At 60.2% G+C, this 57,671-nt stretch carries 49 protein-coding genes (2 of these 49 running past the window's edge); 22 read left to right on the top strand and 27 right to left on the bottom strand.

Annotated features, from left to right (window positions below; genetic code table 11):
* Both NTD87_RS07620 and NTD87_RS07615 read right to left on the bottom strand, forming a co-directional pair.
* On the bottom strand, nt 1-345 hold the 5' portion of the coding sequence (locus tag NTD87_RS07620; RefSeq protein WP_262113012.1) for a type II toxin-antitoxin system HipA family toxin. 855 nt of this gene lie to the left of the window's left edge; the window shows 345 of its 1,200 coding nt (coding positions 1-345); the start codon lies at nt 343-345; its stop codon lies off the left edge, out of view.
* Nucleotides 342-593, bottom strand: a complete 252-nt coding sequence (locus NTD87_RS07615; protein WP_262113011.1) for a helix-turn-helix transcriptional regulator — start codon at nt 591-593, stop codon at nt 342-344. The genes NTD87_RS07620 and NTD87_RS07615 overlap by 4 nt, the downstream gene beginning before the upstream one ends.
* A gap of 389 nt (nt 594-982) precedes the next feature.
* Here NTD87_RS07615 and NTD87_RS07610 point away from each other — a divergent pair, with 389 nt between their 5' ends.
* From NTD87_RS07610 to NTD87_RS07600, 3 genes are read left to right on the top strand one after another with little or no spacing between them, the layout of a single operon-like run.
* Nucleotides 983-3,106 (top strand): putative bifunctional diguanylate cyclase/phosphodiesterase, encoded by a 2,124-nt coding sequence (locus NTD87_RS07610; protein WP_262113009.1) that lies wholly within the window; start codon nt 983-985, stop codon nt 3,104-3,106.
* Nucleotides 3,107-3,145: 39 nt separating this feature from the next.
* Entirely contained in the window at nt 3,146-3,637 is a 492-nt protein-coding gene (locus NTD87_RS07605) for a M48 family metallopeptidase (protein WP_262113007.1), read from the top strand.
* Nucleotides 3,638-3,660: 23 nt separating this feature from the next.
* A complete protein-coding gene (locus NTD87_RS07600) occupies nt 3,661-3,957 on the top strand; it encodes a winged helix-turn-helix domain-containing protein (RefSeq protein ID WP_262113004.1) in 297 nt (98 codons plus the stop codon).
* Nucleotides 3,958-4,065: 108 nt separating this feature from the next.
* On the opposite strand, the gene NTD87_RS07595 is transcribed toward NTD87_RS07600, so the two are convergent.
* Nucleotides 4,066-4,518 (bottom strand): GNAT family N-acetyltransferase, encoded by a 453-nt coding sequence (locus tag NTD87_RS07595; RefSeq protein ID WP_262113003.1) that lies wholly within the window; start codon nt 4,516-4,518, stop codon nt 4,066-4,068.
* A gap of 264 nt (nt 4,519-4,782) precedes the next feature.
* Between NTD87_RS07595 and NTD87_RS07590 the strand changes: the two genes are divergently transcribed.
* Complete coding sequence (locus NTD87_RS07590) at nt 4,783-5,520, top strand: substrate-binding periplasmic protein (RefSeq protein WP_262113002.1); 738 nt, start codon at nt 4,783-4,785, stop codon at nt 5,518-5,520.
* A gap of 133 nt (nt 5,521-5,653) precedes the next feature.
* Here the strand turns inward: NTD87_RS07590 and yccS are convergent, their stop codons facing one another.
* From yccS to betI, 10 genes are all read right to left on the bottom strand, one after another.
* Entirely contained in the window at nt 5,654-7,837 is a 2,184-nt protein-coding gene (gene yccS / locus NTD87_RS07585; protein WP_262113001.1) for a YccS family putative transporter, read from the bottom strand.
* A 231-nt stretch (nt 7,838-8,068) separates the two neighbouring features.
* Nucleotides 8,069-9,247 carry an NAD(P)/FAD-dependent oxidoreductase gene (locus NTD87_RS07580; RefSeq protein WP_262113000.1) on the bottom strand — a complete coding sequence of 393 codons (1,179 nt, stop codon included), beginning with the start codon at nt 9,245-9,247 and terminating at the stop codon, nt 8,069-8,071.
* A 142-nt stretch (nt 9,248-9,389) separates the two neighbouring features.
* Nucleotides 9,390-10,727 (bottom strand): ATP-dependent RNA helicase DbpA, encoded by a 1,338-nt coding sequence (dbpA, locus tag NTD87_RS07575; RefSeq protein WP_262113020.1) that lies wholly within the window; start codon nt 10,725-10,727, stop codon nt 9,390-9,392.
* Between the two features lie 105 nt (nt 10,728-10,832).
* Entirely contained in the window at nt 10,833-12,260 is a 1,428-nt protein-coding gene (gene mdtD / locus NTD87_RS07570; RefSeq protein WP_262112998.1) for a multidrug transporter subunit MdtD, read from the bottom strand.
* A 184-nt stretch (nt 12,261-12,444) separates the two neighbouring features.
* On the bottom strand, nt 12,445-13,782 hold the full coding sequence (locus NTD87_RS07565; protein ID WP_262112997.1) for a TldD/PmbA family protein: 1,338 nt from the start codon (nt 13,780-13,782) through the stop codon (nt 12,445-12,447).
* Nucleotides 13,782-15,224, bottom strand: coding sequence for a TldD/PmbA family protein (locus NTD87_RS07560; RefSeq protein WP_262112996.1), 1,443 nt, complete (start codon nt 15,222-15,224; stop codon nt 13,782-13,784). The genes NTD87_RS07565 and NTD87_RS07560 overlap by 1 nt, the downstream gene beginning before the upstream one ends.
* Before the next feature lie 115 nt (nt 15,225-15,339).
* Nucleotides 15,340-16,035, bottom strand: a complete 696-nt coding sequence (locus NTD87_RS07555; protein WP_071552994.1) for an RraA family protein — start codon at nt 16,033-16,035, stop codon at nt 15,340-15,342.
* Between the two features lie 266 nt (nt 16,036-16,301).
* Complete coding sequence (betA, locus tag NTD87_RS07550) at nt 16,302-18,005, bottom strand: choline dehydrogenase (protein WP_262112993.1); 1,704 nt, start codon at nt 18,003-18,005, stop codon at nt 16,302-16,304.
* A gap of 225 nt (nt 18,006-18,230) precedes the next feature.
* Nucleotides 18,231-19,703 (bottom strand): betaine-aldehyde dehydrogenase, encoded by a 1,473-nt coding sequence (gene betB, locus NTD87_RS07545; protein ID WP_262112991.1) that lies wholly within the window; start codon nt 19,701-19,703, stop codon nt 18,231-18,233.
* Nucleotides 19,704-19,799: 96 nt separating this feature from the next.
* Nucleotides 19,800-20,405, bottom strand: coding sequence for a transcriptional regulator BetI (gene betI / locus NTD87_RS07540; RefSeq protein WP_262112989.1), 606 nt, complete (start codon nt 20,403-20,405; stop codon nt 19,800-19,802).
* Nucleotides 20,406-20,887: 482 nt separating this feature from the next.
* Between betI and NTD87_RS07535 the strand changes: the two genes are divergently transcribed.
* Nucleotides 20,888-22,828 carry a BCCT family transporter gene (locus tag NTD87_RS07535; RefSeq protein ID WP_262113018.1) on the top strand — a complete coding sequence of 647 codons (1,941 nt, stop codon included), beginning with the start codon at nt 20,888-20,890 and terminating at the stop codon, nt 22,826-22,828.
* Nucleotides 22,829-23,016: 188 nt separating this feature from the next.
* Here NTD87_RS07535 and choV read toward each other — a convergent pair whose 3' ends face one another.
* The 3 genes from choV to NTD87_RS07520 all read right to left on the bottom strand — a co-directional run bounded on the left by choV (nt 23,017) and on the right by NTD87_RS07520 (nt 26,054).
* Entirely contained in the window at nt 23,017-24,195 is a 1,179-nt protein-coding gene (gene choV, locus NTD87_RS07530; RefSeq protein WP_123426493.1) for a choline ABC transporter ATP-binding protein, read from the bottom strand.
* Complete coding sequence (gene choW, locus NTD87_RS07525) at nt 24,192-25,037, bottom strand: choline ABC transporter permease subunit (RefSeq protein ID WP_262112988.1); 846 nt, start codon at nt 25,035-25,037, stop codon at nt 24,192-24,194. The genes choV and choW overlap by 4 nt, the downstream gene beginning before the upstream one ends.
* Nucleotides 25,038-25,103: 66 nt before the next feature.
* On the bottom strand, nt 25,104-26,054 hold the full coding sequence (locus tag NTD87_RS07520; protein ID WP_262112986.1) for a choline ABC transporter substrate-binding protein: 951 nt from the start codon (nt 26,052-26,054) through the stop codon (nt 25,104-25,106).
* A gap of 429 nt (nt 26,055-26,483) precedes the next feature.
* On the opposite strand from NTD87_RS07520, the gene NTD87_RS07515 reads away from it, so the two are divergent.
* Nucleotides 26,484-27,860: an L-serine ammonia-lyase gene (locus tag NTD87_RS07515; protein ID WP_262112984.1), complete on the top strand. Its 1,377-nt coding sequence runs from the start codon at nt 26,484-26,486 to the stop codon at nt 27,858-27,860.
* Between the two features lie 516 nt (nt 27,861-28,376).
* Nucleotides 28,377-29,480 (top strand): GlxA family transcriptional regulator, encoded by a 1,104-nt coding sequence (locus tag NTD87_RS07510; RefSeq protein WP_262112983.1) that lies wholly within the window; start codon nt 28,377-28,379, stop codon nt 29,478-29,480.
* 87 nt (nt 29,481-29,567) lie between these two features.
* On the opposite strand, the gene NTD87_RS07505 is transcribed toward NTD87_RS07510, so the two are convergent.
* The 6 genes from NTD87_RS07505 to choX form a co-directional block, all read right to left on the bottom strand.
* Nucleotides 29,568-29,831 carry a hypothetical protein gene (locus NTD87_RS07505; RefSeq protein WP_262112981.1) on the bottom strand — a complete coding sequence of 88 codons (264 nt, stop codon included), beginning with the start codon at nt 29,829-29,831 and terminating at the stop codon, nt 29,568-29,570.
* Nucleotides 29,832-30,209: 378 nt separating this feature from the next.
* Nucleotides 30,210-31,373, bottom strand: a complete 1,164-nt coding sequence (locus NTD87_RS07500; RefSeq protein WP_262112979.1) for a gamma-butyrobetaine dioxygenase — start codon at nt 31,371-31,373, stop codon at nt 30,210-30,212.
* 20 nt (nt 31,374-31,393) lie between these two features.
* Entirely contained in the window at nt 31,394-31,870 is a 477-nt protein-coding gene (locus NTD87_RS07495; protein WP_262112978.1) for a thioesterase family protein, read from the bottom strand.
* A 152-nt stretch (nt 31,871-32,022) separates the two neighbouring features.
* Nucleotides 32,023-32,988, bottom strand: a complete 966-nt coding sequence (locus NTD87_RS07490) for an L-carnitine dehydrogenase (RefSeq protein WP_262112976.1) — start codon at nt 32,986-32,988, stop codon at nt 32,023-32,025.
* Between the two features lie 146 nt (nt 32,989-33,134).
* Entirely contained in the window at nt 33,135-34,022 is an 888-nt protein-coding gene (locus NTD87_RS07485) for a 3-keto-5-aminohexanoate cleavage protein (protein ID WP_019694008.1), read from the bottom strand.
* 114 nt (nt 34,023-34,136) lie between these two features.
* Nucleotides 34,137-35,081 (bottom strand): choline ABC transporter substrate-binding protein, encoded by a 945-nt coding sequence (gene choX, locus NTD87_RS07480; protein WP_262112964.1) that lies wholly within the window; start codon nt 35,079-35,081, stop codon nt 34,137-34,139.
* 193 nt (nt 35,082-35,274) lie between these two features.
* On the opposite strand from choX, the gene NTD87_RS07475 reads away from it, so the two are divergent.
* Together NTD87_RS07475 and NTD87_RS07470 are read left to right on the top strand one after the other, a co-directional pair.
* On the top strand, nt 35,275-36,234 hold the full coding sequence (locus tag NTD87_RS07475; protein ID WP_262112963.1) for a GlxA family transcriptional regulator: 960 nt from the start codon (nt 35,275-35,277) through the stop codon (nt 36,232-36,234).
* Between the two features lie 68 nt (nt 36,235-36,302).
* A complete protein-coding gene (locus NTD87_RS07470; protein ID WP_262112962.1) occupies nt 36,303-37,484 on the top strand; it encodes an ATP-binding protein in 1,182 nt (393 codons plus the stop codon).
* Nucleotides 37,485-37,486: 2 nt separating this feature from the next.
* On the opposite strand, the gene NTD87_RS07465 is transcribed toward NTD87_RS07470, so the two are convergent.
* Entirely contained in the window at nt 37,487-37,903 is a 417-nt protein-coding gene (locus NTD87_RS07465) for a DUF3010 family protein (RefSeq protein WP_262112959.1), read from the bottom strand.
* A gap of 268 nt (nt 37,904-38,171) precedes the next feature.
* Between NTD87_RS07465 and NTD87_RS07460 the strand changes: the two genes are divergently transcribed.
* Nucleotides 38,172-38,468, top strand: a complete 297-nt coding sequence (locus NTD87_RS07460) for a helix-turn-helix domain-containing protein (RefSeq protein ID WP_071553013.1) — start codon at nt 38,172-38,174, stop codon at nt 38,466-38,468.
* Complete coding sequence (locus NTD87_RS07455; protein ID WP_262112956.1) at nt 38,465-39,703, top strand: type II toxin-antitoxin system HipA family toxin; 1,239 nt, start codon at nt 38,465-38,467, stop codon at nt 39,701-39,703. The genes NTD87_RS07460 and NTD87_RS07455 overlap by 4 nt, the downstream gene beginning before the upstream one ends.
* A gap of 4 nt (nt 39,704-39,707) precedes the next feature.
* Here the strand turns inward: NTD87_RS07455 and NTD87_RS07450 are convergent, their stop codons facing one another.
* Entirely contained in the window at nt 39,708-40,109 is a 402-nt protein-coding gene (locus NTD87_RS07450; protein WP_262112954.1) for a lysozyme inhibitor LprI family protein, read from the bottom strand.
* A 238-nt stretch (nt 40,110-40,347) separates the two neighbouring features.
* Between NTD87_RS07450 and NTD87_RS07445 the strand changes: the two genes are divergently transcribed.
* From NTD87_RS07445 to NTD87_RS07415, 7 genes are all read left to right on the top strand, one after another.
* Complete coding sequence (locus tag NTD87_RS07445; protein WP_123426508.1) at nt 40,348-41,325, top strand: dipeptidase; 978 nt, start codon at nt 40,348-40,350, stop codon at nt 41,323-41,325.
* A gap of 165 nt (nt 41,326-41,490) precedes the next feature.
* Nucleotides 41,491-42,021 carry a DUF5943 domain-containing protein gene (locus NTD87_RS07440; RefSeq protein ID WP_007947752.1) on the top strand — a complete coding sequence of 177 codons (531 nt, stop codon included), beginning with the start codon at nt 41,491-41,493 and terminating at the stop codon, nt 42,019-42,021.
* A 15-nt stretch (nt 42,022-42,036) separates the two neighbouring features.
* Complete coding sequence (gene dgcA, locus NTD87_RS07435; RefSeq protein ID WP_262112953.1) at nt 42,037-44,097, top strand: dimethylglycine demethylation protein DgcA; 2,061 nt, start codon at nt 42,037-42,039, stop codon at nt 44,095-44,097.
* Between the two features lie 169 nt (nt 44,098-44,266).
* On the top strand, nt 44,267-46,216 hold the full coding sequence (dgcB, locus tag NTD87_RS07430; protein WP_262112952.1) for a dimethylglycine demethylation protein DgcB: 1,950 nt from the start codon (nt 44,267-44,269) through the stop codon (nt 46,214-46,216).
* Nucleotides 46,216-47,436, top strand: a complete 1,221-nt coding sequence (locus NTD87_RS07425; RefSeq protein ID WP_262112951.1) for an electron transfer flavoprotein subunit alpha/FixB family protein — start codon at nt 46,216-46,218, stop codon at nt 47,434-47,436. The genes dgcB and NTD87_RS07425 overlap by 1 nt, the downstream gene beginning before the upstream one ends.
* 15 nt (nt 47,437-47,451) lie before the next feature.
* Entirely contained in the window at nt 47,452-48,222 is a 771-nt protein-coding gene (locus NTD87_RS07420; RefSeq protein ID WP_262112950.1) for an electron transfer flavoprotein subunit beta, read from the top strand.
* Between the two features lie 21 nt (nt 48,223-48,243).
* On the top strand, nt 48,244-48,810 hold the full coding sequence (locus NTD87_RS07415; protein ID WP_262112948.1) for a GNAT family N-acetyltransferase: 567 nt from the start codon (nt 48,244-48,246) through the stop codon (nt 48,808-48,810).
* Between the two features lie 849 nt (nt 48,811-49,659).
* Here NTD87_RS07415 and gbcA read toward each other — a convergent pair.
* The gene (gene gbcA, locus NTD87_RS07410; RefSeq protein ID WP_262112946.1) at nt 49,660-50,955 is read right to left on the bottom strand and encodes a glycine-betaine demethylase subunit GbcA; all 1,296 of its coding nucleotides are present in this window, start codon (nt 50,953-50,955) and stop codon (nt 49,660-49,662) included.
* Nucleotides 50,956-51,238: 283 nt separating this feature from the next.
* Here gbcA and gbcB point away from each other — a divergent pair, with 283 nt between their 5' ends.
* Nucleotides 51,239-52,339: a glycine-betaine demethylase subunit GbcB gene (gene gbcB, locus NTD87_RS07405; protein WP_262112944.1), complete on the top strand. Its 1,101-nt coding sequence runs from the start codon at nt 51,239-51,241 to the stop codon at nt 52,337-52,339.
* Nucleotides 52,340-52,460: 121 nt separating this feature from the next.
* Here the strand turns inward: gbcB and NTD87_RS07400 are convergent, their stop codons facing one another.
* Complete coding sequence (locus tag NTD87_RS07400; RefSeq protein WP_262112942.1) at nt 52,461-53,285, bottom strand: SDR family oxidoreductase; 825 nt, start codon at nt 53,283-53,285, stop codon at nt 52,461-52,463.
* Between the two features lie 250 nt (nt 53,286-53,535).
* Nucleotides 53,536-54,576 carry a low specificity L-threonine aldolase gene (locus NTD87_RS07395; RefSeq protein WP_262112940.1) on the bottom strand — a complete coding sequence of 347 codons (1,041 nt, stop codon included), beginning with the start codon at nt 54,574-54,576 and terminating at the stop codon, nt 53,536-53,538.
* Nucleotides 54,577-54,896: 320 nt separating this feature from the next.
* Between NTD87_RS07395 and glyA the strand changes: the two genes are divergently transcribed.
* The 3 genes in view from glyA to NTD87_RS07380 are tightly spaced (at most 23 nt apart) and all read left to right on the top strand, a layout consistent with a single transcriptional unit that may run on beyond the window.
* Nucleotides 54,897-56,150, top strand: coding sequence for a serine hydroxymethyltransferase (glyA, locus tag NTD87_RS07390; protein WP_262112938.1), 1,254 nt, complete (start codon nt 54,897-54,899; stop codon nt 56,148-56,150).
* Nucleotides 56,151-56,173: 23 nt separating this feature from the next.
* Complete coding sequence (locus NTD87_RS07385) at nt 56,174-57,424, top strand: sarcosine oxidase subunit beta (protein ID WP_262112936.1); 1,251 nt, start codon at nt 56,174-56,176, stop codon at nt 57,422-57,424.
* Between the two features lie 14 nt (nt 57,425-57,438).
* Nucleotides 57,439-57,671 carry the 5' portion of a sarcosine oxidase subunit delta gene (locus tag NTD87_RS07380; RefSeq protein ID WP_123426519.1) on the top strand. The gene runs 97 nt beyond the window's last position, so the window shows 233 of its 330 coding nt (coding positions 1-233); it begins with the start codon at nt 57,439-57,441; the stop codon falls past the right edge of the window.

The following is a 57,671-nucleotide window of genomic DNA, read 5'->3' as shown; positions in this document are numbered from 1 at the left end:
TTGCTGCTCCCCCAGCAAGGCGTCAACCGCTTCCGAGCGCACCTGAACTCTGCCAATGGGCGAAGTGCTGCCGGAAAGCGCCAGTAACAGCATCGGATCGACATTTACGGTTTTAGCCAGGCGATTGCGCAACTGCTCCAGTACATAGCCTTCCGGCAGGTTCATCTGAAAAATAGGGTGCAGCTCGCGTCGACGAAACTCGTCAGGTCGTACCGGCATCGACAAGCTGATTGCCATGCCGGGCAATGCATCTTCGTGATAACGGAAAATGAAACCCTCGGCATGGGTAAGAATTCTGCCGCTACTCCCTTCTGGGGTGCTGACTTTGAGAGAGGTCATTTTCATTCGAACAAATCCCCAAGCTCTTCAAGGGTCGGCATAGCGGCGGGAACGACAGAGAGTTCACAATCCAGAGCGCCCAGGATGCGTGCATAAGCGATCATGCCGACAGAAAGGGTGCCCTTCTCTACAGCAATGACTTTGTATCGTGTCAGCCCCGCGAGTTCGGCAAGCTGTGCTTGCGTCAGGCCACGGTTCATACGTTTTTCGCGTATTTGGTTGCCAAGGCGGGCGATCAACAGAAAATAGTCCATGTTCTATTACCGTAACATTTATAGATAAATGTAACGTATACACAACATCATGGCGATAGCTTATTTTTCTGATGCTTCTTGTCGTACGCCTCCCCAACCCTCTCCTTATGAGTTATGAGGTGGATTTAAAGTGGCCACAAGACTCACGGTTTATCGTGATCAATTTAATGCCCGTGCGGCGGATGTTTGGCGTCAACCTTTTATCTAAATTTCACCTTTGCCGGCTTGCGGACCTGCAGAGCTGACCGTTAGTCGGGAGCCCGGGGCTTTGGTACGTGATGGCGCGATGACACCTACTGCTATTGCAGATCCCGGTCTAGAGTGAAGGCTCAGTATTTGTCCGGTTTTTTTTGACGGCGCCGGCCTGACGTCACAACAAGAGAAGCAGCATGGAATGCGCGCAGCCCAAGCCAGGTGAAGGCAGTTCAGTTCTTTTAATAGTGGATGATTACCCTGAAAACCTGATCAGCATGCGTGCATTGTTACAGCGCCAGGACTGGCAGGTGATGACCGCGGCTTCAGGCTTTGAGGCCTTGAGTCTGTTACTCGAGCATGAAGTCGACCTGGTGCTGCTGGATGTACAGATGCCTGGGATGGACGGCTTTGAAGTGGCGCGTTTGATGCGCGGCAGCCAGCGTACTCGTTTGACCCCGATTATTTTCCTTACCGCCAACGAACAGTCCCAGGATGCCGTGATCAAGGGCTATGCCAGTGGCGCGGTGGATTACCTGTTCAAACCCTTTGACCCACAAATCCTCAAACCCAAAGTCCAGGCCTTGCTTGAGCACCAGCGCAACCGCCGGGCCTTGCAGCGGTTGAGTCAGGATCTGGAATCCGCGCGAGCCTTCAATGCCTCGGTGCTGGATAACGCCGCCGAAGGGATTCTGGTGGTGGGCGAGGACGGCTTGATCCGCTTTGCCAACCCAGCCATGTCCCGTCTGCTCAATGCGACGGTCACCGAATTGCAAGGCGCGGAGTTCGTGGATTTCCTGCAAAAGCCGCACGTGCCGGTGTGGGCCGATTCTGACATTTATGCCGGTTATCAACGGGGTGAAACCTGGCGCGTGCACGATGCACTTCTGCGCACCGCGCCCGGTCAGCAGGTGCCAGTGGCATTGTCTTGTGCGCCGTTGCCCTCCGAACAGAAGGCCATGGTGGTGACCGTGCTCGACATGTCGGTGGTGCGTCATCTGCATCAGCAGCTGGAGTTTCAGGCCGTCACGGACCCGCTGACCGGGCTGCTCAACCGTCGTGGTTTCTACCAGACCGCGGAAAACCTGCTGCTGCGCGGTGAGCGTTCCGACAGTGCTTGGGTCTTGTTGTACCTGGACCTTGACGGCTTCAAACGGGTCAACGATTCCCTGGGCCACGATGCCGGCGACCGGGTGCTGCGTTGGGTGTCCGAGCAGTTGAAGGCTTGCCTGCGGCCGTTCGACATTCTGGCGCGCATGGGCGGCGATGAGTTCACGGCGTTGCTCGATCTGGAGTTTCCCGAACAAGCGGCGAAGATTGCCGAGAAGCTGATCGAGCGGATATCGATCTGTCAGCAGATTGAAGGGCTGGATGTGGCGCTGGGGGCGAGCATCGGCATTGCGACCTATCCCGATTGTGGCTCTAACCTCGACGGTTTGTTGCGTGCGTCCGACATCGCGATGTACGAAGCCAAGCGCGCCGGGCGTCAGCAGTATCGCTTCTACGATCACGAAATGAACGGTCGCGCGCGCTCGCGGCTGATGCTTGAAGAAAGCGTGCGCACAGCCATCGAAAACAAGGATTTCAACCTGGTGTATCAACCCCAGGTGGCGATTGACGACGGTCGTATACGCGGGTTTGAAGCCTTGCTGCGTTGGCAGCATCCGAGTGTGGGTGATGTACCGCCGGGGTTGTTTTTGCCGTTGCTGGAAGAGGCGCGGTTGATCAGCCGCCTTGGTAGCTGGATTTATCATCGCGGTGCCAGGCAGCGAAAGGCCTGGGAAAACCTGTTTGCCGAGGATTTGGTGCTGGGTGTGAGTTTGAGCAGCACCCAGTTCGGCATGCCAAACCTGGTCACCGAATTGCGTCAGGTGCTGGACCGCCATGAGTTACAGCCGTATCAGCTGGAAGTGGAAATCACCGAAGACGCCTTGATACAAAATGTTGATGAGTCACGTAAACAGCTGCGCCTGTTGCGTCACCTCGGGGTGCGGGTGGCGCTCGATGATTTTGGCGCGGGGCCGTGCTCGTTGGCCCATTTACGCGATCTGGAGTTGGATACACTCAAGCTCGACCGCCACCTGATTGCCCGAATACTTGACTCGCCACGGGATGCGGCGCTGGCCCATAGCGTTATCGAGTTGTGCAAGCAGTTCGGGATGCTGGTGATCGCCGAAGGCGTGGAAACCGTTGCGCAGTATCAATGGCTGCACGCCAACGGCTGCCAGTATGTGCAGGGTTTCCTGGTGGCAAGGCCGCTGATGGCCAAGGACGCCAGGGGCTTTGCGCAGCCGTTTGACTGGAGCGCGCTGACGGCCTGAATTCGCTACACTGGCGGCCTTTCGTCACTGTTGTTGGCCATGACCGCGCTCAAATACCTCCAGGCTTATCCCGCTGCCTTGCAAGAGCAAGTGCGCCAGTTGATCGATCAGGATCGGCTGGGCGGCTACTTGAGCCAGCGTTATCCGGATAAACACGCGGTGCAGAGCGACAAAGCGCTGTACAACTACGCGCTGGAGTTGAAGCAGGAATACCTGCGCAATGCGCCGGCCATCGACAAAGTGCTGTTCGACAACCGCCTCGACCTGACCCATCGTGCCCTCGGCCTGCACACCGCCATTTCGCGGGTGCAGGGCGGCAAGCTCAAGGCCAAGAAAGAAATTCGCATCGCGTCGCTGTTCAAGGACGCCGCGCCGCAGTTTCTGAAAATGATCGTGGTGCACGAGCTGGCGCATTTCAAGGAATCGGATCACAACAAGGCGTTCTATAAGCTGTGCGAGCACATGCTACCCGGTTATCACCAGCTGGAATTCGACTTGCGGGTGTACCTGACGTGGCGGGATATGCAGTAAGTATTGCAACCAGGAGCGTGGGGATGGACGTCAGCAAGACCAAGAGCAGCTTCTACCGCCGCCTGTACGTGGCGTACCTGATCGACAGCGGGCTGGCCAGCAGTGTCCCGGCGCTCACCGAGGTGACCGGCATGCCACGCCGTACCGCCCAGGATACGATTGCGGCGTTGGCGGATCTGGATATTGTGTGTGAATTCGAGCAGGAAGAGGGCGCCCGCAACCATGCCGGGCGTTATCGGATTCGCGAGTGGGGCGCGATTGATCCGCGCTGGATCGAGCAGCATTTGCAGCAGATCAAAGCGGTGCTGGAATATCCCTGAACATTTGCGTTGATACCGCTGACGCCATCGCGAGCAGGCTCGCTCCCACACTGATCTATGACACGACGAAGATCCCCTGTGGGAGCGAGCCTGCTCGCGATAGGGCCCTCAGGAACGGCGCATCCCGATATGCGGAATATCGTCTTCAATGTATTCCTCGCCCACCACCACAAACCCATATCGCCCGTAATAGCCCTGTAAGTGCGCCTGGGCCGACAGGTAGATCGGCAGTTCCGGCCAATACTTCTCGGCCTGTTTGAGCGCGTGCTCCATCAGTTCATGCCCCAGGCCCTGGCCCCGCGCATGAGGTGCAACCACCACCCGGCCAATCACCACGTCACCGCCCTGCGACAGCGGATCGAGCAATCTCAGGTAAGCCACCAACCGCTCCCCGTCCCAAGCCATCAAATGGCAAGTGTCGCCTTCCAGATCCTGGCCATCGATATCCTGATAAGCGCATTTCTGCTCAACAACGAACACCTCTGCACGCAGTTGCAAGATGGCGTACAACTGCTCCTTGCCCAGATCGCTGTGGTGTTTGCAGACCCAATCTATTGTCATCTTCACACTCCTTGAACAACGTCGCTCCGATACTAAGCGTCCAGCCGCTGGATGTCTTGCGGCATAAAAAACTGTGATAAAGGCCAAAATGCCATCATTCATTTGTCGCGGCCATGTCTTCTTTGTGTAATCTGCTTTGTAGCGGTTTGTTGTGGCTTCAATGAGCTACTGTTAGGACCGGGGTTGTGGCCATGTTCGGCGCACCGGCCTTCGAGTTTTGGCTAAAAACACGCTGGGCTGCCCGCCCGCTAAGGATTTTTTAGCATGCCGCGATTGCATCTAGCTTTTGCTTTGATTGGATTGCTGTTGCTGAGCCAGAGCGCTACAGCGGAAAAACTGCGACTGGTGGCCGATGCCTGGCCACCGTTTACCGATGCCACGCTGGTCAATGGCGGGGTGGCGACTGACATTGTCAGTACCGCGCTGGCGCGGGCGGGTTATGCCAGTGATTTCGAACAGGTGCCTTGGGCCAGAGCCTTATTGGGTGTGGGTGAAGGGCGTTACGACGTGCTGGTCAATGCCTGGTTCAACGAGGAGCGCACCCACATCGGGCAGTTTTCCAGCGAGTACCTGCTCAACCGGGTACGTTTCATCAAACGTAAAGACACGCCGATCGAATACAACAACTTGCAGCAACTGCACACCTATCCGATTGCCGTGGTTCGCGGCTACGCCTATTCGCCCGAGTTTGACGGCGACGTGGCGTTGCAGAAAGTCCAGGTGCACAGCTTCCCCATGGCGGTACGCATGCTCGCCGCTGACCGGGTGAAGCTGACGCTGGAAGACGAATACGTCGCCCGCTATTACCTGGCGCGCGAATCATCCAAGGTGCGTAATTCCGTGGAGTTCCTGCCCAATCCTCTGAGCGAAAACAGCCTGCATATTCTGGTCAGCCTGAAGAACCCCGACCATGAAAAGATTGTCGCCGGCTTCGACCGCGAGATTGCCGCGATGAAGGCGGATGGCAGCTATGAGCGATTGCTCAAGCAGCATGGGATGTGAGGATCAGGATTTAGTGGTGTGGCGGATGGCCCCATCGCGAGCAGGCTCGCTCCCACAGGGGATCTTCGTCGTGTCGCAGATCAGTGTGGGAGCGAGCCTGCTCGCGATGAGTGCCTGACAGGCACTGAAGATCTCAAGTCTGCTCCGTATCCTTGATCAAATGCGCCGCCAGTGTGCGTAACGGCCCCAGCTGTCGGTAGATCAACGCCAGTTGGGTTTGCACCAGACGCTGACCTTCGTCGATCTCGTCGGGCATTTGTTCAAGCTCGGCGGCCAGGGCTTCTTCTTCGTCACTCTGAATCGCAATCGGCTGTTTGCTCGCCAACCCTTGGGCGATTTCGTTGATGCTGGCCGCCAGGCTGACGCCGGCGTCATCGATCAGCTGTTCTCGAACGTCGGCGGGTAGCTGGATCTCGCGGTGTGCACCGAGGCCCGAGAGGTAGCTGAGCAAGGTGTGGGACAGCACCAGGAAGCGGAACCCCACGTCGGCTTCCTTACGGAAATGCCCCGGCTCCATGAGCATGTTGGCCAGGGTGGTCGACAGCGCCGCATCGGCGTTGTGCGCATTGCGTCGCGCCAGCCGGTAGGCCAGATCGTCACTTTTCCCGGCGGCGTATTGCTGCATGATTTGTCGCAGGTAAATGCTGTTGCAGGTCAGGGTGTTGGCCAGCACCTTGTTGAGGCTGCGGCCTTGCCAGTCTGGCAGGAACAGGAGCACCGCCAGCCCTGCAATCAGGCCGCCCACCAGGGTATCGAGCAGCCGTGGCAGGAACAGACCGTAGCCGTCGCCGACCTGGTTGAAGCAGAACAGAATCATCAAGGTGATCGCCGCTGTCGCCAGGGTGTAGCGGGTGGTGCGGTTGATAAAGAACACCACCCCGGCGGCAATCGCGAAACACGATTGCACCAGCGGGTTGGGGAACAGATCGAACAACGCCCAGGCCAGGGTCAGGCCAATCGCCGTGCCGAGGATCCGCTGACCGAGTTTGCGCCGCGTGGCGCCGTAGTTCGGTTGGCAGACAAACAGCGTGGTGAGGATGATCCAGTAGCCTTGCGATGGGTGGATCAAGTGCACCATGCCGTAGCCGATGGTCAGGGCCAGGGGCAAGCGCAGGGCGTGGCGAAACAGCAACGAGGTTGGCGTCAGCTGGGTGCGCAGGCGCGTCCAGACGTCCTTGAGGTTGCGCGGTGAACGGTCGAGCAAGCTGCTGTCGGTGGCGTCGGCGAGGGCGTCGGGGTTGCTGGCGTCGCTGAGCAAACGGTCCAGTGTGCCAAGGTTGGCCGCCAGTGCCCGCAACGAGCGCAGCAAGCCGCGCCAGGCCGGGTTGCTCTGGATGCGCAGGTGTTCGAGTGAGGCGTGCAGGTCGCTCAGGGCTTGCGCAAAGCTGTCGTCGTAAACGAATGGCTGGCGCATCTGGATCGACTCGGCCAGCGCCCGGCAGGCTTTGCCTTGCTGGCGCAGCAGGCGTTGGCAGCGGAACAGTACGTCGCTGTGGAAGAAGGCGTCGGCCAGGGCGTTGTAAGGATAGTGCGAAGAACTGGCACGTTCGTGGATGTCCTGGGCGAGGAAGTACAGCTTCAGGTAACGACTGACTTTCGACCCCGGTCGACCGTTGCCGACCCGGTGCAGAATGATTTCCTTGGCAGCGTTGAGCGCTGCGACCACCCGACCATTCTGCTGCGCCAGTTCCAGGCGCCGTGCTTCGACGTCCATCTGACGGATCGGCTCGAACAGCGACGACTTGAGCTTCAGGTAAAACCCCAGTTCGCGGAACAACCGCGCCAGGCTCTGCTGCACCGGCTGGTTGGAAAACAGCGCCTGCCACAGCACCGAGAGCAAGCCGTACCAGGCGGCACCGGCCACCAGCAACACCGGTTCATGCCAGAAGTCGGTGACTGCGCCACCGCGCTGATCCACACCGATCATGGTGTACACCGACAGAATCAGCGTCGCCGAGGCAATCGCGCCATAGCGTTCGCCCAGGGCGCCGAGCATGGTCAGGCCGAAGCTGGCCAGTGCCAGGGCGAACACGAAGATGTACGGGTAGGGGAACAACAATTCAACCGAGAACGCGGCGACGCTGAAACACACCAGCGTCACGGCCAGCGCATTGAGACGGCCCTGCCAACTGTCGTCGGTCTCGGCCAGGGCGCTGGCGATAATCCCCAGGAACAGCGGGATCAGCAGGCCCATTTCATTCTGGTACCAACACAGCGCCATGGTGCCGGTCAGGGCGATGAACACCCGCACGCTGTAGCTGAATTTATCCAGCGCCCAAAGGCGCCGCAGAGACTGACGAAACGAGGTCGATGGCATGAAGTGCGGAGGCCTTCCGGGGCAATGCGGCTAAATTGAGCCAGTAATGACGACGACGCAATGGCGCCGATCACATCTGACAGCAAAAAGTGTTCCTTAGTAGATCCACGCATAACCCATGTGGGAGCGAGCCTGCTCGCGATGAGGACATAACATTCACCTCTAGGGTGACTGTTACACCGCTATCGCGAGCAGGCTCGCTCCCACATTTTGTTTTGTGCACGGCTTGGATCAGACGTACTGCGCCGCTGCGTAACCCGAGGCCCAGGCCCATTGGAAGTTGAAACCGCCCAGATGTCCGGTGACGTCCAGCACTTCACCGATGAAGTACAAGCCGGGGCTTTTCAGCGACTCCATGGTTTTGGACGAGACTTCGTGGGTGTCGACGCCACCCAGTGTTACCTCGGCCGTGCGATAGCCTTCGGTGCCGGCCGGGACCAGCGTCCAGCTCGCGAGTTTTGCGGCGATATCGGCAAGCTCCGCGTGGGTGTACTGCTTCATCGGCTTGGAGACGAACCAGTTGTCGGCCAGCAGGTTGGCCATCTTCTTGGTGAAGATCTCGCCCAGCAGGGTTTTCAGCTCGCTGTTCGGGCGTTCGGCTTGCTGCTGTTGCAGCCAGTTCGGGACATCGTGGTCCGGCAGCAGGTTGATCTCGACCGAGTCACCGGATTGCCAGAACGAGGATATCTGCAAAATCGCCGGGCCACTGAGGCCGCGGTGGGTGAACAGAATGTTCTCGCGAAAACTCTGATCGTTGCAGCTCACCAGGCAATCCACTGAAGTGCCGGACAGCTCGGTGCACAACTCTTTAAGCTGATCAGTGATGGTGAACGGCACCAGGCCGGCGCGGGTGGGCAGCAATTGGTGACCGAACTGCTTGGCCACTTGATAACCGAAGCCGGTGGCGCCCAGGGTCGGGATCGACAGACCGCCGGTGGCGATCACCAGTGATTCGCAGGTCACCTGGCCCAACGTGGTTTCCAGCAGGTAGCCGCTTTCGAGTTTCTCGATCTGCTGGATCGACGTGTCAAGGTGCAGGCTGACGCCGACCTGATCGCACTCGTCGAGGAGCATGCCGAGGATGTCGCTGGATTTGTTATCGCAGAACAGCTGGCCGAGTTTTTTCTCGTGGTACGGCACGCCGTGCTTGGCCACCATCCCGATGAAATCCCACTGGGTGTAGCGCGCCAGCGCGGATTTGCAGAAGTGTGCGTTTTGCGAGAGGAAATTGCTCGGTTCGGTGTACATGTTGGTGAAGTTGCAGCGGCCACCACCGGACATGAGGATTTTCTTGCCGGCCTTGTTCGCGTGGTCGAGCAACATTACCTTGCGCCCGCGCTCAGCAGCGGTCAGCGCACACATCAACCCAGCGGCGCCAGCGCCAATGATCACGACTTCGGTAGAGCGCAAAACGGTGTCCTCTTAATGTGTCACCACAAAACAAACTGTGGGAGCGAGCCTGCTCGCGATGGGGCCAGCACATTCAACATAGTTGTTGTCTGTCAGTCCGCTATCGCGAGCAGGCTCGCTCCCACAGGGTAATGCATTGTTTTTACAGGATGCGCACGCGCAGCGAGCGGCCTTTGATCTTGCCGTCGTTCAGGCGCTGCAGGGCTTGCTTGGCGATTCCGCGTTCCACGGCGACATAGGCCTGGTAGTCGAAAATGGCGATCTTGCCGACCTGGGCGCCTGGAACGCCGGCATCGCCGGTCAGTGCGCCAAGGATGTCGCCAGGGCGAACCTTGTCTTTACGGCCAGCGCCGATGCACAAGGTGCTCATGGCCGGCAGCAGCGGTGCGCCGCCCTGGGAGGTCAGGTTGTCCAGTTGATCCCAGCTCAGCGGCGACTTCTGCAGTTGCTCGATGGCTTGGGCGCGATGGGCTTCGGACGGCGCCACCAGGCTGATGGCGATACCTTTCTCACCGGCACGACCGGTACGGCCAACACGGTGAATATGGATTTCCGAGTCGCGGGCCAGTTCGACGTTGACCACCATGTCCAGTGCATCAATGTCCAGGCCACGGGCGGCGACGTCGGTGGCCACCAGTACCGAGGTACTGCGGTTGGCGAACATCGCCAGCACCTGGTCGCGATCACGCTGTTCCAGGTCACCGTGCAGACCAACGGCCGAGATGCCTTTGGCGGTCAGGTGGTCGACGGTTTCCTGCACTTGCTGCTTGGTGAAGCAGAATGCGACGGTGGATTGCGGACGGAAATGCGCGAGGACTTTAACCACCGCGTCCATGCGCTCTTCCGGCGAAATTTCGTAGAAGCGCTGTTCGATCTGCGTGTCGTCGTGGAACGCCTCGGCCTTCACTTGCTGCGGGTTGCGCATGAACTTGGACGCCAGCTGCTTGATGCCCACCGGGTAAGTGGCGGAGAACAGCAGGGTCTGGCGACGCTCCGGGCACTGGGCGATGATTTCTTCGATGGAGTCGTAGAAACCCATGTCGAGCATGCGGTCGGCTTCGTCGAGGATCAGGGTGTTCAGGCCATGGAGCACCAGCGAACCCTTGCGCAGGTGCTGCTGGATGCGCCCCGGGGTACCGACGATGATGTGCGCGCCGTGCTCCAGCGAGCCGATCTGCGGACCGAACGACACGCCGCCGCACAGGGTCAGGACCTTGATGTTGTCTTCGGCGCGGGCCAGACGACGGATTTCCTTGGCAACCTGGTCGGCCAGCTCACGGGTCGGGCAGATGACCAGCGCCTGGCAGCCGAAGAAGCGCGGATTGATCGGGTTCAGCAGGCCGATACCGAACGCGGCGGTTTTGCCGCTGCCGGTCTTGGCCTGGGCGATCAGGTCCATCCCCTTGAGGATCACCGGCAAGCTTTGCGCCTGGATCGGCGTCATCTGGGCATAACCGAGGGAGTCGAGGTTAGCCAGCATGGCGGCGGACAGCGGCAAAGTATTAAAAGCGGTGGCGATGGTGGTCACGGGACTGGCCTGCAAAACAAAATGTCGCGCAGTGTACCAGCCCTGTGGCCATTCGCCCTAAGGCTCTATGTGCTGTTCCGGACGCTTGACGCGCCGTCCGTCTTCCCGCGACAGCTGGGAAAAGATCGTTGCCGCCAGCATCGCCATGACCCCGACGGTCACAAACGTCAGCTGGAACGCGCCCAGCACCGTGTCCACGCCGTCATTGCCAACCTCCGCCGTGAAGCCGCCGAGCAGGGCGCCAGCGCAGGCGACGCCGAGACTCAACGACAACTGCGCGACCACCGACAGCAGGCTGTTGCCGCTGCTGGCGCTGGCGTCGTCGAGGTCGATCAGGGTTACGGTGTTCATCGCGGTGAACTGCAAGGAGTTGATTGCGCCGAGTATCGCCAGTAGCACCAGCAGCAGCCAATAAGGCGTCTGCTCGCTGACCAGGCCCATGCTCGCCAGCATGATGCCCAGCGCCAGGGTGTTGCCGGTGAGCACGATGCGGTACCCCAGGCGTTCGATCAGTGGCCGGGCGATCGACTTGGCGAACATCGCTGCCGCGGCCAGCGGCAACATGCTCATCCCCGCCTGGGACGGCGAGTAGCCCAGCGCGATCTGTAGCAGCAACGGCACCAGAAACGGCAGGGCACCGCTGCCGAGTCGGGCGAACAGGTTGCCGAGAATCCCGACGGCAAAGGTCCGGGTCTTGAACAGTGCCGGCGCGAACAACGGATTGTCGATGTGCCCGGCCCGTAGCCAATAAGCCGCCAGACACGCCATGCCACCGAACAGCAGCAACATCACGCGCAAGTGCGGCAGGTGCAACTCGCCCAGGCCTTCCATGGCAATGGTGATCAGCACCATCGCCGCGCCGAACAGCAGGAAACCCAAGCCATCGAAGCGCGTGCGCTCACTGCCCCGCAGGTCTGGAATGAATTTCCACACCGCGTAGCAACCGACCAGTCCGACCGGCAGGTTGATCAGGAAGATCCAGTGCCAGGTCAGGTACTGCACCATCCAGCCGCCCATGGTCGGGCCGATCAATGGCCCGAGCAGGCCGGGAATGGTGATGAAACCCATGATCCGCACCAGCTCCGAGCGCGGATAAGCGCGCAGCACCACCAGTCGTCCGACCGGCAGCATCAACGCACCGCCCAGGCCCTGAATCACCCGGGCGCCGACCAGCAGGCTCAAGGTGCTGGAGAGCGCGCAGAGCAAGGAACCGAGACTGAACAGCAGGATCGCGCCGAAGAAGATTTTCTTGGTGCCGAAGCGGTCGGCGATCCAGCCCGACGCCGGAATCAGCAAGGCGACCGTGAGCATGTAGGCGATGATCACACCCTGCATGCGCAGCGGGTCTTCGGCCAGGTCAAGGGCCATGGCGGGCAGGGCGGTGTTGAGGATGGTCCCGTCGAGGGACTGCATGAAGAACGCAATCGCCACCACCCAGGGGACCCAACGGGCGGTGATTGCGTCAAGAGCCGGGCGGTTGGGCATGGGACCTCTTGTGGGTTGGTCAGGTAATTCTTGCTCTTTGTGGCGAGGGAGCTTGCTCCCGCTCGGCTGCGCAGCAGTCGTAAGTCCGGCCAATGCGGTCCGTCTGGTGAACCGCGTTTGCTGGTTTTGGGGCCGCTGCGCGACCCAGCGGGAGCAAGCTCCCTCGCCACAAGGTGTTGCGTGTTTACAAAGTCAACGTCAGTCGGCTGACCAGCGCCCCCGGCAACAACGCCGAAGCCGTCGCCCGCTGGCTGTAGGTGCTGGCCGATAAAATCAGCTCGCGTTCGCTTGTCAGCGCTTCGAGCTGCGAACCAAGCAGGCTGTAGGCGCTGTCATCGAAACGCATGGTGCTGACGGGTGCCTGAATCTCGCCGTTCTCGACCCAGAAGGTCGCGAAACGGGTCATGCCGGTCAGGCGTGCGGCCGGTTGATCCGAGTAGTTCAGGTACCACAGGTTGCTGATGTACAAGCCGGTGCCGAGCTGCTTGAGAATCTCGGCTTGAGATAATGCACCCGCCGCCATGTTCAAGGCCGATGGCGATTCACCGCCACTGGCGCCGTTGGCGGTCAGGCCGTATTCGGCGGCGCTGCGCGAACCCACCAGCCGCTCGCCAGCCTTGCCCGCAACGACCAGGCCGAGATCGCTGCGCGGGTAACCTTCGCTGGAAAACGCCGGGCTCAGGGAGCCACTGACTTTTTCATCCAGCGAGAGCAGCGGGCTGAATGCGCTGTCGCCAGCGTAGAGTTTTTGCAGCGGGCTGCTTTTGCTGGCAATCGACTGCGCCGAGAAACCACCCCAGCAGAGCATGCCGACGATTTCTTCCAGCGCCGCCGGCGCCAGATAAGCGCGGTACTCACCCGGCGCCAAAGTGCGCAACGGGCGCCCCAAAAACTCCAACTGCTCGCGAGCCTGCTGGAAGCGTTTGGCGAAGCCTGCGCTGTTCCAGTCGTGTCCGGCGTAGCTGGCTTTCACCGCTTGGCCGTTGGCGTGGAACAGGCTGAAGTCGAAGTTGAAGCTGTTGGCCTGATGCCAACCGAAGGCGCCGGACGAACTGGCGAAACCCCGGCTAATGGGGCCTGCGGCGTAGAAACCGACCAGATCGAGACCTTCGGCGGCGCGAGCGATTTCGGCGACCACCTGCTCGGTGTCCGGCAACGGGTGGTCCTGCACATTCTTGCTCTGCCAGCCCGTGTGGTTGAGCAGCAGGTAGGGGTCCTGCGGCAACAACGGCAGGGTGTCGCGCAGCTGTTGCAGGCCTTCGGCCAGGCGCTGAAGGTCAACCTCGGGATCACCGGCGAGGGTGATGCTCAGGTCCGCGTGCCGACCGTCATTGATCAGTTTGAAGCCGAGGCTGGCCTGCTGAACCTGGCCAGCCTGACGCACCCTGGCGTGGTTGAAGCGCACGAACGCCGACGATTCGGCGGCGTAGCTCAAGGTGAATTGTTCAGGCTCGCGCACTGCACTGCGCAACCAGGCCACCAGTCCTTTGAATTGCTCGACCTGACTCAATACCGTCGCCATCAGGCGTCTCCCCCAAACACGTCAATGTTGCTGAATACGCAGGCCGGCGAAGCATGGCCGACGCGGATCACCTGGTTCGGTTCGCCCTTGCCGCAGTTCGGTGTGCCCAGCACCTTGAAGGTGCTGAGGTCGCCCACGGCACTGAGGTTGCGCCAGAACTGCGCGGAGATACCCCGGTAGTTCGGGTTCTTCACCACGCCCTTGAGTTCGCCGTTTTCAATCAACTGACCCCATTCACAGCCGAACTGGAATTTATTACGTGCATCGTCAATTGACCATGAGCGGTTAGTCGACATCAGCACGCCGTGTTCGATGCCGCTGATCAACTGTTCGAGCGGTTGGTCGCCAGGTTCGATGTTGAGGTTGGCCATGCGGTCGATGGGCGGGCGGTTCCAGCCGCAGGCGCGGCTGTTGGCGACGCCGTCGAGGCCTGCACGGAACTGCGACAGCGCGCCGCCCAGTGGACGGATCAACAAGCCTTCGTGGATCAGGAACTGTTTGCTCGCGGCCGTGCCGTCGTCGTCATGGCCGTAGCTGGCGAGTTGCTCGGGAATGTCCGGGTCGAAGGTCACGTTGAGCAATTTGGAACCGTATTGCAGGCTGCCGAAGTCGCTGGTTTTGACGAAGCTGGTGCCGGCGTAGTTGCGCTCGTCGCCGAGGATCCGATCCAGTTCCAGCGGGTGGCCGATGGACTCGTGGATCTGCAGCATCATCTGGTCGGGCATCAGCAGCAGGTCGCGTTTGCCTTGCGGGGTGTTGGGGGCCAGCAGCAATTGCAGCGCCTGATCGGCAACGGTTGGCCCAGCGCCGATCAGTCCACAACGGCTGATCACGTCCGCACCGCCTTGCTGGCCGAAGTTTTCGCGGCCCAGGCTGCGGGTCTGGCTGTCGTTGCCGTCGTAGGCGGTGACATCCAGCCCTGGGTAAACGAAGCGTTGCGCCTGACGCAGTTCGGCGCCGGCGCTGTTGAGGTAGATCTGCTCGACATGCGTGATGCCGATGCTGACCTGCCAGTTCACCAGTCGCTCGTCCTTGGGCACGGCGGCGGATTCGGCGCCAAGCAGTTGGTAGCAATCGCTGAGGGACGGGAACGGTTGTTCCAGGTTCGGTGACAGGTAATCGGCGCGCTCGCTGGAAACCGCTTGCTGGCGCAGGTCGAGCAGGGCGTGGGCGGCGATCGAGCGGGCCTGTTGTTCGGCGCGGTCGAGGGCAGCTTGCAGGCCGGACGGCGACAAGTCGTTGGTCGCGGCATAGGCTTCGACGCCATTGACCCGTGCGGTCAGCATCGCGCCTTCGTCACGGCTCAGGTGTGGCGGCTCGGCAACGTTCTTGCGTACCGACAGGTACTGGCCCGACTCGCGCACATAGCGCAGCGAAAAGAATTCAGCGCCCGTGCGCAATGCAGCGAAACGCTGCTTGAGCTGGGGGTGGAAATCGAACATTGGAGAACCTCCTTGTGAGTGGCTGCGACCTCAAGGGTCTCATCGCGAGCAAGCCCGCTCCCACAGGTTATGCGCTGTCCTTGTGGGAGCGGGCTTGCTCGCGAAGCTTTTAGCTTTAGACCGGGCAACCCTTGGCGCGCAGGATGGCATCGAAACGATCCGGGTCCAGCGTTCCGGCTTCGATAGCCGCAAGCGTAGCCTTTTCCCGGGCGAGCAGGTCGTGGCAACGCACCAACAATTCCGGCAGTTCGCTGCGCGAGGCAGCCACCACGCCGTCGCCGTCGCCAATCATCAGGTCACCGGGGGCTACCAGCATGCCGGCGCAGGAAATCGGCACGTTGATTTCGCCGCCACCGTCGGTGCTCGGGCCACGGTGCACGCCACCGATGGCGTAGGCCGGCAATTCACCGGTTTGCCACTCGTCGAGGTCGCGCAGGGCGCCGTTGATCACCACGCCGACGATCCCGGCCTTGAGGGCCATGGCGCGCATGATGCCGCCGAACACGGCGCGGGTCAGGTCGGCGCTGCCGTCGATCACCAGCACGTCGCCGGGCCGAGCCATTTGCATGGCCTTGAGGATCATCAGGTTGTCGCCGGGGCGCACGCGAACGGTCAGCGCACTGCCCAGCATCGGCGCATTGCCGTGGAAGGCCTTCAGGCCCAGACCACCGACGTTGCGGCCCAGGCAGTCGCTGACAGCGGCGGCGGGGATTTTGCTGAATGCCTGAAGCCACTTCGGATCGAGGGGTTCAACGTTTGGATTGATCAGGTAGCCGGTGGGCCATTTGCTCGAAGACACGACATCAAACATGAGAAAGCCTCGTGGCCAGCCACAGGTGGCGGCTTTTCGATAGGGCGGGGAGGTGAAACGTTTGCGCGGTGACTAGATTAGGCCTGCGCGGGGGGTGGGATCAAGGGTGAAGCGGTGTGCAGCAGAAGTGATGGGTTGTTTGGTCGGGCGCCATCGCGAGCAGGCTCGCTCCCACAGTAGTTCGGCGGTGAACACAGAGTATGTGAACACCAAAGAACCAATGTAGGAGCGAGCCTGCTCGCGATGGGCGCACCGCGGTGCAACGGTTACTGCGCGGCAGGGCTCACGTCACGCAACGGCTTGCCACGTACCGGGGCTTGGCCCGCGACGTAGTACTTGGCCTTGCTGCGTGGCAGTGGCTGACGACCACGGATCTTGTCGGCGATTTTCTCGGCCATCATGATCGTGGGGGCGTTCAGGTTGCCGGTGGTGATCAGCGGCATGATCGAGGCATCGACCACGCGCAGGCCTTGCATCCCGTGGACGCGACCCTGGCCATCGACCACGGCCATTTCGTCGGTGCCCATTTTGCACGAGCAGGACGGGTGGAACGCGGTTTCGGCATGTTCACGGATGAACGTGTCGAGTTGCTCGTCGGTTTGCACTTCGATGCCTGGGCTCAGCTCGCGACCACGGAAAGCGTCGAGTGCCGGCTGTTGCATGATTTCACGGGTCAGGCGGATGCCGTCACGGAACTCCTGCCAGTCTTGCTCGGTGGCCATGTAGTTGAACAGGATGCTCGGGTGCTGGCGCGGATCCTTGGATTTAACCTGGATGCGGCCGCGGCTTGGCGAACGCATGGAACCCATGTGCGCCTGGAAGCCGTGTTCTTTCACACCGTTGCTGCCGTTGTAGTTAATCGCCACCGGCAGGAAGTGGTACTGAATGTTCGGCCATTCGAAGTCTGGACGCGTACGGATAAAACCGCCGGCCTCGAACTGGTTGCTGGCGCCGATACCGGTGCCGTTGAACATCCACTCGGCGCCGATGGCCGGCTGGTTGTACCAGAGCAGCGACGGGTACAGCGAAACCGGCTGGGTGCACGCGTATTGCAGGTACAGCTCCAGGTGGTCTTGCAGGTTCTCGCCGACGCCTGGCAGGTCGTGAACCACTGGAATGTCCAGGCTCTTGAGCAACTTGGCCGGACCGACGCCGGAGCGTTGCAGGATTTGCGGCGAAGCGATCGCGCCGCTGCACAGCAACACTTCCTTGCGTGCGCGGGCTTCAACGCGCTCTTCGGCGCTGCCCACCAGGTAACGTACGCCGACCGCACGCTTGCCTTCGAACAGGATCTTGTCGGTCAGGGCGTGGGTGACGATGTTCAGGGTCGAACGCTTTTTGGCGATGTCCAGGTAACCGCGCGCGGTGCTGGAGCGACGGCCTTTAGGCGTCACGGTACGGTCCATCGGACCGAAACCTTCCTGTTGGTAGCCGTTCAGGTCTTCGGTACGCGGGTAACCGGCCTGTACGCCTGCTTCAACCATCGCGTGGAACAGCGGGTTGTTACCGGCTTTAGGTGTGGTCACGCTGACCGGGCCTTCGCCACCGTGGTAGTCGTTCGGGCCGATGTCCCGAGTTTCAGCTTTTCTGAAATAGGGCAGGCAGTCCAGGTAGGTCCAGTCTTCCAGGCCAGGGTTTTTCGCCCAGCCGTCGTAGTCCATGGCGTTACCGCGGATGTAGCACATGCCGTTGATCAGCGAAGAACCGCCCAGGCCCTTGCCGCGACCGCATTCCATCCGGCGGCCGTCCATGTGTGGCTCTGGATCGGTCTCGTAGGCCCAGTTGTAGCGACGGCCTTGCAGCGGGAACGCCAGTGCCGCAGGCATTTGCGTGCGGAAGTCGAAACGGTAGTCCGGGCCGCCGGCTTCGAGCAGCAGAACGGTGACGCCTTCGTCTTCAGTCAGACGGGTCGCCAGGGTGTTACCGGCAGAGCCGGCCCCGATGATGATGTAGTCGTATTCTTGGGACATTGAATGCACCCTCTTGAAATGTGGTCAGGTCGCGAGCCTGACGCCACCCAATTGTGGCGAGGGGGCTTGCCCCCGTTCGGCTGCGCAGCAGTCGCAAAATCAGCGACGGTGGTCTGTCTGAAGAAACGCGGAGCCTGGGTTGGGGCCGCTTTGCGGCCCAGCGGGAGCAAGCTCCCTCGCCACAAAAGGCCTCAGCCACAGGTTCGGCGCTCGGAATCAGAGGTCTTAGAAAACCGAGGCGTAATCGCCCAGCTCGACCTGTACCGATTTGATGCGGGTGAAGTTGTTCAGCGAGCTGATGCCGTTTTCACGGCCCACGCCCGACTGCTTGTAGCCGCCGACCGGCATCTTGGCGTCGGACTCGCCCCAGGCGTTGATCCAGCAGATACCGGCTTCCAGTTGATGGATCACGCGGTGCGCGCGGTTCAGGTCGCGGGTCACGACGCCAGCGGCCAGGCCGAAGTCGGTGTCGTTGGCGCGGCGGATCACTTCTTCTTCGGTTTCGTAAGTCAGGATGCTCATCACCGGGCCAAAGATTTCTTCACGGACGATGGTCATGTCGTCGGTGCAGTCGGTGAACACGGTCGGTGCCACGAATGCGCCTTTGGCGAATTCGCCGTCGGTCAGACGATCGCCGCCGCACAGCAGGCGAGCACCTTCTTCCTTACCTTTTGCGATGTAGCCCAGCACGCTTTCCATGTGGGCGAAGCTGACCAGCGGGCCGAAGTTGGTGTTTTCGTCTTCCGGGTTGCCCACGCGAATGCGTGCAACGCGCTCAACGATCTTGGCTTCGAAAGCCGCTTTCAGGTGGCTCGGTACGAACACGCGAGTGCCGTTGGTGCAGACCTGACCGGAGCTGTAGAAGTTGGCCATCATGGCGGTGTCGGCGGCGCGATCCAGGTCAGCGTCGTCGAAAATGATCAGCGGGGACTTGCCGCCCAGTTCCATGGTCACGTCTTTCAAGGACGAGCCGGAAGCGCTGGCCATGACCTTCTTGCCGGTGTCGGTGCCGCCGGTGAAGGAGATTTTTTCGATGCGTGGGTGCTCGGTCAGCCAGGTGCCGACTTCACGGCCGCTGCCGGTCAGAACGTTGAACACGCCTGCTGGCAGGCCCGCTTCGGTGTAGATTTCAGCCAGTTTCAGGGTAGTCAGGGAAGTGACTTCGCTTGGCTTGAAGATCATCGCATTACCGGCCGCCAAGGCTGGAGCGGATTTCCACAGTGCGATCTGGATCGGGTAGTTCCACGCGCCGATACCGGCCACGATGCCCAGTGGCTCGCGACGGGTGTAAACGAACGAGGTGGTACGCAGCGGGATTTGCTCGCCTTCGATGGCTGGCACCAGGCCTGCGTAGTATTCCAGTACGTCAGCGCCGGTGACGATGTCGACGTAGCGGGTTTCGGAGTACGCCTTGCCGGTGTCCAGGGTTTCCAGGGCGGCCAGTTCATCGTTGCGCTCGCGCAGGATTTCAACGGCACGGCGCAGGATGCGCGAACGCTCCATGGCGGTCATTGCGGCCCAGATTTTCTGGCCTTTTTCGGCGCTGACGACGGCACGTTCAACGTCGGCGAAGGTTGCACGTTGCACTTTGGCGAGAACTTCACCGTTAGCCGGGTTGATGGCTTCGAAGGTGGCGTCGCCGCTGGCGTCGGAGTAACCGCCGTCGATGTAGAGTTTTTGCAGTTCGAAACGGGCCATAGTGTCCTCGCAAGTGCATAAGTGGTTGGCGTTAACCGCTGGGCGTGCCGTAAAGCCTGGGCACGCTGATCAGCAGTCGTTCAGGGGCTGAGCGTTTTATGTGTGCTCCAGCAGCTCCTGCTTGGCCAGTTGGAAATCCATATATTCGTAAGCGATCCGTTGCGCCTGCTCGGTGTCGAAAGCGTCTCCCGACAGCGCGCCGCGCAACCACAAACCGTCGATCAGGGCTGCCAGCCCGCGTGCTGCGCTGCGTGCTTGATCAAGCGGCAGCACTCGGCGGAACTCGCAGCACAGGTTGGAATACAGGCGGTGATCGTTGATCCGCTGCAACCTGTGTAACGACGGTTGGTGCATGCTGGTGGCCCAGAAGGCCAACCAGGTTTTCATTGCCGGGCCATTGACCTGGCTGGCGTCGAAGTTGCCTTCGATAATCACCTGAAGATGAGCCCGAGGGCTGTTATCTCCCAGCGCCTGGCGGCGCGCGGTGACGTTCTCGCTGAGGACGCTCATCAGATACCGCATCGTGGCGGCGATCAGGCCATTCTTGTCCTGAAAATAGTGACTGATGATGCCATTCGAGACACCGGCCAAACGGGCGATCAGCGCAATGCTGGCGTCCCCCATTCCAACCTGATCGACTGCCTGTAAGGTGGCCTCGATCAATTGCTGACGGCGGATGGGTTGCATACCGACCTTGGGCATCTTGCACATCTCCTTAGGCCTTCCGGTGGACGAAAAACGGCTACCGGATTGAGGGCCAGTCTATTTTGTTTTGATTGAACGTTCAATCAACAAAGAATAAGATCTGCGACAAATCGTCGCTGCCTACAGGTTTTTCCTACGTGTAGTTGGCGGAAAAACGACATCCGAAAATGCTCGAAACCCACACGGGGCATGCTGCGAACCGATTTCAATGGACGTGTTGAATGGGCAAGGCGCCCAAGGTCATGCGCTGCGTCATGTACGCGCGCGCGATCTTCGAGGTCGGTTTTCAATGCTGTTGCTGCGGTTTCGGGCTTTTTTCGGGGTGTCTTTATATCACCCGCCGGTCGGCTGCCAACTAATCGATTGGTCGGGTACTGCTTTGCCTTGTGTCCTTCTCTCGCACTGCCTGGAGCATCTGTGCAATGAGTTCTGCCTCTCTTATAAAGACCCCACCACGGACGGTGACGGTCAACGGTTGGGTGTTCTACACCTCGACCGCATTGATCCTGCTGCTGACTGCCATCCTCATCGCCGCGCCCCAAGAAGCCGGGAGAATGCTGGGGATCGCTCAGGCCTGGTTGTCGCGCAGCTTCGGCTGGTACTACATGGTGGTGATCGCCGCCTACCTGGTATTCGTCGTCGGTCTGGCGTTTTCGTCTTACGGCAAGCTCAAACTGGGTAGCAAGGACGACACCCCGGACTTCAGCTATGGCGCCTGGGCCGGGATGCTGTTCTCGTCCGGTATCGGTATCTCGCTGCTGTACTTCGGTGCTTCCGAGCCTCTGGATCACTACTTCAACCCGCCGGAAGGCGTGGCCGGCAGCAACCTGGCAGCGCGTCAGGCGGTGCAACTGACGTTCCTGCATTGGGGCCTGCATGGCTGGGCGATCTACGCCTTGGTCGGTCTGGCCGTGGCGTACTTTGCCTACCGTCACAACCAGCCGCTGGCGCTGCGTTCGGCGCTGTATCCGCTGGTGGGCGAGCGTTGGGTCAAAGGCGCGGCCGGTCATGCGGTCGACGGTTTTGGCATGTTCGTGACCCTGCTGGGGCTGGTGACCAACCTGGGGATCGGTTCGCTGCAAGTGTCGTCGGGGCTGGAAAACCTGTTCGGCATGGAGCACAGCAACACCAACCTGCTGATCGTGATTATCGTGATGAGCACCGTGGCGACCATCGCTGCCGTGTCCGGCGTGGAAAACGGCATCCGTCGTTTGTCCAACCTGAACATCGTGCTGTTCAGCGGCCTGCTGATTTTCGTGCTGCTGTTTGGCCCGACCCTGCACCTGCTCAACGGCTTTGTGCAGAACATCGGCGACTACCTGAACGGCGTGGTGCTGAAAACCTTCGACCTTTACGTGTACGAAGCCGACAACGCCAAATCCGAGCGCTGGTTGGGTCTGTGGACGCTGTTCTACTGGGCCTGGTGGATTTCCTGGGCCCCATTCGTCGGCATGTTCATCGCGCGTATTTCCCGCGGTCGTACCGTGCGTGAACTGGTGGCCGGCGTGCTGCTGATTCCGCTGGGCTTCACTTTGGCCTGGCTGTCGATCTTCGGTAACTCGGCTTTGGATCTGGTGATGAACCACGGGGCGGTGGAACTCGGGAAGACGGCGCTGGAACAGCCGTCCATGGCGATCTACCAGTTGCTTGAGCATTACCCGGCGTCGAAAATCGTGATCGGCGTGTCGATCTTTGTCGGTTTCGTGTTGTTCCTGACTCCGGCCGACTCGGGCGCAGTGATGATGGCGAACCTGTCCTGCAAGGGCGGCAACGTCGACGAAGACGCCCCGCACTGGCTGCGGATCTTCTGGTCGGTAGTGATCACCCTGGTGACCATTGGCCTGCTGTTCGCCGGTAACTTCGAAGCCATGCAAACCATGGTGGTACTGGCCGGTCTGCCGTTTTCGGTGGTGCTGGTGTTGTTCATGTTCGGTTTGCACAAGGCCATGCGCCAGGACGTGCAGATCGAGCAGGAACAAGCCGAACTGGCGGCGCGTGGTCGTCGCGGTTTCAGCGAGCGTTTGACTCAGTTGGATCTGCAACCGAGCCAGTCGATCGTTCAGCGTTTCATGGACAAACAAGTCAGTCCGGCGCTGGAAGATGCGGCGGCGCAATTGCGCAGTCAGGGGCTGGACGTTCAAACGCTGCTGGGTAAAGCCAAGCGTTGCATGGGCGTGCGGATCGAGATGGAAGAGGGCAACCCTTTTGTCTACGAAGTGAGCCTGGACGGCTATCTGGCTGCGCCGAGCGAATCGCCGGGCCCGGATGAAGCGCGCACGCGTTACTACCGCGCCGAGGTGTACCTGCACAACGGTAGTCAGGAATACGATTTGATGGGCTTCACTCAGGATCAGATCACCCGTGACGTGCTCGATCAGTTTGAAAGCCATCGGCAGCTCCTGGGCCGTGTTTACAGCTGAGGCTTGAGGTGATGCGGTGCACATTGCTGCACTGCAATCCTTGTGGGAGCGAGCCTGCTCGCGATAGTAGTGGGTCAGTCAACGTTGATGTTGAATGTAAGGCCCTCATCGCGAGCAGGCTCGCTCCCACAGGTTCTGTGTACTAACAAAAACGCCGCGATCCTCGCGGCGTTTTTGTGTCTGTTGCCTTACCCCAGGTTCTTGCCGAGCAGCGCGTGGTACAGCTCGCTGTCGCCCAGAATCCCCACCACATGATTGTTGTCGTGCAGCACCAGTTTGTTGCCGGTCTGATAACGAATCTGCAATGCATCGCGCATGCCGATGTTGGAGTCCACCAGCGTTGGGCGGCGGCCCAGGCCTTCAACGGCTTGCCCCGGTACCCAGTTCTGCAGGTCCAGGCTCGCACCGTTCTGGCGTGCGCCCTTGATGGTGTTGCCTTCGGCCAGGTCCAGCCACGAGTCGCCGCCCGGATCCAGGCATACAGAGCCGTTGATGCGTTTGCAGTTGTCCAGTGTGCGCATCAGGCTGCGACCGCACAGTACGTTCAGCGGGTTGGTGTGCGCCACGAAGGTCCGCACGTAGTCATCGGCCGGGTTGAGGACGATTTCTTCCGGCTTGCTGTACTGGATGATCCGGCCGTCTTTCATGATCGCGATACGGCTGCCGAGTTTCAGCGCTTCATCGAGGTCGTGGCTCACGAAGACGATGGTCTTGTGCAGCTTGCGTTGCAGTTCCAGCAGTTCGTCTTGCAGGCCTTGGCGAATCAGCGGATCGAGGGCCGAGAAGGGTTCGTCCATCAGCAGGATGTCGGCGTCCATCGCCAGCGCGCGGGCCAGGCCCACACGTTGCTGCATGCCGCCAGAGAGTTCGTCGGGTTTCTTGTTGCGCCATTGGGAAAGGCCGACCAGTTCGAGCTTCTCGTCGACCAGTTTGTGGCGCTCCTTCTCGGGACGACCCTGCATTTCGAGACCGAAGCTGATGTTCTCGCGCACCGTCAGCCACGGCATCAGGGCGAACTTCTGGAACACCATGGCGATGCGTTTGGTGCGCATCATTTTCAGTTCGGCCGGGGTGCAGGAGGCAATGTCGATCTGCCGGCCTTCATGCTCGACGAACAGCTTGCCACGGCTGACCGTGTTCAAGCCGTTGATGCAGCGCAGCAGGCTGGATTTACCGGAGCCGGAAAGGCCCATCAGCACGCAGATTTCGCCTTTCTCGATATCCAGGCTGGCTTTTTCAACGCCAACGATTTGCCCGGTTTTCTTCAGGATCTGGTCGCGGGTCATGCCCTGGTCGAGCAGTTTCAGGGCTTCACGCGGGTCTTTGGAGAAGACCACGTCGACCTGATCGAAGCGGATTATGCTCATGCGTCACCCCCTACTTTGGCGTCGGGTTGTTTGCAGATACGGTCGAGCATGATCGCCAGCAGTACGATCGCCAGGCCGGCTTCGAAGCCCAGGGCGATATCGGCAGTGTTCAGTGCGTTGACCACGGGTTTGCCCAGGCCATCGGCGCCCACCAGTGCCGCGATCACCACCATCGACAACGACAGCATGATGCACTGGGTGATACCGGCTGCGATGCTCGGCATCGCGTGGGGCAGTTCAATACGGGAGAGCAGCTGACGGCGCGAGCAGCCAAAGGCCTTGCCGGCGTCCATCAGTTCTTGCGGCACATCGCGGATGCCCAGGTAGGTCAGACGGATAGGCGCGGCAATCGCGAACACTACCGTTGAAATCAGACCCGGGACCACACCCAGACCGAACAGGGTCAGGGTAGGAATGAGGTACACGAACGTCGGTACGGTCTGCATCAGATCGAGCACCGGACGCATCAGCGTGTAGAACATCGGTTTGTGCGCGGCGACGATGCCCAGCGGCACGCCTATGACCACGCAGACAAAGGTGGCGAACAACACCTGGGCGAGGGTTTCCATGGTTTCCTGCCAGTACCCCAGGTTGAGGATCAGCAGGAAGGAGGCGATGACGAACGCGGTCAGGCCCCATTTGCGTTGGATGAAGTGAGCCAGCAATGCGATCAGTCCGATCAGTGCCAGCGGGTTGAACCAGGTCAGCGCAAACGTCACGCCGTGGATCATCGTTTCCAGTGTCGTGGCGATCGCATCGAATGTGCTGGCGCCGTGTTTCGTCAGCCATTCTACGAAGGCAGCGATGTACTGGCCTAAAGGGATTTTCTGATCAATCAGCATGGTAGTGAACGTCCGCATGCAAGGAAAAAAACAGCCCGGGCGAGCGAACTCGCCCGGCGTCAACAATTACTGCGCAAGCTTGGCTTTCACGGCTTCCAGGCCTGGTTTACCGTCAATGGTGGTCACGCCAGCGAGCCAGGTATTGAGTACCTGTGGATTCTTTTTCAGCCAGGCCTTGGCGGCCGCTTCAGGCTTCATCTTGTCGTCCAGGATGTTGCCCATCAGCGAGCTTTCCATGTCGACGGTGAACTCCAGATTTTTCAGCAACTGACCGACGTTGCTGCATTCCTGGCTGTAGCCCTTGCGGGTGTTGGTCAGGACTGTCGCCGCACCGAAATCCGGGCCGAAATAATCGTCACCACCGGTGAGGTACTGGATCTTGAAGCGCTTGTTCATCGGGTGCGGCGCCCAGCCCAGGAACACCACAGCGGTATCGCGCTTCTGAGCGCGGTCGACTTGCGAGAGCATGCCGGCTTCGCTGGACTCGACCACTTTGAAACCGGCGTCTTTGAGGCCGAAGGCGTTCTTGTCAATCATACTCTGGATCAGACGGTTGCCGTCGTTACCCGGCTCGATGCCATAGATCTTGCCGTCGAGTTCTTTCTTGAACTTGGCAATGTCTTTGAAGTCATGCAGCCCTTTGTCGTAAAGCGCTTGTGGCACCGCCAGGGTGTACTTGGCGCCTTTGAGGTTGGTGCGCACGGTTTCCACGGTGCCCGCATCGCGGTAGGCCTTGATGTCGTTTTCCATGGTCGGCATCCAGTTGCCGAGGAACACGTCCATGTTCTTGCCGTCGGCCAGGGACTTGTAGGTCACCGGCACGGAAATCATGGTGGTCTTGGTCTTGTAGCCCAACGCGTCAAGCACGACGCTGGTGGTCGCCGTTGTGGCAGTGATGTCGGTCCAGCCGACATCGGAGAAGTTTACGGTGCTGCACTGTGCCGGCTCTGCGGCGTGAGCCAGAAGCGGCAGACTGAGCATGGCGGCCAACAACAACGACGGGGAACCTATTTTCATGGGTGGACTCCTGAGTGTTTTTTTTGGCGGTGTTCTGACCGCACTTATGGGTGTTGCGGTTGGTGGGCGTGTGGAGCAGCTCTACCACGTCGCCGTGCAATCGAGTCGAGACTGATCATGGACCAGTGAATTTCTGACGCCTACAGGGTGCGTCGTATCCAGTACAGGGATGGTCGCATCCAGTGTCGGTGAGGTCGTTTACAGCTTTATTCAGCGCTTTTTAGTCCTCTGAGCCGCAAAAAAACGGCCAAAACGTTACGTCTGGGGCCGGCGGCGTTGGTGGGCATGGGTACGTCGGTGTGAGACGTCGAGCGACATCGCAAAAGCTTGATGATGCGGTCATCCAGGCGGATTGCAGCTTGAGCGTAGCAGCTCCGCCACCGGGCGTTTTGACGTCTGGAATATGCTCACCGAGGAGTCTCGCACGTCATGGCTATCAGTGTTTTCGACTTGTTCAAAATCGGCATTGGCCCCTCCAGCTCGCACACCGTCGGGCCCATGCGGGCGGCGGCGTTGTTCGTCGGGTCGTTGCGCGAGAAGGTGCTGCTGGAGCAGGTGCACCGGATCGAGGTCCAGCTGTTCGGTTCGTTGTCGGCCACCGGTATCGGTCACGGCAGCGACAACGCGGTGATCATGGGCCTGATGGGCGAATGGCCGGACGCGATCGACCCGTCGCAAATTGGCCTGCGCATCGACACGTTGCGTGAAACCCACACACTGTTGCTCGACGGCCGCTTGCCGGTGCCCTTCATCTGGGAACGGGACATGCGCTTGATCGATGAGAACCTGCCGTTCCATCCCAATGCCATGACCCTGGTGGCGGAAGGCGAAAACGGTGAGCTGCATCGCGACACCTACTACTCCGTCGGCGGCGGTTTTGTTGTTGATCAAGCACAGGCCTCAAGCGGCGTGGTCGATCTGGATCGCACCGTGTTGCCTTACGATTTTTCCAGCGCGGTGGAGCTGCTTGCTCTGTGCCAGAAGCACAAACTGCGCGTCGCCGAGCTGATGATGGCGAACGAGAAGGTCTGGCGTTCGGAAGAGGAAATCCGCAGCGGCCTGATGAAACTCTGGCGCGCCATGCAGGACTGCGTCGAGCAGGGCCTCAAGCATGAAGGCATCCTGCCTGGTGGTCTGAATGTACGCCGCCGCGCCGCCAGGTTGCATCGCAGCCTGCAAGAGTTGAACAAACCCAACGTGATCGGCTCGACGTTGAGCGCCATGGAGTGGGTCAACCTGTTCGCCCTCGCGGTCAACGAAGAAAACGCGGCCGGCGGGCGGATGGTCACGGCACCGACCAACGGCGCGGCGGGGATCATCCCGGCGGTGTTGCACTACTTTATGAAGTTCAGTGAGGTGGTGACGGACGCCAACGTCGTCGACTATTTCCTCGGTGCGGCGGCGGTCGGGATCCTGTGTAAAAAGAACGCTTCGATTTCCGGTGCCGAAGTCGGTTGCCAGGGCGAAGTCGGTTCGGCCTGCGCCATGGCTGCAGCCGGGTTGGCGGAGATTCTGGGCGCTACGCCGGAGCAACTGTGCAACGCGGCGGAGATCGGCCTGGAGCACAACCTCGGCCTGACCTGCGACCCAGTCGGCGGGTTGGTGCAGGTGCCGTGCATCGAGCGCAACGCGATTGCCGCAGTGAAGGCTATTAACGCAGCGCAGATGGCCTTGCGCGGTGACGGTCAGCACTTCATCTCGCTGGACCGGGTGATCCGCACCATGCGCGACACCGGCGCCGATATGCACGACAAATATAAAGAGACATCACGCGGTGGGTTGGCGGTCAGCGCGGTGGAGTGCTGATACCGAGTTGCCCCTATCGCGAGCAGGCTCGCTCCTACATTCAACCGCATTCCCCTGTGGGAGCGAGCCTGCTCGCGATGGGGCCAGAACAGCCAAAACTGCGCGCTAAGTGAACACTGATCCAAATGAACGCCACCTTTTAGCGCGTCGCAATCAGGCAACAAATATCCCCTACGGTCGGACGTCATCCAGGGCTCCGACCACTCGTCACCTGTGCTTGGGGTGACACTCTTTCCCGGCGCGTTTTAATGCGCTTCCCACAAGTGCTACCGATTTGCTCACACCCTGCGGGGCAGGGCACCTGCCAGCCAGATAACCCTTATTCGTCGACTGAGCTCTATAGACACATATAGACACATCGCGACGTCGTTTTCAGGAGTTATTGAATGCGCATTCAACTTTAGGCATGGCAATTGCTCTGTCATATCAAAGCCCCGTCTCACGGCACGAGAACGATGGCCATAACAAGAGCCTCCGCCTGAGGCCATCACCCGCTTTGTGTGAGGAGATACCGCGATGACGTCGTTCAACTCCGGGGCTCAACCCCAGAACCGTGCGCCTCAATCCATCGGCTTTTTGCTGCTGGACAATTTCACGCTGATTTCCCTGGCCTCCGCAGTAGAACCCCTGCGCATGGCCAACCAATTGTCCGGTCGCGAGCTGTATCGCTGGAGCACCCTCACCGTCGACGGCGGGCAGGTCTGGGCCAGTGACGGTCTGCAAATCACCCCCGACGCTTCCATGCACAAAGCCCCCGCCCTGGACACCGTCATCGTCTGCGGCGGCATCGGCATTCAACGCACGGTGACCCGTGAACACGTGTCGTGGCTGCAAAGCCAGGCGCGTCAGTCACGCCGTCTCGGCGCTGTCTGCACCGGCAGCTGGGCCCTGGCTTGTGCCGGTCTGCTGGACGGTTTCGATTGCAGCGTGCACTGGGAATGTCTGGCGTCGATGCAGGAAGCTTTCCCGCGTGTGGCCATGAGCACTCGCCTGTTCACCCTCGACCGTAACCGTTTCACCAGCTCCGGCGGCACTGCGCCACTGGACATGATGCTGCACCTGATCAGCCGCGATCACGGCCGTGAACTGTCGGCGGCGATCTCGGAAATGTTTGTCTACGAGCGCATCCGTAACGAACAGGATCACCAGCGCGTGCCGCTCAAGCACATGCTGGGCACCAATCAGCCGAAGTTGCAGGAAATCGTCGCGCTGATGGAAGCCAACCTTGAAGAGCCGATCGACCTCGATGAACTGGCAGTGTACGTCGCTGTGTCACGTCGTCAGCTGGAGCGGCTGTTCCAGAAATACCTGCACTGCTCGCCGTCGCGTTACTACCTCAAACTGCGCCTGATCCGCGCCCGGCAATTGCTCAAGCAAACGCCGATGTCGATCATCGAAGTGGCCTCGGTGTGCGGCTTCGTGTCGACCCCGCACTTCTCCAAGTGCTACCGCGAATACTTCGGCATTCCACCGCGTGACGAACGCGTCGGTTCCAACACCACTCAACAGGTGGCGATGTTGCCGATCCCGCAAGCACTGGTGCTGGCCCCATTGTCCGGGCCGATGTCGGCGCTGAGTCAGGCGCGTAACGAATCGACGTTTGCTAGCGTAAGGCTCTAAACCAAGTCGCCTTCATCGCGAGCAGGCTCGCTCCCACAGGATTTACGCTGTCCTTGTGGGAGCGAGCCTGCTCGCGATGGCGGTTTATCAGGCGGTGCGGGTTTGCTGGTATTGCGCCAACGCTGGCAGCAGTTGCTTGTCTATCGCCTGGCGCACGGCGGGCAGAATCGTCGCGCTGCTGGTGTACATCTGCTTGACCATGGTTCTCAGGGTCGAGGCCCGTACATCGTTCAAACCGCGTACCGCGCATTCACAGGCCTGCTCGGCAGTGGCGCCACTCGGGACTTCAAACCCCAGAGCCTTGAGCTGGCCCAACAGGTCTTCCTGGTCAATCAAATCGGCGTGCATCATGACGCAATCCTTCTTCAGGGAACGGTGTCGTGGCTCGATTCTGGTAGGGGCGATGGGTGGGGGCAAGGGCGATTTGTCGCAATGGCCGCAATACCTATGAACAGGTCGTTTTCGGCTAACTTGCGGGAGGGAGGAGTGGGCACACTGGATTCAGCTGGCTTCACGAAGGTTTGGTCACCCTCGCGCAACAGCTCCTCAACAGTAAGTTCTGCCTCGATCCTGTCACGGCTTGATCGGGGCTTTTTTTTGTCTGTGAGTCAGGTCTTTATTGGGGGGCTGGTCTGCCGCCATCGCGAGCAGGCTCGCTCCCACAGGTTTCCGTGTCGTTCACAGATCCAATGTGGAAGCGAGCCTGCTCGCGATGAACGATGACGCGGTCTACCGTTGCAACACCAAAATGCGCGACAACAATTCATCGCGATCGATGTAGCAGCCCTGGAAATGCCGGGCGCCGCTGGCAGGGTCGAAGGCGTTACGGGCGTGGAGGGTTCGACGGTTGTCGAAGCACCACATTTCACCGGGGTTGAGCCGGGTGATGAGCCTGAAACGTGCTTCGCGGGTCATGGCGATAAACCGTCGATAGGCCCGATACAACTTGGGCATCTGCTCGACGGAGGCATCGAACGGCCCCCGCAGGAAGTTCGCCATGCGGATTTCCGACACCTGCCCCAGCGTATCGAGGGCGATGATCGGTGCCAGGCAGCGGTAGTCGCTGTGGCGGTCCTTGTTGCGAAACTCCACGGGGATCTCGCACAGTGCGCGGAAAGCCTCGGGGTCTTCCTGGCGCAAGGCGTCGGCAATGGCAAAGCCGTCGACAAAAATGCTCTCGCCACCGTACGCGTCATTGACCAGGCAATGCAGAAATTGCAGCCCCGGTTGCAACTCGCGCGTCGGCAGATCGCTGTGCAGCGGCAGGTTAAATGCGGTGTAGGCATTGCTGTCGGCATCGGCCTTGGATTGCACGTTGAACAGCACACCGAAATTGCTCTCGCGGATAAACGAAATCCGCTTGGCGATGTGCGTCAGCGAGCCAGGTTCAGTGGGGACGCCGCGCACTTGAGTCAGGCCGATATCACGCAGCGCCAAAAGCCATTGCAGCAGGGCCTTGGGATCATCCATCAGCGCTTGATACTCGAACACCGGCAGCTTCAATTGGTTGTTCCACAACAGGCTTTTCGGTTTGCCGGCGCTGCGCTCGGCCCTGGACTCATCGTCATAGGCGTGGGCACGCAACCAGCCGGGATCGAAGCGGCTGGTGTGGCCGTCGAGCCAATCGATAGACAAACAGCCTTCGGCATCTATCCGCGTCGCGGAGGGGGACAGATCTTCAGCGACATCAACGATTTCCAGCACCTGTTCGCGGGTCACGGCATACACGCAAATCGGGCACGGACAGTTGTCGCGCAGCCATTGGTGATGAAAGGGGCTGACCCGGCCATCGGCCCATGTCACCTGCACTCGGTCCGCCAGGGTTTGCACGGCGGTCAAGGCGCTGATCAATGGGTAACTGCGGAAGTCGGCAACAGCGGCGGCGGTGTTCATGCGAGCTCCTTTTTTGATTGTTATTTTTCAGGCGGTAGTGCAATCACTCGGCCAATGTAGGCCGGTGTGGGCAGGTCCGATTGCAGTGCGGTCATGGCCAGCAATTTGTTCAGTACCGGCTCGCTGAACGGTGCCGAACGCGGGCCAGCGAGGTCAACGTGCAGCAGCATTTGTTCGTTGCCCGCCAGTTCCTTTGCGTCGCCGACCAGGTGCAGGCTGTGGTAGAGGTGCAAGCGTTTGCGGTCGTGGCCAATGATCCGGGTGTGTACCTCGACCTCGGCGCCGAGCTTCACTTCGTGCAGGTAGTTCAGGTGCAGTTCGAGGGTGAACAGCGAGTTGCCGCTGGCTTCGCGGTTGTTGCTGTCCATGCCCAGTTGATCCATCAATGCGTCGGTGGCGTAGCTGAAGATCAGCAGGTAAAACGCATCGCGCAGATGGCCGTTGTAGTCGACCCAGTCGGGGATGATGGTGGTGGTGTAAGTGGTTAGTGCGGGCATGGTTCAGGTTCCGACGTTGGTGGTGACTGGACGGCCGCTATCGCGAGCAGGCTCGCTCCCACAGTTGATTTGGGGGTGATTGCTATTTGTGTCACCCAGTAGATCCCTGTGGAAGCGAGCCTGCTCGCGATGGGGCCAGACCTGCTGGCGAGTTATTCGCTAAAGGTCATGCCATGTTTGGCCTTGGTGGTCTTCACCGCCTCAAGCACCGCCAGTAGGCAGTCATCACGATAGCGTTCCAGCGCCGAAATGCTGTGTTTGCCCAACTGATCGCTGGTGCCGTCGACCACATCGTCGATCAGCTTGTCGGTCAGTTCCGGTGCCGGCAGGTAAGTCCACGGCAGTTGCAGCGCCGGGCCGAATTGCGCCATGAAGTGCCGCATACCGGCATCGCCGCCGGCCAGGGTGTAGGTCAGGAACGTGCCCATGAACGACCAGCGCAGCCCCGCGCCAAAACGAATCGCATCGTCGATTTCGCCGGTGGTCGCCACGCCGTCGTTGACCAGGTGCAGCGCCTCGCGCCACAACGCTTCGAGCAGACGGTCGGCGATAAACCCTGGTACTTCCTTGCGTACATGCAGGGGGCGCATGCCCAGCGATTCGTAAACCTTCATCGCCGCCTGTACCGCTTCGGGTGCAGTGTTCTTGCCGCCGACTACTTCCACCAGGGGCAGCAGGTAAACCGGGTTGAACGGATGGCCGACCACGCAGCGTTCCGGGTGGGTCGAGCCCTCGTAGAACTCGCTCGGCAACAGCCCCGAGGTGCTGGAACCGATCAGTGCGTTGGGCTTGGCCGCTGCGCTGATTTTGCTGTGCAGTTCGAGCTTCAGTTCAAGGCGTTCCGGGGCGCTTTCCTGGATGAAGTCGGCATCGCGCACGCATTCCTCGATGGTTGCGACAAAGCGCAGCCGATCCTGCGAAGCGCCAGGCGCCAGGCCTTGTTTCTCCAGTGCACCCCAGGCATTGGCAACACGTTTGCGCAAGGCGGCTTCGGCACCAGGCGCCGGGTCCCAGGCCACCACATCAAGGCCATGGGCGAGGGCGCGGGATACCCAACCGCTGCCGATGACACCACTGCCCAGCGCGGCAAACGTTTTGATCTCGGTGATAAAAGTCATGGCGACGTCCTAAAGAAAATCGGTGATCCAATGTGGGAGCGAGCCTGCTCGCGATGAGGCCGGTACATCCAACGCATCATCTGTAGCAGGAACACCGTCATCGCGAGCAGGCTCGCTCCCACAGGGGGAAATAGGTGTGGTGTGGATTAACCGCGCTTGGTCAGGCCCATCTTCGCCCGGCCTTCGGCTGGGGTCAGGACGCGGGCGCCAAGGCGGCTGAGAATTTCGCTGGCGCGTTCGACCAGTTGGCCGTTGGTCGCCAGTACGCCGCGATCCAGCCAGATGTTGTCTTCCAGCCCGACCCGCACGTTGCCGCCCAACAACACCGCTTGGGCTGCCATCGGCATTTGCATGCGGCCGATACCGAAGCCGGCCCAGACCGCATTGGCCGGCAGGTTGTCGACCATGGCTTTCATGGTGGTGGTGTCGGCCGGCGCGCCCCATGGGATGCCCAGGCACAGCTGGAACAGCGGGTCGTCGAGCAGGCCTTCCTTGATCAGCTGTTTGGCGAACCACAGGTGACCGGTGTCGAAGATTTCCAGCTCGGCCTTCACGCCCAGCTCTTGAATGCGTTTGGCGCCAGCACGCAGTTGGGCCGGAGTGGAAACGTAAATGGTGTCGCCGTCGCCGAAGTTCAGGGTGCCGCAATCGAGGGTGCAGATTTCCGGCAGCAGTTCTTCAACGTGAGCCAGACGGGTCAGCGGGCCGACCAGGTCGGTGTTCGGGCCGAACTCCATCGGGTTCTCGCCGGCGCCGATTTCCAGGTCGCCGCCCATGCCGGCGGTGAGGTTGACGATAATGTCGACGTCCGCTTCACGAATGCGCTCCATCACTTCGCGGTACAGCGCCACGTCGCGGCTGAACTTGCCGGTTTCAGGGTTGCGCACGTGGCAGTGGACCACGGTGGCCCCGGCTTTGGCGGCTTCTACCGCAGCGGCGGCGATCTGTTTTGGGGTGACCGGCACGTGTGGGCTCTTGGCGGTCGTGTCGCCAGCACCGGTGAGTGCGCAGGTGATGATGACGTCGTGGTTCATGGTCGGGTTTTCCTTCAGGCCTGATTTTCTGGGCGTAGTTTTGGGGCATGGTTTTGGGCGTAGCGATCCCGCTCGCAGCCGAAACCGGCTGCGAAGAGGGGGTTTATTCCGGTGTTATTTGCTGGTCAGTTGCAGATTGTCGGCGGCCGGTTTGCCGTCGAAGGTGGTCACGCCTTCAAGCCAGCGCTGCTTGTCTTGCGGGTGATCCTTGAGCCATTGCTTGGCCGATTCGAAGGCGTCCTTGTGGTCGAGCAGCGGTTGCATCATCCGGCTCTCGTCTTCGGCGGTGAAGGTCAGGTTGCTCAGCAAGCGGCTGACGTTCGGGCACTGGCTGGCGTAGTTCGGTGCGGTCACGGTCCAGACAGTGGCCGAACCTTCGTTCGGGCCCAGGGCGTCCTGGCTACCGGTGAGGTAGGTCATTTTCACGTTGACGTTCATCGGGTGCGGCGCCCAGCCGAAGAACACCACGGCTTCATTGCGCCGCACAGCGCGATCCACTGCCGCGAGCATGCCGGCCTCGCTGGATTCGACCAATTGGAATTTACCGAGGCCAAACTGGTTCTTGGCGATCATTTCCTTGATTTGGGTGTTGGCGCCCGAGCCTGGTTCGATACCGTAGATCTTGTCGCCCAGTTCTTTTTCGAACTTGGCAATGTCGGCGAAGGTTTTCAGGCCCTTGTCGGCCAGATACGTCGGCACGGCCAGGGTGGCGCGGGCATCTTTGAGGCTCGGCTCACCGAGGACGGTAACCTGCTTGCCGGCGACAAACGGGGTGATGGTTTGGGTCATCAGCGGGTTCCAGTAGCCGAGGAACATGTCCAGGCGCTGGTCGCGGATGCCGGCGAAGATGATTTGCTGGGATGCACTGGTTTGTTTGGTCTTGTAGCCGAGGCCATCGAGCAGAACCTGAGTCATGGCACTGGTGGCGATCACGTCGGTCCAGTTCACCACACCCATGCGCACGTTCTGACACGCGGCGGGGTCGGCAGCCATCGCGCCGGAACTCAAGAAAGCGGTACCGCTGAGTGCAAGAACACAGCTGCTGATCAGTCGTTTCATGGTGGGATCCTCGGCAGGTCGTTATTGTGGGTTCCGGCATCTGTCGTGCCGGTGATGTCACGTTACGCAGCTGAACATGGCAGAAAACGCACAGCGGCGACCAGCTCTTGCACTGCAGCGACCTGTGCTCTTGTCGCGCGATAGTAATTGGCGTATCACCTGTTCCACGCTGCCCGCCACCCGAGTGCGTTCCATGTCCCAGGATTTCTACTTTTTGTTGATGCCGGGTTTCTCGGCCATCGGTTTTATTTCGGCGATCGAACCGCTTCGGGTGGCCAACCGCTTTCGTGGTGAGCTGTACCGCTGGCATGTGCTGAGCGCCGACGGCGGCCCGGTATTGGCCAGCAACGGCATGTCGCTCAACGCCGATGCGGCGCTGGAGCCGTTGAAAAAGGGTGCGACCTTGCTGGTGGTCGCCGGTTTTGAACCGCTGAAGTTCGTCAATCCTCTACTTGCGCACTGGCTGCGCCGCCTCGATCACGACGGCGTGACCCTCGGCGGTATCGACACCGGCAGCTTTGTCCTCGCCGAAGCGGGGCTGCTCGACGGCCACCGCGTGACTCTGCACTGGGAGGCCATCGACGCCTTCAAGGAGTCTTATCCACAGCTCAGCGTGACCCAGGAACTGTTCGAGATCGACCGCCGCCGCATCACCTCGGCCGGCGGCACCGCGTCCATCGACCTGATGCTCGACCTGATCGCCCAGGCCCACGGCCCGGAGCTCGCGATCCAGGTCAGCGAACAGTTCGTGCTGGGGCGCATTCGCCCGCGCAAAGACCACCAACGCATGCAGATCGCCACGCGCTATGGCATCAGTAACAAGAAACTGGTGCAGGTGATTGGTGAGATGGAACAACACAGTGAGCCGCCGCTCAGCACCCTGGAACTGGCAGACTCGATCAAGGTGACGCGACGTCAGCTGGAGCGCCTGTTCCGCTTGCACCTTAACGACACACCGAGCAATTTCTACCTGGGGTTAAGGCTGGAAAAAGCCCGGCAACTGCTGCGCCAGACCGACATGAGCGTGCTGGAAGTGAGCATCGCCTGCGGCTTTGAATCGCCGTCGTATTTCACCCGAAGCTACCGGACGCGGTTTGCGCGCTGCCCGCGTGAGGATCGGCGGCGGTTGGGGGATGGGCGGGAGGTGGTTTGACAGACATTTATAGTAATTTATACTCTCGACTATAAATTATAGTCGTTTAAATAATTGAGTATAAAGCCATGTCGAAAAGCCCCGGTTTTGTGTTCCGTCGACCCAGCCTGGCTCAAAATATTGCCGATGGTTTGATGGGGGCCGGAATTCAGGATTACACCTCTGGCCTGTTCCTGGCCGCGCCACGGCGTACCGGGAAAAGTACTTTCCTGCGCGAAGACCTGATACCGGAATGTGAATCCCGAGGTTGGTTGGCGGTCTACGTTGATCTCTGGGCTAACAGGGAAAAAGATCCTGGTGACCTGATCGCCGCCGCGATTGCGGGGGCATTGGTGCCGTATGAGAAGGGCATTCGAAAACTGGCCAAGTCGATGGGCGTCGAGAAACTCAGTTTCCTGCGTACGCTGTCCTGGGATTTCAGCAAGCCACAATTGCCCGAAGGCGCGACGCTGACTCAAGCCCTGGAACTGCTGCACAACGCTTGCGGCAAGACGGTTGTGCTGGTGATCGACGAAGCCCAGCATGCGTTGAGCACTGCGGCGGGGGTCAACGCCATGTTCGGGCTCAAGGCCGCTCGGGACCAGCTCAATCAAGGGCGTGAGGGCGATTCCAGTGGCTTGCGTCTGGTGTTCACCGGTTCCAATCGCGACAAGCTGGCTCACCTTGTGCTGAGCCGAAACCAGCCTTTCTACGGTTCCAGCATTACCCCGTTCCCGCTATTGAACAAAGCGTTCACCCAAGCCTACACCGTCCACTTGAATGCCCATTTGGCGCAGACCAACCAGTTTGTCGCCGAAGACATCGACGAGGCTTTCGAGCTGGTAGGGCGTCGACCTGAAATGCTCCGTACCATTATTGGTGAGGTGGCTCTGGAGCTGGGCGAAGCCAGTAATCTGAGCCAATTGCTGCGAAGCAGCGCCGAGTTGTTGCGTGCAGGCGTGTGGACCGAGTTTGAAAGCGCCTGGAACGCCCTGACCGTTGCACAGCGTGCAGTACTGCAAGTCATGGTCGAGCGCTCGCAGAGCAACGAACCTTTTGCACCCTTCACCGACGCGACGTTGGTGGCGGTGGCAAAAGCGCTGGAAGCGATGGGCAGTGACGTGGTGCCGGGCACCCAGACCATTCAGGCGTGCATCGATGCCCTGCGTGAAAAGGAACTGGTCTGGAAATCGAATCGCGGCGCTTACGCGCTTGAGGACAAGTCGTTTGCCGACTGGCTCAAGCACTATCACGCCCAGAAGGCTCAGTAAGCCTACTTTTTCATCAGCCCCGAACACGCCGCTTTGTACGCCTCATGCTGATACTTGTTCAGCGTGGCTGGCAGCGCAAAGTCGAACTTCTTGTTCTGTGCATTGATGGTCTGCGGCGAGAGCAGTGTGACGTCGCAGTTATCCAGCAACTGGAAAACCCCTTCGATCTTGAAGGTGGTCGGGCCGCCGGCGAACTCGCCTTTTTTGCTGCGCTTCTTGATCGCGATGCGCTCGATGCCGTTGTCGCGGACAAACGCGCTGACCTGCGCGGCGAAGGCTTTGACGTTGACGGCCTCGTCATCGTCGTCGAGGGCGATTTTCTTGGTGTTCAGGGCGACGTGAGTCAGCGCCTGATTGTCGAGAGAGGCGACGGCGATGATCGCTTCACTGCCTTTGATTTCGATACCGCAGATTTTCATGGGCCAGCCTTGGAGGGATGCGTTGAGTGACGGGCGATGGTCGCGCACCTGACGCAAGCGGTCAAAGCTGATGGGCTGATGATGGTTGGATGAGTCCCTTTCGGTCGGGGATCCAGTGAGGTCATGGGAATAGAAGGTTGTTTATATAAGAGACAATATATTGTCCATTAATAAGGTATATCAGCATATTTTGGCCATATATTGTCCGTTATTTTTTATTGTTCCATCCCGCTGCTACACTTGCCAGCACTCACCCTGAGGTCGAATCATGGCCCTTACCCATGTCCTTTACTCGCCCGGCGAGATCGCGCTGCAGATCGCCGAAAACGCCAAGAGGCTGAGGCTGAGCAAGAATTTTTCACGCCGAGCGCTCGCCTTGAAGTCAGGCGTGCCTGAGTCAAATATCAAACGCTTTGAAACCACCGGGAAGATTTCCCTCGACGGCTTGTTGTTGATCGCTATTTGCCTTGGGGTGGAAGAGCCCCTGACCGGTTTGTTCATGTCGCCACCGTCCCTGAGTCTTCAGGAGCTTAAAAACTACGGCAGATCTCGAGGTCGACCATGAAACCCGTTACCGCAATCAGCGTCAGGCTTCAGGGGGCAAGAGTCGGCGAGCTGGTCGCGATTCCTCGCCAAGGCCTGTTTTTCTCCTATGACCCGGGTTGGTTGGCGAGTGGGTTCAACCTTGCCCCGTTTCACATGGACTTCTCGGTGAATCCCCAGAGGGCCGCCGACCCGCAGCTGTTCAGCGGCTTGCATGGCGCTTTTAGCGATTCGTTGCCGGACGGTTGGGGATTGTTGCTCATGGATCGCTTCTTCCGAAGCGAATTGGGCATTGAGCGCCACGCCATCGGACCGCTGGATCGCCTGGCGTATATGGGGAACCGGAGTATGGGCGCTTTGGAATACGTGCCGATGTTCGAAGCGATAGAGACCTCGGAAGACCTCGACCTGGCGGCCCTCTATGAAGCATCGCAGACGATACTGTCCGGCAGCACCGACGAGGTGATCACGTCCTTGCGCCTGGCCGGCGGTTCTCCCGGCGGTGCGCGACCCAAGGCAGTTATCGGGTTGTCCCCGGACAAGCGTCGGGCGGTGTCGTCATTCGGTGAAATGCCCGAGGGATACGGACACTGGCTGATCAAGTTCCGCAACGAAGACGAACATCGGGACAGCGGTGCCATCGAACAGGTTTATGCGCTGATGGCGCGTAAGGCAGGTGTCGAGATTTCCGAGTCGGAGCTGTTTCAGGTCGAAACCGTCAAGGGTGTCGAACGGTTTTTCGCGACAAAGCGTTTTGACCGTGAATCAGATTCCAAGCGCCACATGCTGAGCGCCTCGGCCATTCTGTACGCTGACTTTCGCACGCCCAGCCTTGATTACGCAGATTTGCTACGCGCAACCTGGGCGATGACCAAGGATGCGGTCGAAGTCGAGAAAATGGCCCGATTGATGGTCTTCAACGCCTTGGCCCACAATCGTGACGACCACGCCAAAAACTTCTCGTTCTTTGGTGGGCTCGCCGGGTGGAAGCTGGCACCGGCCTACGACCTGACGTTTTCCAGCACGGGCGGGCGAGGCAATGAGCACACCACGGCTTTCGCAGGGAGGGGCAATCCCTCGCGCAAGGCAATCGTTGAGGTCTGTAAGGCCTTTAGTTTCCTCAAGCCAGAGCATTACATCGAGCAGACGCTGGATGCTTTTGCCGCCTGGACTGTCAGTTGCGCCGAATTGGACGTCGACAAGGCGCAAAGCCAGAAGTTGTTGATAACGCTCGAGTCGGTATGGAAAGCGCTCTAGCGTCTTACTCCTGCCCAATCGACTCAAGAAACTCCGACCGCTCGTCGCTCTTGCTCGACAGGCAATCGTTCAGGTCCATGGTGTAGGTCTTGGTGCCCGCCGCTGCGGGGAACACCGCAATCGCGCAATCGGCATCCCGTGACTTTATCCAGAGCTGTTCAGCGGTCTGGAGTTTGCCGGTGATGTCTGCCAACTGCGCCTTGTTGTTTGCGTATTGGGTTTTCATCCGCTCCAGCAAGCCCTGGAAATTGTCCTTGAGCAGCTGTTCGGCGGTGTTTTTGCTATAGGTCGAGCACTCCAGGGTCTGGACGTCGTTTTCGACCGCATCGCACGGGTTCTTGTCGGCTTCTTCTGCCGCCTGTACGCCGGTCGCTATCAGTGCCAAAGCCAGGAAGATCGATTTCATTGCGTCGCCGCCCTTTTATTCCAGTGAAGCATCCAGTGATGCGGCGAATTCTGGCCCAAGCGCGAGCTAAAGAACAGGTGGGCAATCAGCCCCTGGTGAGACCCTTTGTCGCGTATTGACGCTTTCGGCAATTCCCCTGTCGTTTTTGCACCCGGCTGCCCCGGCCCTCAAGCATATGCTGACCCCAAAGCGCCGGCAGACGATTCGGCGCATGAATCGCTAACAAGGGGACAGCCTGATGAGCCCAGCCGAATTGCACGCCGACAGCATCGTTATCGACGGACTGATCATTGCCAAGTGGAACCGTGAGCTGTTCGAAGACATGCGCAAGGGCGGTCTGACCGCGGCCAACTGCACCGTGTCGGTGTGGGAAGGGTTCCAGGCGACCATCAACAATATCGCCGCCAGCCAGAAGCTGATCCGCGAGAACAGCGACCTGGTGATTCCGGTCAAGACCACTGCCGACATCCGTCTCGCCAAAGAACAGGGCAAGACCGGGATCATCTTCGGCTTCCAGAACGCCCATGCTTTTGAAGACCAGATCGGCTACGTCGAGATCTTCAAGCAGCTCGGGGTTGGTGTGGTACAGATGTGCTACAACACCCAGAACCTGGTGGGCACCGGTTGCTACGAGCGTGATGGCGGACTGTCCGGTTTCGGTCGTGAAATCGTCGCGGAAATGAACCGCGCCGGCATCATGTGCGACCTGTCCCACGTCGGCTCCAAGACGTCCGAAGAAGTCATCCTCGAATCCAAGAAGCCGGTGTGCTACTCCCACTGCCTGCCGTCGGGTCTCAAAGAACACCCGCGCAACAAGTCCGATGAAGAACTGAAGTTCATTGCCGACCACGGCGGTTTTGTCGGCGTGACCATGTTCGCGCCGTTCCTCGCCAAAGGCATCGATTCGACCATCGACGACTACGCCGAAGCCATCGAATACACCATGAACATCGTGGGTGAAGACGCGATCGGTATCGGCACCGACTTCACCCAGGGTCATGGCCAGGATTTCTTCGAAATGCTGACGCACGACAAGGGTTATGCCCGCCGTCTGACCAGCTTCGGCAAGATCATCAACCCGCTGGGCATCCGCACCGTGGGCGAGTTCCCGAACCTGACCGAGACGCTGCTCAAGCGCGGCCACTCCGAGCGTGTGGTGCGCAAGATCATGGGCGAAAACTGGGTGAACGTCTTGAAAGACGTTTGGGGCGAATAAGCCCCACTTCCAAAAAACGATCCCTGTAGCAGCTGCCCAGGTACGAGGCTGCGTTGCGGTCCGCGGGACCGCCCTCGGGGGCCGCTTCGCAGCCCAACGCAGCCTCGCAGGCTCGACAGCTGCTACGGCACGACAACACAACGAATTTTCTGGAGTTAAGTTTCCATGGCCAAAATCGCCCCGCAATTGCCAATCGAAGTCGACAGCGAAACCGGTGTCTGGACCTCTGATGCCCTGCCGATGCTGTATGTGCCGCGTCACTTTTTCGTCAACAACCATATGGGTATCGAGGAAGTGCTGGGCGCTGAGGCCTATGCCGAGATCCTCTACAAGGCCGGCTACAAATCCGCCTGGCACTGGTGTGAAAAAGAAGCTGAATGCCACGGCCTGGAAGGCGTTGCGGTGTTCGAGCACTACATGAAGCGCCTGTCGCAACGTGGCTGGGGCCTGTTCAAGATCCAGGACATCGACCTCGACAAAGGCACCGCCAGCGTCAAGCTCGAACACTCGGCGTTCGTCTACGTCTACGGCAAGGTCGGACGCAAGGTTGACTACATGTTCACCGGTTGGTTTGCCGGTGCCATGGACCAGATTCTGCAGGCGCGCGGCAGCAAGATTCGCACCGTCGCCGAACAGGTTTACGGTGGCTCCGAAGAAGGCCACGACGACGGCTTGTTCACCGTCAAGCCGTTGTAAGTCGAGGATCCTGCCATGGCTTTCGAAGCAATGTTCCAGCCGATCCAGATCGGCAAACTGACCATCCGCAACCGCGTGCTCAGCACCGCGCATGCCGAGGTTTACGCCACCGACGGCGGGATGACCACCGATCGGTACGTCAAGTATTACGAAGAGAAAGCCAAGGGCGGGATCGGCCTGGCGATTTGCGGCGGCTCCTCCAGCGTGGCCATCGACAGCCCGCAAGGCTGGTGGAAGTCGGTCAACCTGGCCGACGACCGGATCATTCCGCACTTCCAGAACCTGGCCGATGCCATGCACAAGCATGGCGCCAAGATCATGATCCAGATTACCCACATGGGCCGTCGCTCGCGTTGGGATGGCGAGCATTGGCCGACCCTGCTGTCGCCGTCGGGCATCCGTGAACCGGTGCACCGCGCGACCTGCAAAACCATCGAGCCGGAAGAAATCTGGCGGGTGATCGGCAACTACGCCAGCGCAGCCGCGCGGGCCAAGGCCGGTGGCCTGGACGGCGTTGAACTGTCAGCGGTGCACCAGCACATGATCGACCAGTTCTGGAGCCCGCGGGTCAACAAGCGTACCGACGAATGGGGCGGCAGCTTCGAGAACCGCATGCGTTTCGGTCTGGAAGTGATCAAGGCGGTGCGCAAGGAAGTCGGTCCGGACTTCTGCGTCGGCATTCGTATCTGCGGTGACGAATTCCACCCTGATGGCCTGAGCCATGAGGACATGAAGCAGATCGCCAAGTACTACGACGACACCGGCATGATCGACTTCATCGGCGTCGTGGGTTCGGGTTGCGATACCCACAACACTCTGGCCAACGTTATCCCCAACATGAGTTATCCACCGGAGCCGTTCCTGCACCTGGCGGCCGGTATCAAGGAAGTGGTCAAGGCCCCGGTGCTGCACGCGCAGAACATCAAGGACCCGAACCAGGCGACGCGTATTCTGGAAGGCGGTTACGTCGACATGGTCGGTATGACCCGTGCCCACATCGCGGACCCGCACCTGATCGCCAAGATCAAGATGGGCCAGATCGACCAGATCAAGCAGTGCGTTGGCGCCAACTACTGCATCGACCGTCAGTACCAGGGCCTGGACGTACTGTGTATCCAGAACGCCGCGACCTCCCGTGAATACATGGGCGTGCCGCACATCATCGAGAAATCGACCGGTGTGAAACGCAAAGTCGTGGTGGTCGGAGCCGGTCCTGCCGGGATGGAAGCGGCACGCGTGTCGGCCGAACGTGGCCACGACGTGACCCTGTTCGAGAAGAAAGAATTCATCGGCGGGCAGATCACTACTGCCTCGAAAGCCCCGCAACGGGACCAGATTGCCGGTATCACCCGTTGGTTCCAGCTGGAACTGGCGCGTCTGAAAGTCGACCTGCGCCTGGGCGTGGCAGCCGATGCGGCCACCATCCTCGACCTGCGTCCAGACGTGGTGGTACTCGCTGTCGGCGGTCATCCGTTCCTGGAGCAGAACGAACACTGGGGCGCGGCTGAAGGCCTGGTGGTCAGCAGCTGGGACATCCTCGACGGCAAGGTGGCGCCGGGCAAGAACGTGCTGGTCTACGACACCATTTGCGAGTTCACCGGGATGTCGACGGCGGACTTCCTCGCCGACAAGGGCAGCCAGGTCGAGATCGTCACCGACGACATCAAGCCGGGTGTGGCCATCGGCGGTACGTCGTTCCCGACTTACTACCGCAGCATGTACCCGAAAGAAGTGATCATGACCGGCGACATGATGCTGGAGAAGGTCTACCGCGAAGGCGACAAGCTGGTGGCGGTGCTGGAGAACGAATACACCGGCGCCAAAGAGGAGCGGGTGGTCGACCAGGTGGTGGTCGAGAACGGCGTGCGGCCGGACGAAGAAATCTACTACGCGTTGAAGGAAGGCTCGCGCAACAAAGGCCAGATGGACATCGAAGCCCTGTTCGCGATCAAGCCTCAGCCATCGTTGAGCCAACCGGGTGACGGCTACTTGCTGTTCCGCATCGGTGACTGCGTGGCCCAGCGCAACACGCACGCGGCGATCTACGACGCACTGCGGCTGTGCAAGGATTTCTAAGCGCTTGTGGAAACCTTAGTGGGAGCGGGCTTGCTCGCGAAGGCGGACTGACATTCAACATTGATGTCGACTGACCCGCCGCTTTCGCGAGCAAGCCCGCTCCCACAGGATTCGAGCAAGGCATCCAGGTAGTTAAGCCTGCAAGACCCGAGGTCTTTGGGAGCTCCACATGTTGAACACCCTTCTTCCAATCCTGCTGTTCGCTGCCCTGGGCCTGGCTGTCCTGGGCGCGCTGCGGCGGGTGGCTATGTGGCGCCGGGGCCGTGCGTCCAAGGTCGATCTGATCGGCGGCCTGCTGGCCATGCCCAAACGCTACATGGTTGACCTGCACCACGTGGTGGCGCGGGACAAATACATCGCCAACACTCACGTCGCCACCGCTGGCGGTTTTGTGCTGGCGGCGGTGCTGGCGATTCTGGTGCATGGTTTCGGCCTGCATAACCGCATTCTCGGCTACGCCTTGTTGTTCGCCTCCTTGCTGATGTTTGGCGGGGCGATCTTCGTCTACCTGCGCCGGCGCAACCCGCCAGCGCGGCTGTCGAAAGGCCCGTGGATGCGCTTGCCGAAAAGCCTGATGGCGTTTTCCATCAGCTTCTTCCTGGCAACCTTGCCGGTGGCCGGGATTCTGCCGGCTGACTTTGGTGGCTGGTTGCTGGCCGCGGTGCTTGGGCTCGGCGTGCTGTGGGGCGTCTCGGAGATGTTTTTCGGCATGACCTGGGGCGGGCCAATGAAGCATGCCTTCGCCGGTGCCTTGCACCTGGCCTGGCACCGTCGCGCCGAACGTTTTGGTGGAGGTCGTTCTACGGGTCTTAAACCGCTTGACCTGGACGACCCGCAAGCCCCCTTGGGCGTGGAAAAGCCCAAGGATTTTACCTGGAACCAACTGCTGGGCTTCGACGCCTGCGTGCAGTGCGGTAAATGCGAAGCGGCGTGCCCGGCGTACGCCGCTGGCCAGCCGCTGAACCCGAAAAAACTGATTCAGGACATGGTCGTTGGTCTGGCCGGTGGCACCGACGCCAAGTTCGCTGGCAGTCCTTATCCAGGCAAGGCCATCGGTGAACATGCCGGTAACCCGCATCAACCGATCGTCAACGGTCTGGTGGACGCTGAAACCCTCTGGTCCTGCACCACCTGCCGCGCGTGCGTCGAAGAATGCCCGATGATGATCGAGCACGTTGACGCCATCGTCGACATGCGCCGTCACCTGACCCTGGAAAAAGGCGCGACGCCAAACAAGGGCGCTGAAGTCCTGGAAAACCTGATCGCCACCGACAACCCTGGCGGTTTCGCCCCGGGCGGGCGGATGAACTGGGCGGCGGACCTGAACCTGACGCTGCTCAGCGAGAAGAAATCCACCGACGTGCTGTTCTGGGTCGGTGATGGTGCCTTCGACATGCGAAACCAGCGCACCTTGCGCGCCTTCGTCAAAGTGCTGAAAGCCGCGAAAGTCGACTTTGCCGTGCTTGGCCTTGAAGAGCGTGACAGCGGTGACGTGGCCCGTCGTCTGGGCGATGAAGCGACCTTCCAACTGTTGGCCAAACGCAACATCCAGACCCTGGCCAAATACCGCTTCAACCGCATCGTCACCTGCGATCCGCATAGTTTCCACGTGCTGAAGAACGAATACGGCGCCTTCGATGGCAACTACCAGGTGCAGCACCACAGCACCTACATGGCGGAAATCATCGACGCTGGCGCACTCAACCTTGGCCAGCACAAAGGCAACAGCGTGACCTATCACGACCCGTGCTACTTGGGCCGCTACAACGGCGAATACGAGGCGCCGCGCCAGGTGCTGCGAGCGCTGGGGATCGAGGTCAAGGAAATGCAACGTTCCGGTTTCCGCTCGCGCTGCTGTGGTGGAGGTGGCGGTGCGCCGATCACTGACATTCCGGGCAAGCAACGGATCCCTGACATGCGCATGGATGACATCCGCGAAACCGGTGCCGAACTGGTAGCCGTGGGTTGTCCACAGTGCACCGCGATGCTGGAAGGCGTGGTCGAACCACGTCCACTGATCAAGGACATCGCCGAACTGGTGGCCGATGCGCTGCTCGAAGACACGGCGCCCAGCAAGTCACCGGCACCGATCAAACGTCAACCTGCGGAGGCCCACTGATGAGCGACATTATCCGCCGCGATCCGCGCGCCGAATGGATCGCCCGCAACCGTCTGCATCCGCTGCACGCCGCCATGCAACCGGTGGAACACAGTTGGATGGGCCCCAACGGGATCATTCGCAAGAATCCTCACGGCATCGGTTTCATCGGCCCCAATGGCATCAAGCGGATTGACCGCAGTGGTGCACAGCAGGGCGGGGCGACCAAACGTACGGCGGCTGTTGAAGTGCAACTGCCGCTGCATCAGGTGGCTACACCTGCGTTCTACATCAGCGTGGTGCCGGACATGGTCGGCGGCCGTTTGAGCAGCCACGACCGCGACCTGCTGGGCCTGGCCCATCAACTGGCCGGCAAGGACGGCGCCGTGCTGGCGGTGGTCTTTGGCGAACACAAGGAAAACGCCTTCGCCACCGCAGGTGTCGACCGCCTGCTGGTGCTCGATGGCGAAGCATTCAATGGCTATGCACCGGAACAACGGGTGCAGGGCCTGCGGGCTGTGGATAACCAGTTCAATCCACGTCACTGGCTGCTGCCGGACAGCCGCAGCGGTGGCGGTGAACTGGGTCGACGTTTTGCCGCGGCACTCGGTGAACGCCCGGCCACGCGGGTCTGGCAGGTCAAGGATCAAGAATGCATCGGCCGTGCCGGTGCCGGTCTGCAAGACTTGGCGCGCCCCGTCGCACGCTTGATTCTGGCGGCGGTGGAATGCGCCGAGCCGGTCAGCGAAACCCGTCACGAAGCGTTGCCGGTGGAGTTATCCACAACGGTTGCTCGCAGCCTGTCGCGGATCGAGGACCTGGGCGCGGTGGCGGTCGACCCGGCAGCGATTCCGATGGCCGAGGCCGAGTTTATTTTCTCGGGCGGCAACGGGGTCAAGGATTGGGGACTTTTCCACAGGACGGCCGCTGCTCTCGGTGCCACCGAAGGTGCATCGCGAGTCGCGGTGGACGACGGCTTCATGGCCCGCGACCGTCAGGTTGGCGCGTCCGGCACCTGGGTCACGGCGCGGGTCTATGTGGCCGTGGGGATTTCCGGGGCGATCCAGCACCTGCAAGGCATCGGTGCCTGCGACAAGGTGGTGGCGATCAACCTTGATCCTGGCTGCGACATGATCAAACGCGCCGACCTGTCGGTAATTGGTGAAAGCGCGGACATTCTTCAGGCCTTGATCGCGGCGGTAGAGGCTTACCGCAACGACGCCAAGCGCGATGCGGCTTAAGAGAAGGAAAGGGTTATGAGTACTCATGTAATCAGCCTGGTGTCCATCGGCGCCCACCCGACCTCGGGCCGGCCACGCCGCGCCGAGCAGGATGCGCGGGCGGTTGAACTCGGTTTGCAACTGGCCGGGGATAACCTGCAAGTGCTGCATGCCGGTGATGTCGAGGAGCCTGCGCTGCGCGCTTACCTGGGCATGGGCCTGGAACAGCTGCACGTGCTGGAACAACCTCAGGGCGCGGACGCATTGCCAGCGTTGACCGCTTATTTGCGAGATGCCGGCGCGCAGGTGGTACTGACCGGCAGTCAGGCGGAAACCGGCGAAGGCTCGGGCATGTTGCCGTTCCTGCTGGCGGAAGGCCTTGGCTGGCCGCTGGTGGTCGGGCTGGCGCAGGTCGAGTCCATTAATGGCGGCGTGGCCCTGGTGCTGCAAGCCTTGCCCCGTGGCCAGCGTCGGCGCTTGAAAGTGCGCCTGCCGTTTCTCGCCACTGTGGATAACGCCGCGTCCAAGCCCCGGCAAAGCGCTTTCGGTCCGGCTCGACGTGGCGTGTTGCAGGCGGAGGACGTTGAGATCATCGACGACGAACTGCTGGCGGTTGCGACGTTGCAACCGGCCAAGCCACGGCCAAAGCGCTTGAAAGTGATCAAGGCCAAGAGCGGCGCCGACCGGATGAAAGCCGCCACGGCCAAGGCCAGCGGCGGTGGCGGGCAAGTGCTCAAGGGGTTGAGTGCCGAGGCCGGGGCTGAGGCGATTCTCAAGTTGCTGATTGAAGAAGGCGTGGTTCGCTAACCGTCCTGTGGAGCCCGGTAAATGGCAGTTGAATTTCGTTCGGCCCTGCGCGCGGATGCGCGGGAGATTGCTCGCTTGTTCCAGATTTCATCAGAAGGTGCCGCGGATTACATCTGGAGCCAACTGGCGCAGCCCGGCCAGGACCTGCTGGATGTCGGTGCCAGTCGCTATGCCCGTGAAGATGTGGATTTTTCCTATCAAAACTGCGTGATCGCGCAGGCAGAGGGAAAGGTCATCGGCATGCTGCACAGCTACGTGATGCGATACGATCCGCTGGCAGCGCCCGTAACCGATCCGGTCCTGGCGCCGTATGCCAAGATGGAAATCCCCGACACCCTCTATATTTCGAGCCTGGCGCTGCATGAGGGTTGGCGCAATCAGGGCTTGGGCCAACAATTTCTCGCCTACGCTTACGACCGTGCCAACGAGCTGGGGCTCAACGGCCTGAGCCTGATCGACTATGCGGCGAACACCGGCGCCCGTCGGTTTTATGAGCGACATGGCTTCCGTATTGTCGATACTTGCCAGATCACACCCCACCCGATGATTCGGGTCACGGGTGAAGCCTATTTGATGTATAGGCCTTAAGGCATCGACCAAATCCCTGTGGGAGCAAGCCCGCTCCCACAGTTGTTATGCATTTACCCACAATCCCTGTTAGCGCTTCTGTGGATAACATGTTCACCCCTCGCTACACCCCATGCACATCAAGCCCTGCAAGCCTCTGTACGAAAAACGACCAACCTGAGTCGTTGTTTTTTCGAGCTTTTTTCAGTGGATAAGGGAATCGCCTGTTCACGACTTGCCCCCAATCTCTGTTGGCGCTTCTGTGGATAAGATGTTCGCTGTCCGCTGTAAGCCATACAGGTCGGGGCTTTCAAGCTTCTGGTTAATAAGTAACCAAATGCTGTTTTTTACCCTTCTCCTGTCACTCAAACCCGCGAAATATACCGTCTGGACGCAGTTTTCCACAAAGCACTGAAGGTGTTGTGGAGTTGCCCCCAAAGTCTGTTGGCGCTTCTGTGGATAACGTGTTCGCGGTCCTCTGTGAGCCATGCAAACCGTGGCCTACAGGCTTTTGATCAAAAAACACTCAATCGCTGCCGAAAACCCTGCTTCTGGATAAGTCACGGATTTTCTTCAGTTTCTGTGGAGAAAACTCCAGCATTTCCACAGTTGTCCCCATTAGCTGTGGGTGGAGGTGTGGATAACTTGTTCGCGGAAGGCTGTAAGCCACGTGCAGCATAGGCCTGAACGCAATAGATCATATTTCGTACAGTTCTAAAGATGAGGGGAGTGTATTCAGGGGAGGGATGTGGTGACTGGTAGGACGCTATCGCGAGCAGGCTCGCTCCCACAAGGGATTGGCGGTGTTCACATATGCTGCGAACAACATCAATCAATGTGGGAGCGAGCCTGCTCGCGATGCTTTTGCTATTAACCGTGAACCGGCACGCCCTTGAGGTAAGGCGCAGGCTCTGCACCCAGGTTGCTCAGCAGACGCTCGCTGTACCAATCCACAAAGTTCACCACACCGAACTCATAGGTCTTGGAGTATGGGCCTGGCTGGTACGCCGTGGAGTTGATCCCGCGCTGGTTCTCTTCGGCCAGACGACGGTCTTCGTTGTTGGTGGAGTCCCAGACTTCACGCATGCGGTCGACGTCGTAATCCACACCTTCGACGGCGTCCTTGTGCACCAGCCATTTGGTGGTGACCATGGTTTCCTGCGCGCTGATCGGCCACACGGTGAACACAATGATGTGATCGCCCATGCAGTGGTTCCACGAGTGCGGCAGGTGCAGGATGCGCATCGAGCCCAGGTCCGGGTTCTGGATCCGGCCCATGAGTTTCTTGCAGGCTTGCTTGCCGTCCAGGGTCATCGACACGGTGCCCTTGAGCAGTGGCATGCGCACGATGCGGTTACGCAGGCCGAAGCTGGCGTGAGCGTAAGGAATCTTCTCGGCTTCCCAGGCAGCAGCGGAAGCGGCTACGTGGTCCTTGAACGCCTGATCGGCACGCGGGTCGGTAACGTCGTCCCATTCCAGCAGGGTTTTCAGCAGTGCCGGGTGCGAGGCGTTGCAGTGGTAGCACTCGCGGTTGTTTTCCAGCACCAGTTTCCAGTTGGCCTGTTCTACCAGGGTGGTTTGTATCGCCACCTTGGTGTTCTCCATGTCGTACGGTTCCATGTAATGGTTCAGTGTCGACAGGAAGTCATCGATGGCCGGCGGGTTTTCCGCGAGGCTGATGAAGATGTAGCCACCGGCGGTTTTCACGTGGACCGGTTTGAGGCCGTACTGCTTCATGTCGAAGTCGTCGCCCATCTCGCTGCCGGCGAACAACAGGCGACCGTCCAGCTCGTAAGTCCACTGGTGGTAGTGGCAGACCAGTTTGGCGACCTTGCCTTTTTCGCTGGTGCACAGGCGCGAACCACGGTGGCGGCAGACGTTGTGGAAGGCGTGAACCACGCCTTCGGCACCGCGAATCACGATGATCGGGTTCTTGCCGATCTGCAGGGTCAGGTAGTTGCCCTTGGTCGGGATTTCGCAGGTCATGCCGGCGATCAGCCACTCTTTCTGGAAGATTTCCTGCATGTCGATATCGAACAACCGCTCATCGGAGTAGAACGGCTGTGGCAGCGAGAACGTGCGCTCGCGCTCTTGCAGCATCTGTGCAGTGGCCTTGCGTGCGGGTTCCAGTGGATCGCCCAGGCTCAGGGTAGTGGTGACGTCCATCGTTTAAGTCCTCATGGCCATCTGTGTGGCCGGCGAATAGTGGCTAATCAGGGTTGCTACGCAAGGCAGAAAACAGTGTTTGTCTGTTGAAGCGAGTGTGGGGCCGGCGCAGGCCAGAACCTTATCCATGGGCGACATGTCCCAATCTGTTCCCGACGCGCAACCCCCGGTGGTTGGGGGCTGGTCGCGATAAGTACGTGAATGTCGTAGATAGGTAAGTGGCCACCTCACGCCTTAAGCAGAATCGGCAACATGAGGCCGACAGTCGGCCGTGGAGATCAGCATGTCCAATAGTTTCCTGAATCCGGTAACCACCCAGACCTGGGCCAATGGTCGACATATTGTCCGTTGCGTCAAAGTCATCCAGGAAACCTGGGACGTGCGCACCTTCTGCTTCATGGCTGACCAGCCAATCATGTTCTTCTTCAAGCCGGGGCAGTTCGTCACCCTGGAGCTGGAAATCGAGGGCGTGCCGATCATGCGCTCGTACACCATTTCCAGCTCGCCGTCGGTGCCTTACAGTTTTTCGGTGACCATCAAGCGCGTGCCGGGCGGCAAGGTCTCCAACTGGCTGCACGACACCCTGCACGAAGGCCAGGAGCTGGCGGTGCACGGGCCGGTCGGGCTGTTCAACGCCATGGATTTCACCGCGCCCAAAGTGCTCTATCTCAGCGGTGGCGTCGGGATCACCCCGGTGATGTCCATGGCTCGCTGGTTCTACGACACCAACGGCAACGTCGACATGGTGTTTATCCACAGCGCCCGCTCGCCGAAAGACATCATCTATCACCGCGAGCTGGAGCACATGGCGTCGCGGATCGACAACTTCAGCCTGCACCTGATCTGCGAAAAACATGGCATGGGTGAGCCGTGGGCCGGTTATCGCGGTTACCTGAACCACAAAATGCTGGAGCTGATGGCGCCGGACTTCCTTGAGCGCGAAGTGTTCTGCTGCGGTCCGACGCCTTACATGCACGCGGTCAAACGCCTGCTGGAAGCCGCTGGCTTTGACATGTCGCGGTATCACGAAGAGTCCTTCGGCGCCACGCCGCCCGAGGCCCGCGCCGACGCCGTGGAACACGCCGAACAAGCGGCCGATGCCCCGCAAATCGACGTGGCGGATCTGCATCAGGTGGAATTCACCGCGTCCGGCAAAAGCATCCGCGTGGCGCCCGGCGAAACCGTTCACGCCGCTGCCGCCAAACTTGGCCTGCTGATTCCGAAAGCCTGCGGGATGGGGATTTGCGGGACGTGCAAGGTGATGAAACTGGGCGGGGAGGTCGACATGGAGCACAACGGCGGGATCACCGAAGAAGACGAAGCCGAGGGTTACATCCTGTCGTGCTGCAGCGTGCCGAAGGGCGATGTGCGCATCGAGTTCTAATGAACGCCGCAGAACCCAATGTGGGAGCGAGCCTGCTCGCGATGGCGGTGGATCAGTCAACATCAATGTTGAATGCTCCGGCCTCATCGCGAGCAGGCTCGCTCCCACATTGGTTGGTATTTCAATCCACAAACAGGTCGGGCATCAGCGTCGCTTGGTTGTCCGGCTCAAAGCGGTAATGATCGAATTCGGTTTCGCCATGTTCGCGAAGTATTTCCTCATCGATCATCAAGCGGCCGGTGATGCTGCGGTTGGCGCTGCTCAGAATGACGTGGGCGGCATCGGCCATGATTGCGGGCGTGCGGGCATGCTTGAACGACTCGCGCGAGCCTAGCTGGAACTCGATGGCGGCGGTGGCGATCATGGTCTGCGGCCACAACGAATTGACGCTGATGCCGTAGGCCTTGAACTCCTCGCTCATGCCCAGGGTCAGCATGCTCATGCCGTACTTGGTCACGGTGTAGGGGCTGTATTGGGCGAACCATTTGGTTGCCAGATTCAACGGCGGCGAAAGGTTGAGGATGTGCCCGCCGGTCCTTTTCAGATAAGGCAGGGCGGCCTGGCTGCACAGCAGGACGGCGCGGGTGTTGATCTGGTGCATCAGGTCGAAGCGCTTGAGTTCGATGTGCGCAGCCCCGGTCAACTTGATCGCCCCGGCATTGTTGATCAGTGCATCGATGCTGCCGAAACGCTTGCTGGCTTTAGCCATTGCGTCTCGCACTGCGGTTTCATCGCGAACATCCACCTGCAATGCCAGCGCCTTGCCTCCCGCCGCTTCGACTTCCTGCGCCACGCTGAAGATGGTGCCGGGAAGTTTAGGGTGCGGTTCGGCGCTTTTGGCGGCAATCACGATGTTGGCCCCGTCTCGCGCAGCGCGCAGAGCAATCTCGCGGCCGATCCCACGGCTGGCGCCGGTAATGAACAGGGTTTTGCCTTGTAATGACATGCATGCGCTCCTGATTGTTTTTATCTGAGTCAATGTAGACCAAGTCTTCAGATGCAAGCAGTCAGGGTGCAGGGGGGCGTGGATACTTTCTGTGGCGAGGGAGCTTGCTCCCGCTGGGTTGCGGAGCAGCCCCAAATCCTGAGCATGCGGTGTGGCTGGCACACCGTGTTTGCTGAATTCACGACGGCTTCGCCGCCGAGCGGGAGCAAGCTCCCTCGCCACACTGTTTTATTTCATTGCGCTGAGGGTATTACCCCACCATCACTTCCCGAATATCCGCCGCCAGTTCCCGTACCCGCTCTTCCTCGGTGTCCCACGAGCACATGAAGCGGGCGCCGCCCTTGCCGATGAAGGTGTAGAAACGCCAGCTCTTGGCGGTCAGGGCCGCGACGGCCGATTCCGAGAGTTGCAGGAACACGCCGTTGGCTTGCACCGGGAACATCAGTTCAACCCCTGGAATGTCGCTTACCAGCTCGGCCAGCAGATGCGCGCAGTAGTTGGCGTGGCGGGCGTGTTTGAGCCAGGCGTCGTTTTCCAGCAGGCCGACCCACGGCGCCGAGAGAAAACGCATTTTCGAGGCCAGTTGCCCGGCCTGTTTGCAGCGGTAGTCGAAGTCTTCAGCCAGTTTCTGATTGAAGAACAGAATCGCCTCACCCACCGCCATGCCGTTTTTTGTGCCGCCAAAGCACAGCACGTCGACACCGGCTTTCCAGGTCAGGTCGGCGGGCGAGCAGTTGAGGAACGCGCAAGCGTTGGAGAAGCGTGCGCCGTCCATATGCAGGTTCAGGCCCAGCTCTTTGCAGGTGGCGCTGATGGCGCGGATTTCTTCCGGGGTGTAGACGCTGCCGACTTCGGTCGCCTGGGTCAGGGTCACGACGCGCGGTTTGGGGTAGTGAATATCCTGGCGCTTGAGGGCGATTTCGCGGATCGATTCCGGGGTCAGCTTGCCGTTTTCGGTGCGAGCGATGAGCAGCTTGGAGCCGTTGGAGAAGAATTCCGGTGCGCCGCATTCGTCGGTTTCGACGTGGGCGGTTTCCGAGCAAATCACGCTGTGGTAACTCTGGCACAGCGACGACAGCGCCAGCGAGTTGGCCGCGGTGCCGTTGAAGGCGAAGAACACTTCGCAGTCGGTTTCGAACAGTTGGCGGAAATCGTCCGAGGCGCGTGCGGTCCACTCATCGTCGCCATAGGCGCGTTGGTGACCTTGATTGGCCTGTTCCATGGCGGCCCAGGCTTCGGGGCAGATGCCGGAATAGTTGTCGCTGGCGAATTGTTGGCTCTTGTCGGTCATGGCCGGCTTCCGTGGTCGATGATGGTGCGCACTGTACCCAAGATTGGCAGGGGAGCACACGCTCAGTTTCTGTAGGAAAAATGCAAACAGCTTGAGTGATTATGCACGTGTCTCCTGCAAACCTTGAAACATCACTGCGCCACAAGAGCCGTCAGCATTTTCCCCTCGATATCGGGTCATGTCGTAAACGCACCTTTGCGTGGCGTCCATAGGCATTTGACCACTCGAAGCCGGCCATACCATCGCATCCAAAGGGCACTGCCGAAAGGTACGTGCCTCACCGAGACGAAAGGCGCACCGCCGCCGCTGGGAGAGATGCGATGTTCAGCAAGCAAGATCAGATCAAGGGTTACGACGATGCACTGCTGGCGGCGATGAATGCCGAAGAGCTGCGCCAGGAAGATCACATCGAGCTGATCGCGTCAGAGAACTACACCAGCAAGCGTGTTATGGAAGCGCAAGGCAGCGGCCTGACCAACAAATACGCCGAAGGCTACCCGGGCAAGCGCTACTACGGCGGCTGCGAGCACGTCGACAAAGTCGAAGCGCTGGCCATCGAACGCGCCAAACTGCTGTTCGGCGCCGATTACGCCAACGTCCAGCCGCACTCCGGCAGCCAGGCCAACGCCGCGGTATTCCTGGCGCTGCTGCAGGCCGGCGATACCGTTCTGGGCATGAGCCTGGCTCACGGTGGTCACCTGACCCACGGCGCCAAGGTCAGCTTCTCCGGCAAGCTCTATAACGCGGTGCAGTACGGCATCGACACCGCCACCGGGCTGATCGATTACGACGAAGTCGAGCGCATGGCGGTCGAGCACAAGCCGAAAATGATCATTGCAGGGTTCTCGGCCTACTCGAAAACCCTGGATTTCCCACGTTTCCGTCAGATCGCCGATAAGGTCGGTGCTTACCTGTTCGTCGACATGGCTCACGTGGCCGGTCTGGTCGCTGCTGGCCTGTACCCGAACCCGCTGCCGTATGCCGACGTGGTCACTACCACCACCCACAAGACCCTGCGCGGTCCACGTGGCGGTCTGATCCTGGCCAAGGCCAATGAAGAGCTGGAAAAGAAACTCAACGCTGCCGTGTTCCCCGGTGGCCAGGGCGGCCCGCTGATGCACGTGATTGCCGCCAAGGCCGTGTGCTTCAAGGAAGCGCTGGAACCGGGCTTCAAGGCCTATCAGCAACAAGTGATCGACAACGCTCAGGCAATGGCCGGCGTTTTTATCAAACGTGGCTACGATGTAGTGTCCGGCGGTACTGACAACCACCTGTTCCTGGTGAGCCTGATCCGTCAGGGCCTGACCGGTAAAGAAGCTGACGCCGCCTTGGGTCGTGCCCATATCACCGTGAACAAGAACGCCGTACCGAACGATCCACAATCGCCGTTCGTCACCTCGGGCCTGCGTATCGGCACCCCGGCGGTCACCACGCGCGGTTTCAAGGTGACCCAGTGCATTGAGCTGGCCGGCTGGATCTGCGACATCCTCGACAACCTCGGCGACGCCGATGTCGAGGCCAACGTTGCCAAGCATGTGGCGGCCCTGTGCGCGGACTTCCCGGTTTATCGCTGAGCGCGGTTTTGGAGTAAATGACTATGCAACGCTATTCAGGCTTCGGCCTCTTCAAACACTCCCTCAGCCACCACGAAAACTGGCAGAAGATGTGGCGCACGCCGACTCCGAAAAAAGTCTACGACGTGGTCATCGTCGGCGGCGGCGGGCATGGTCTGGCGACCGCCTACTACCTGGCCAAGGAACACGGCATCACTAACGTGGCCGTGGTCGAGAAAGGCTGGCTGGGCGGCGGTAACACCGCGCGCAACACCACCATCGTGCGTTCCAACTACCTGTGGGACGAGTCGGCGCACCTGTATGAACACGCGATGAAACTCTGGGAAGGTCTGTCCCAGGACCTGAACTACAACGTGATGTTCTCCCAGCGTGGCGTTTACAACCTGTGCCACACCCTGCAGGACATTCGTGATTCCGAGCGTCGGGTCAGCGCCAACCGCCTCAACGGCGTCGACGGCGAACTGCTCACCGCTCAGCAAGTGGCTGACGAGATTCCGTACCTCGACTGCTCGAAAAACACTCGCTACCCGGTGATGGGCGCTACCGTTCAGCGTCGCGGCGGCGTGGCCCGTCACGATGCCGTGGCCTGGGGCTTTGCCCGTGCCGCTGACGCATTGGGCGTGGACCTGATCCAGCAGACCGAAGTGATCGGTTTCCGCAAGGAAAACGGCGTGTGCATCGGCGTTGAAACCAACAAGGGCTTCATCGGCGCCAAGCGCGTCGGCGTGGTCACCGCCGGTAACTCCGGGCACATGGCCAAACTGGCCGGCTTCCGTCTGCCGATCGAATCCCACCCGCTGCAAGCGCTGGTGTCCGAGCCGATCAAGCCGATTATCGACAGCGTGATCATGTCCAACGCCGTGCACGGTTACATCAGCCAGTCCGACAAGGGCGACCTGGTGATCGGCGCCGGTATCGACGGCTACAACGGCTACGGCCAGCGCGGCTCGTACCCGGTGATCGAGCACACCATCCAGGCCATCGTCGAGATGTTCCCGGTGCTGTCCCGCGTACGGATGAACCGCCAGTGGGGCGGCATCGTCGACACCACCCCGGATGCGTGCCCGATCATCTCGAAAACACCGGTGCCGAACATGTTCTTCAACTGCGGTTGGGGTACCGGTGGTTTCAAAGCGACTCCGGGCTCGGGCAACGTGTTTGCCGCCAGCCTCGCCAAGGGTGAAATGCACCCGTTGGCTGCACCTTTCTCCATCGACCGTTTCCACAACGGTGCGCTGATCGACGAACACGGCGCTGCTGCAGTCGCCCACTAACAGGAGAAATCCCTATGTTGCATATCTTCTGTCCTCACTGCGGCGAGCTGCGCTCCGAAGAGGAATTCCACGCATCCGGCCAGGCGCATATCCCGCGCCCGCTGGACCCGAACACCTGCACCGACGAGGAGTGGGGCGACTACATGTTCTTCCGCGATAACCCTCGCGGCTTGCACCACGAACTGTGGGATCACGTCGCCGGTTGCCGCCAGTATTTCAACGTCACCCGTGACACCGTGACCTACGA

Source organism: Pseudomonas sp. 6D_7.1_Bac1 (genome assembly GCF_025465945.1).
GTDB lineage: Bacteria > Pseudomonadota > Gammaproteobacteria > Pseudomonadales > Pseudomonadaceae > Aquipseudomonas.
Note: the sequence above shows the minus strand (reverse complement) of the source record. Positions and strands in the feature narration are given on the sequence as shown.

Coding starts and splice junctions, on each gene's coding strand:
- dgcB (WP_262112952.1), top strand. CDS start 44,267: ATGTTGAACACCCTTCTTCCAATCCTGCTGTTCGCTGCCCTGGGCCTG.
- NTD87_RS07460 (WP_071553013.1), top strand. CDS start 38,172: ATGGCCCTTACCCATGTCCTTTACTCGCCCGGCGAGATCGCGCTGCAG.
- yccS (WP_262113001.1), bottom strand. CDS start 7,837: ATGCCATCGACCTCGTTTCGTCAGTCTCTGCGGCGCCTTTGGGCGCTG.
- NTD87_RS07385 (WP_262112936.1), top strand. CDS start 56,174: ATGCAACGCTATTCAGGCTTCGGCCTCTTCAAACACTCCCTCAGCCAC.
- NTD87_RS07500 (WP_262112979.1), bottom strand. CDS start 31,373: ATGAACACCGCCGCCGCTGTTGCCGACTTCCGCAGTTACCCATTGATC.
- choV (WP_123426493.1), bottom strand. CDS start 24,195: ATGAGCATAATCCGCTTCGATCAGGTCGACGTGGTCTTCTCCAAAGAC.
- NTD87_RS07605 (WP_262113007.1), top strand. CDS start 3,146: ATGACCGCGCTCAAATACCTCCAGGCTTATCCCGCTGCCTTGCAAGAG.
- NTD87_RS07590 (WP_262113002.1), top strand. CDS start 4,783: ATGCCGCGATTGCATCTAGCTTTTGCTTTGATTGGATTGCTGTTGCTG.
- NTD87_RS07440 (WP_007947752.1), top strand. CDS start 41,491: ATGGCCAAAATCGCCCCGCAATTGCCAATCGAAGTCGACAGCGAAACC.
- NTD87_RS07425 (WP_262112951.1), top strand. CDS start 46,216: ATGAGCGACATTATCCGCCGCGATCCGCGCGCCGAATGGATCGCCCGC.
- NTD87_RS07395 (WP_262112940.1), bottom strand. CDS start 54,576: ATGACCGACAAGAGCCAACAATTCGCCAGCGACAACTATTCCGGCATC.
- choW (WP_262112988.1), bottom strand. CDS start 25,037: ATGCTGATTGATCAGAAAATCCCTTTAGGCCAGTACATCGCTGCCTTC.
- NTD87_RS07555 (WP_071552994.1), bottom strand. CDS start 16,035: ATGTTTGATGTCGTGTCTTCGAGCAAATGGCCCACCGGCTACCTGATC.
- NTD87_RS07470 (WP_262112962.1), top strand. CDS start 36,303: ATGTCGAAAAGCCCCGGTTTTGTGTTCCGTCGACCCAGCCTGGCTCAA.
- NTD87_RS07610 (WP_262113009.1), top strand. CDS start 983: ATGGAATGCGCGCAGCCCAAGCCAGGTGAAGGCAGTTCAGTTCTTTTA.
- choX (WP_262112964.1), bottom strand. CDS start 35,081: ATGAAACGACTGATCAGCAGCTGTGTTCTTGCACTCAGCGGTACCGCT.
- NTD87_RS07505 (WP_262112981.1), bottom strand. CDS start 29,831: ATGATGCACGCCGATTTGATTGACCAGGAAGACCTGTTGGGCCAGCTC.
- NTD87_RS07415 (WP_262112948.1), top strand. CDS start 48,244: ATGGCAGTTGAATTTCGTTCGGCCCTGCGCGCGGATGCGCGGGAGATT.
- NTD87_RS07600 (WP_262113004.1), top strand. CDS start 3,661: ATGGACGTCAGCAAGACCAAGAGCAGCTTCTACCGCCGCCTGTACGTG.
- dgcA (WP_262112953.1), top strand. CDS start 42,037: ATGGCTTTCGAAGCAATGTTCCAGCCGATCCAGATCGGCAAACTGACC.
- NTD87_RS07595 (WP_262113003.1), bottom strand. CDS start 4,518: ATGACAATAGATTGGGTCTGCAAACACCACAGCGATCTGGGCAAGGAG.
- NTD87_RS07560 (WP_262112996.1), bottom strand. CDS start 15,224: ATGTTCGATTTCCACCCCCAGCTCAAGCAGCGTTTCGCTGCATTGCGC.
- betA (WP_262112993.1), bottom strand. CDS start 18,005: ATGTCCCAAGAATACGACTACATCATCATCGGGGCCGGCTCTGCCGGT.
- glyA (WP_262112938.1), top strand. CDS start 54,897: ATGTTCAGCAAGCAAGATCAGATCAAGGGTTACGACGATGCACTGCTG.
- dbpA (WP_262113020.1), bottom strand. CDS start 10,727: ATGCTGGCTAACCTCGACTCCCTCGGTTATGCCCAGATGACGCCGATC.
- NTD87_RS07475 (WP_262112963.1), top strand. CDS start 35,275: ATGTCCCAGGATTTCTACTTTTTGTTGATGCCGGGTTTCTCGGCCATC.
- NTD87_RS07455 (WP_262112956.1), top strand. CDS start 38,465: ATGAAACCCGTTACCGCAATCAGCGTCAGGCTTCAGGGGGCAAGAGTC.
- NTD87_RS07515 (WP_262112984.1), top strand. CDS start 26,484: ATGGCTATCAGTGTTTTCGACTTGTTCAAAATCGGCATTGGCCCCTCC.
- NTD87_RS07495 (WP_262112978.1), bottom strand. CDS start 31,870: ATGCCCGCACTAACCACTTACACCACCACCATCATCCCCGACTGGGTC.
- NTD87_RS07510 (WP_262112983.1), top strand. CDS start 28,377: ATGACGTCGTTCAACTCCGGGGCTCAACCCCAGAACCGTGCGCCTCAA.
- NTD87_RS07420 (WP_262112950.1), top strand. CDS start 47,452: ATGAGTACTCATGTAATCAGCCTGGTGTCCATCGGCGCCCACCCGACC.
- betB (WP_262112991.1), bottom strand. CDS start 19,703: ATGGCCCGTTTCGAACTGCAAAAACTCTACATCGACGGCGGTTACTCC.
- mdtD (WP_262112998.1), bottom strand. CDS start 12,260: ATGCCCAACCGCCCGGCTCTTGACGCAATCACCGCCCGTTGGGTCCCC.
- NTD87_RS07465 (WP_262112959.1), bottom strand. CDS start 37,903: ATGAAAATCTGCGGTATCGAAATCAAAGGCAGTGAAGCGATCATCGCC.
- NTD87_RS07445 (WP_123426508.1), top strand. CDS start 40,348: ATGAGCCCAGCCGAATTGCACGCCGACAGCATCGTTATCGACGGACTG.
- NTD87_RS07520 (WP_262112986.1), bottom strand. CDS start 26,054: ATGAAAATAGGTTCCCCGTCGTTGTTGTTGGCCGCCATGCTCAGTCTG.
- gbcA (WP_262112946.1), bottom strand. CDS start 50,955: ATGGACGTCACCACTACCCTGAGCCTGGGCGATCCACTGGAACCCGCA.
- NTD87_RS07400 (WP_262112942.1), bottom strand. CDS start 53,285: ATGTCATTACAAGGCAAAACCCTGTTCATTACCGGCGCCAGCCGTGGG.
- gbcB (WP_262112944.1), top strand. CDS start 51,239: ATGTCCAATAGTTTCCTGAATCCGGTAACCACCCAGACCTGGGCCAAT.
- NTD87_RS07485 (WP_019694008.1), bottom strand. CDS start 34,022: ATGAACCACGACGTCATCATCACCTGCGCACTCACCGGTGCTGGCGAC.
- NTD87_RS07615 (WP_262113011.1), bottom strand. CDS start 593: ATGGACTATTTTCTGTTGATCGCCCGCCTTGGCAACCAAATACGCGAA.
- betI (WP_262112989.1), bottom strand. CDS start 20,405: ATGCCCAAGGTCGGTATGCAACCCATCCGCCGTCAGCAATTGATCGAG.
- NTD87_RS07490 (WP_262112976.1), bottom strand. CDS start 32,988: ATGACTTTTATCACCGAGATCAAAACGTTTGCCGCGCTGGGCAGTGGT.
- NTD87_RS07565 (WP_262112997.1), bottom strand. CDS start 13,782: ATGGCGACGGTATTGAGTCAGGTCGAGCAATTCAAAGGACTGGTGGCC.
- NTD87_RS07450 (WP_262112954.1), bottom strand. CDS start 40,109: ATGAAATCGATCTTCCTGGCTTTGGCACTGATAGCGACCGGCGTACAG.